General features: G+C 67.7%; 59 protein-coding genes and 1 tRNA gene (2 of these 60 cut by a window edge). 25 read left to right on the top strand and 35 right to left on the bottom strand.

Annotated features, from left to right (window positions below):
* Window positions 1-528, top strand: the 3' portion of a protein-coding gene (locus LC066_RS08145; RefSeq protein ID WP_224897842.1) for an NADP-dependent oxidoreductase. 495 nt of this gene lie to the left of the window's left edge; only the last 528 of its 1,023 coding nucleotides appear in the window; its start codon lies beyond the left edge, outside the window; it ends in the stop codon at window positions 526-528.
* A 136-nt stretch (window positions 529-664) separates the two neighbouring features.
* Here LC066_RS08145 and LC066_RS08140 read toward each other — a convergent pair whose 3' ends face one another.
* Window positions 665-1,342 (bottom strand): DsbA family protein, encoded by a 678-nt coding sequence (locus LC066_RS08140; RefSeq protein WP_085889086.1) that lies wholly within the window; start codon window positions 1,340-1,342, stop codon window positions 665-667.
* A 16-nt stretch (window positions 1,343-1,358) separates the two neighbouring features.
* Window positions 1,359-1,871, bottom strand: coding sequence for a DUF721 domain-containing protein (locus tag LC066_RS08135; protein ID WP_222477420.1), 513 nt, complete (start codon window positions 1,869-1,871; stop codon window positions 1,359-1,361).
* 143 nt (window positions 1,872-2,014) lie between these two features.
* Here LC066_RS08135 and LC066_RS08130 point away from each other — a divergent pair, with 143 nt between their 5' ends.
* Window positions 2,015-3,079: an A/G-specific adenine glycosylase gene (locus LC066_RS08130; RefSeq protein ID WP_224897840.1), complete on the top strand. Its 1,065-nt coding sequence runs from the start codon at window positions 2,015-2,017 to the stop codon at window positions 3,077-3,079.
* A 26-nt stretch (window positions 3,080-3,105) separates the two neighbouring features.
* A complete protein-coding gene (locus tag LC066_RS08125; RefSeq protein ID WP_224897838.1) occupies window positions 3,106-4,245 on the top strand; it encodes an alkane 1-monooxygenase in 1,140 nt (379 codons plus the stop codon).
* 242 nt (window positions 4,246-4,487) lie between these two features.
* Here LC066_RS08125 and LC066_RS08120 read toward each other — a convergent pair whose 3' ends face one another.
* The 4 genes from LC066_RS08120 to ade form a co-directional block, all read right to left on the bottom strand.
* Window positions 4,488-5,549, bottom strand: coding sequence for an acyl-CoA dehydrogenase family protein (locus LC066_RS08120; protein ID WP_224897836.1), 1,062 nt, complete (start codon window positions 5,547-5,549; stop codon window positions 4,488-4,490).
* Between the two features lie 2 nt (window positions 5,550-5,551).
* Complete coding sequence (locus LC066_RS08115; RefSeq protein WP_224897834.1) at window positions 5,552-6,736, bottom strand: acyl-CoA dehydrogenase family protein; 1,185 nt, start codon at window positions 6,734-6,736, stop codon at window positions 5,552-5,554.
* 13 nt (window positions 6,737-6,749) lie between these two features.
* Window positions 6,750-8,846, bottom strand: coding sequence for a 3-hydroxyacyl-CoA dehydrogenase NAD-binding domain-containing protein (locus LC066_RS08110; protein ID WP_224897832.1), 2,097 nt, complete (start codon window positions 8,844-8,846; stop codon window positions 6,750-6,752).
* Window positions 8,847-8,966: 120 nt separating this feature from the next.
* The gene (gene ade / locus LC066_RS08105; protein WP_224897830.1) at window positions 8,967-10,667 is read right to left on the bottom strand and encodes an adenine deaminase; all 1,701 of its coding nucleotides are present in this window, start codon (window positions 10,665-10,667) and stop codon (window positions 8,967-8,969) included.
* 124 nt (window positions 10,668-10,791) lie between these two features.
* On the opposite strand from ade, the gene LC066_RS08100 reads away from it, so the two are divergent.
* Entirely contained in the window at window positions 10,792-11,481 is a 690-nt protein-coding gene (locus tag LC066_RS08100) for a fumarylacetoacetate hydrolase family protein (protein WP_224897828.1), read from the top strand.
* A 165-nt stretch (window positions 11,482-11,646) separates the two neighbouring features.
* A complete protein-coding gene (locus LC066_RS08095; protein WP_224897826.1) occupies window positions 11,647-12,183 on the top strand; it encodes a TetR/AcrR family transcriptional regulator in 537 nt (178 codons plus the stop codon).
* 154 nt (window positions 12,184-12,337) lie between these two features.
* Here the strand turns inward: LC066_RS08095 and recO are convergent, their stop codons facing one another.
* The gene (gene recO, locus LC066_RS08090; protein WP_224897825.1) at window positions 12,338-13,090 is read right to left on the bottom strand and encodes a DNA repair protein RecO; all 753 of its coding nucleotides are present in this window, start codon (window positions 13,088-13,090) and stop codon (window positions 12,338-12,340) included.
* Between the two features lie 57 nt (window positions 13,091-13,147).
* On the opposite strand from recO, the gene LC066_RS08085 reads away from it, so the two are divergent.
* Window positions 13,148-13,771, top strand: a complete 624-nt coding sequence (locus tag LC066_RS08085) for a Pr6Pr family membrane protein (RefSeq protein ID WP_224897823.1) — start codon at window positions 13,148-13,150, stop codon at window positions 13,769-13,771.
* Between the two features lie 13 nt (window positions 13,772-13,784).
* Here LC066_RS08085 and LC066_RS08080 read toward each other — a convergent pair whose 3' ends face one another.
* A complete protein-coding gene (locus LC066_RS08080) occupies window positions 13,785-14,114 on the bottom strand; it encodes a DUF1491 family protein (protein ID WP_222477407.1) in 330 nt (109 codons plus the stop codon).
* A 195-nt stretch (window positions 14,115-14,309) separates the two neighbouring features.
* Here LC066_RS08080 and LC066_RS08075 point away from each other — a divergent pair, with 195 nt between their 5' ends.
* Window positions 14,310-14,498, top strand: a complete 189-nt coding sequence (locus LC066_RS08075; RefSeq protein ID WP_224897821.1) for a hypothetical protein — start codon at window positions 14,310-14,312, stop codon at window positions 14,496-14,498.
* Window positions 14,499-14,612: 114 nt separating this feature from the next.
* Here LC066_RS08075 and era read toward each other — a convergent pair whose 3' ends face one another.
* The 6 genes from era to LC066_RS08045 all read right to left on the bottom strand — a co-directional run bounded on the left by era (window position 14,613) and on the right by LC066_RS08045 (window position 19,180).
* The gene (gene era, locus LC066_RS08070; RefSeq protein ID WP_224897819.1) at window positions 14,613-15,521 is read right to left on the bottom strand and encodes a GTPase Era; all 909 of its coding nucleotides are present in this window, start codon (window positions 15,519-15,521) and stop codon (window positions 14,613-14,615) included.
* Between the two features lie 85 nt (window positions 15,522-15,606).
* Entirely contained in the window at window positions 15,607-16,494 is an 888-nt protein-coding gene (locus tag LC066_RS08065; protein ID WP_224897817.1) for a DMT family transporter, read from the bottom strand.
* Entirely contained in the window at window positions 16,491-17,177 is a 687-nt protein-coding gene (gene rnc, locus LC066_RS08060) for a ribonuclease III (protein ID WP_222477403.1), read from the bottom strand. The genes LC066_RS08065 and rnc overlap by 4 nt, the downstream gene beginning before the upstream one ends.
* Before the next feature lie 100 nt (window positions 17,178-17,277).
* Window positions 17,278-18,120 (bottom strand): signal peptidase I, encoded by an 843-nt coding sequence (gene lepB, locus LC066_RS08055; protein WP_085889102.1) that lies wholly within the window; start codon window positions 18,118-18,120, stop codon window positions 17,278-17,280.
* Between the two features lie 315 nt (window positions 18,121-18,435).
* On the bottom strand, window positions 18,436-18,834 hold the full coding sequence (gene acpS, locus LC066_RS08050) for a holo-ACP synthase (RefSeq protein ID WP_222477402.1): 399 nt from the start codon (window positions 18,832-18,834) through the stop codon (window positions 18,436-18,438).
* Between the two features lie 157 nt (window positions 18,835-18,991).
* Window positions 18,992-19,180 carry a hypothetical protein gene (locus LC066_RS08045; protein WP_224897815.1) on the bottom strand — a complete coding sequence of 63 codons (189 nt, stop codon included), beginning with the start codon at window positions 19,178-19,180 and terminating at the stop codon, window positions 18,992-18,994.
* Window positions 19,181-19,301: 121 nt separating this feature from the next.
* Here LC066_RS08045 and LC066_RS08040 point away from each other — a divergent pair, with 121 nt between their 5' ends.
* Window positions 19,302-20,195, top strand: a complete 894-nt coding sequence (locus LC066_RS08040; RefSeq protein ID WP_224897813.1) for a LysR substrate-binding domain-containing protein — start codon at window positions 19,302-19,304, stop codon at window positions 20,193-20,195.
* On the opposite strand, the gene LC066_RS08035 is transcribed toward LC066_RS08040, so the two are convergent.
* From LC066_RS08035 to folK, 5 genes are all read right to left on the bottom strand, one after another.
* The gene (locus tag LC066_RS08035; protein ID WP_222477396.1) at window positions 20,196-20,945 is read right to left on the bottom strand and encodes a pyridoxine 5'-phosphate synthase; all 750 of its coding nucleotides are present in this window, start codon (window positions 20,943-20,945) and stop codon (window positions 20,196-20,198) included.
* A gap of 198 nt (window positions 20,946-21,143) precedes the next feature.
* A complete protein-coding gene (locus LC066_RS08030; RefSeq protein WP_222477394.1) occupies window positions 21,144-21,815 on the bottom strand; it encodes a DUF2062 domain-containing protein in 672 nt (223 codons plus the stop codon).
* A gap of 10 nt (window positions 21,816-21,825) precedes the next feature.
* On the bottom strand, window positions 21,826-23,973 hold the full coding sequence (locus tag LC066_RS08025; RefSeq protein WP_224898157.1) for a RelA/SpoT family protein: 2,148 nt from the start codon (window positions 23,971-23,973) through the stop codon (window positions 21,826-21,828).
* Between the two features lie 91 nt (window positions 23,974-24,064).
* The gene (gene rpoZ, locus LC066_RS08020; protein WP_085889107.1) at window positions 24,065-24,421 is read right to left on the bottom strand and encodes a DNA-directed RNA polymerase subunit omega; all 357 of its coding nucleotides are present in this window, start codon (window positions 24,419-24,421) and stop codon (window positions 24,065-24,067) included.
* 189 nt (window positions 24,422-24,610) lie between these two features.
* Window positions 24,611-25,210, bottom strand: coding sequence for a 2-amino-4-hydroxy-6-hydroxymethyldihydropteridine diphosphokinase (folK, locus tag LC066_RS08015; protein WP_224897811.1), 600 nt, complete (start codon window positions 25,208-25,210; stop codon window positions 24,611-24,613).
* Between the two features lie 114 nt (window positions 25,211-25,324).
* Here folK and LC066_RS08010 point away from each other — a divergent pair, with 114 nt between their 5' ends.
* Both LC066_RS08010 and ispH read left to right on the top strand, forming a co-directional pair.
* A complete protein-coding gene (locus LC066_RS08010; RefSeq protein WP_222477390.1) occupies window positions 25,325-25,897 on the top strand; it encodes an NYN domain-containing protein in 573 nt (190 codons plus the stop codon).
* A gap of 282 nt (window positions 25,898-26,179) precedes the next feature.
* Window positions 26,180-27,139 carry a 4-hydroxy-3-methylbut-2-enyl diphosphate reductase gene (ispH, locus tag LC066_RS08005; RefSeq protein ID WP_224897809.1) on the top strand — a complete coding sequence of 320 codons (960 nt, stop codon included), beginning with the start codon at window positions 26,180-26,182 and terminating at the stop codon, window positions 27,137-27,139.
* Window positions 27,140-27,195: 56 nt separating this feature from the next.
* Here the strand turns inward: ispH and LC066_RS08000 are convergent, their stop codons facing one another.
* On the bottom strand, window positions 27,196-27,759 hold the full coding sequence (locus tag LC066_RS08000; protein WP_224897807.1) for a hypothetical protein: 564 nt from the start codon (window positions 27,757-27,759) through the stop codon (window positions 27,196-27,198).
* Between the two features lie 153 nt (window positions 27,760-27,912).
* On the opposite strand from LC066_RS08000, the gene rnhA reads away from it, so the two are divergent.
* The gene (rnhA, locus tag LC066_RS07995; RefSeq protein ID WP_085889111.1) at window positions 27,913-28,365 is read left to right on the top strand and encodes a ribonuclease HI; all 453 of its coding nucleotides are present in this window, start codon (window positions 27,913-27,915) and stop codon (window positions 28,363-28,365) included.
* Between the two features lie 25 nt (window positions 28,366-28,390).
* Here rnhA and LC066_RS07990 read toward each other — a convergent pair whose 3' ends face one another.
* From LC066_RS07990 to LC066_RS07965, 6 genes are all read right to left on the bottom strand, one after another.
* Window positions 28,391-29,074 carry a D-lyxose/D-mannose family sugar isomerase gene (locus LC066_RS07990; protein WP_224897805.1) on the bottom strand — a complete coding sequence of 228 codons (684 nt, stop codon included), beginning with the start codon at window positions 29,072-29,074 and terminating at the stop codon, window positions 28,391-28,393.
* A 1-nt stretch (window position 29,075) separates the two neighbouring features.
* The gene (fmt, locus tag LC066_RS07985; protein ID WP_224897803.1) at window positions 29,076-29,993 is read right to left on the bottom strand and encodes a methionyl-tRNA formyltransferase; all 918 of its coding nucleotides are present in this window, start codon (window positions 29,991-29,993) and stop codon (window positions 29,076-29,078) included.
* A 58-nt stretch (window positions 29,994-30,051) separates the two neighbouring features.
* Window positions 30,052-30,546: a peptide deformylase gene (gene def / locus LC066_RS07980; RefSeq protein ID WP_224897802.1), complete on the bottom strand. Its 495-nt coding sequence runs from the start codon at window positions 30,544-30,546 to the stop codon at window positions 30,052-30,054.
* The gene (def, locus tag LC066_RS07975) at window positions 30,543-31,043 is read right to left on the bottom strand and encodes a peptide deformylase (protein ID WP_224897800.1); all 501 of its coding nucleotides are present in this window, start codon (window positions 31,041-31,043) and stop codon (window positions 30,543-30,545) included. Before def (LC066_RS07975) ends, def (LC066_RS07980) begins: the two co-directional genes overlap by 4 nt.
* On the bottom strand, window positions 31,043-31,561 hold the full coding sequence (gene def, locus LC066_RS07970) for a peptide deformylase (protein WP_222477382.1): 519 nt from the start codon (window positions 31,559-31,561) through the stop codon (window positions 31,043-31,045). Before def (LC066_RS07970) ends, def (LC066_RS07975) begins: the two co-directional genes overlap by 1 nt.
* A gap of 65 nt (window positions 31,562-31,626) precedes the next feature.
* On the bottom strand, window positions 31,627-33,021 hold the full coding sequence (locus LC066_RS07965; RefSeq protein WP_224897798.1) for an FAD-binding oxidoreductase: 1,395 nt from the start codon (window positions 33,019-33,021) through the stop codon (window positions 31,627-31,629).
* 133 nt (window positions 33,022-33,154) lie between these two features.
* Here LC066_RS07965 and LC066_RS07960 point away from each other — a divergent pair.
* Window positions 33,155-33,231: transfer RNA gene (locus tag LC066_RS07960), tRNA-Met, on the top strand.
* A 70-nt stretch (window positions 33,232-33,301) separates the two neighbouring features.
* Here the strand turns inward: LC066_RS07960 and LC066_RS07955 are convergent.
* Both LC066_RS07955 and LC066_RS07950 read right to left on the bottom strand, forming a co-directional pair.
* Entirely contained in the window at window positions 33,302-34,138 is an 837-nt protein-coding gene (locus LC066_RS07955) for a GNAT family N-acetyltransferase (protein ID WP_224897796.1), read from the bottom strand.
* 8 nt (window positions 34,139-34,146) lie between these two features.
* Window positions 34,147-34,851 carry a GntR family transcriptional regulator gene (locus LC066_RS07950; protein ID WP_224897794.1) on the bottom strand — a complete coding sequence of 235 codons (705 nt, stop codon included), beginning with the start codon at window positions 34,849-34,851 and terminating at the stop codon, window positions 34,147-34,149.
* A gap of 221 nt (window positions 34,852-35,072) precedes the next feature.
* On the opposite strand from LC066_RS07950, the gene LC066_RS07945 reads away from it, so the two are divergent.
* From LC066_RS07945 to LC066_RS07925, 5 genes are all read left to right on the top strand, one after another.
* On the top strand, window positions 35,073-36,053 hold the full coding sequence (locus LC066_RS07945) for an ABC transporter ATP-binding protein (RefSeq protein WP_085889120.1): 981 nt from the start codon (window positions 35,073-35,075) through the stop codon (window positions 36,051-36,053).
* Between the two features lie 30 nt (window positions 36,054-36,083).
* The gene (locus LC066_RS07940) at window positions 36,084-37,349 is read left to right on the top strand and encodes an ABC transporter substrate-binding protein (RefSeq protein ID WP_222477374.1); all 1,266 of its coding nucleotides are present in this window, start codon (window positions 36,084-36,086) and stop codon (window positions 37,347-37,349) included.
* Window positions 37,350-37,462: 113 nt separating this feature from the next.
* A complete protein-coding gene (locus LC066_RS07935; RefSeq protein WP_222477373.1) occupies window positions 37,463-38,380 on the top strand; it encodes an ABC transporter permease in 918 nt (305 codons plus the stop codon).
* Between the two features lies 1 nt (window position 38,381).
* Window positions 38,382-39,218 carry an ABC transporter permease gene (locus LC066_RS07930; RefSeq protein ID WP_224897792.1) on the top strand — a complete coding sequence of 279 codons (837 nt, stop codon included), beginning with the start codon at window positions 38,382-38,384 and terminating at the stop codon, window positions 39,216-39,218.
* Window positions 39,219-39,227: 9 nt separating this feature from the next.
* Window positions 39,228-39,899 (top strand): aspartate/glutamate racemase family protein, encoded by a 672-nt coding sequence (locus LC066_RS07925; RefSeq protein ID WP_224897790.1) that lies wholly within the window; start codon window positions 39,228-39,230, stop codon window positions 39,897-39,899.
* Here the strand turns inward: LC066_RS07925 and LC066_RS07920 are convergent.
* Both LC066_RS07920 and LC066_RS07915 read right to left on the bottom strand, forming a co-directional pair.
* Window positions 39,896-40,648 (bottom strand): aspartate/glutamate racemase family protein, encoded by a 753-nt coding sequence (locus tag LC066_RS07920; protein WP_224897788.1) that lies wholly within the window; start codon window positions 40,646-40,648, stop codon window positions 39,896-39,898. The two genes, LC066_RS07925 and LC066_RS07920, sit on opposite strands and share 4 nt — an antisense overlap.
* Window positions 40,645-41,814, bottom strand: coding sequence for a M24 family metallopeptidase (locus tag LC066_RS07915; protein WP_224897786.1), 1,170 nt, complete (start codon window positions 41,812-41,814; stop codon window positions 40,645-40,647). The genes LC066_RS07920 and LC066_RS07915 overlap by 4 nt, the downstream gene beginning before the upstream one ends.
* A 152-nt stretch (window positions 41,815-41,966) precedes the next feature.
* Between LC066_RS07915 and LC066_RS07910 the strand changes: the two genes are divergently transcribed.
* The gene (locus tag LC066_RS07910; RefSeq protein ID WP_224897785.1) at window positions 41,967-43,019 is read left to right on the top strand and encodes a diaminopropionate ammonia-lyase; all 1,053 of its coding nucleotides are present in this window, start codon (window positions 41,967-41,969) and stop codon (window positions 43,017-43,019) included.
* Between the two features lie 3 nt (window positions 43,020-43,022).
* On the opposite strand, the gene LC066_RS07905 is transcribed toward LC066_RS07910, so the two are convergent.
* Entirely contained in the window at window positions 43,023-43,487 is a 465-nt protein-coding gene (locus LC066_RS07905) for an Lrp/AsnC family transcriptional regulator (RefSeq protein ID WP_224897782.1), read from the bottom strand.
* 129 nt (window positions 43,488-43,616) lie between these two features.
* On the opposite strand from LC066_RS07905, the gene LC066_RS07900 reads away from it, so the two are divergent.
* Window positions 43,617-44,771 carry an amidohydrolase gene (locus LC066_RS07900; protein WP_224897780.1) on the top strand — a complete coding sequence of 385 codons (1,155 nt, stop codon included), beginning with the start codon at window positions 43,617-43,619 and terminating at the stop codon, window positions 44,769-44,771.
* A gap of 9 nt (window positions 44,772-44,780) precedes the next feature.
* On the opposite strand, the gene LC066_RS07895 is transcribed toward LC066_RS07900, so the two are convergent.
* From LC066_RS07895 to LC066_RS07880, 4 genes are all read right to left on the bottom strand, one after another.
* On the bottom strand, window positions 44,781-45,557 hold the full coding sequence (locus LC066_RS07895; protein ID WP_224897778.1) for an SDR family NAD(P)-dependent oxidoreductase: 777 nt from the start codon (window positions 45,555-45,557) through the stop codon (window positions 44,781-44,783).
* A gap of 246 nt (window positions 45,558-45,803) precedes the next feature.
* Window positions 45,804-47,009: an SAM-dependent methyltransferase gene (locus LC066_RS07890; RefSeq protein WP_222477363.1), complete on the bottom strand. Its 1,206-nt coding sequence runs from the start codon at window positions 47,007-47,009 to the stop codon at window positions 45,804-45,806.
* A gap of 1 nt (window position 47,010) precedes the next feature.
* Window positions 47,011-47,781 carry a DUF1365 domain-containing protein gene (locus tag LC066_RS07885; RefSeq protein ID WP_224897776.1) on the bottom strand — a complete coding sequence of 257 codons (771 nt, stop codon included), beginning with the start codon at window positions 47,779-47,781 and terminating at the stop codon, window positions 47,011-47,013.
* The gene (locus LC066_RS07880; RefSeq protein WP_224897774.1) at window positions 47,778-49,085 is read right to left on the bottom strand and encodes an NAD(P)/FAD-dependent oxidoreductase; all 1,308 of its coding nucleotides are present in this window, start codon (window positions 49,083-49,085) and stop codon (window positions 47,778-47,780) included. Before LC066_RS07880 ends, LC066_RS07885 begins: the two co-directional genes overlap by 4 nt.
* A 244-nt stretch (window positions 49,086-49,329) precedes the next feature.
* Here LC066_RS07880 and LC066_RS07875 point away from each other — a divergent pair, with 244 nt between their 5' ends.
* The 6 genes from LC066_RS07875 to arsJ form a co-directional block, all read left to right on the top strand.
* Complete coding sequence (locus tag LC066_RS07875) at window positions 49,330-49,890, top strand: sigma-70 family RNA polymerase sigma factor (protein WP_306372317.1); 561 nt, start codon at window positions 49,330-49,332, stop codon at window positions 49,888-49,890.
* Window positions 49,887-50,537: a ChrR family anti-sigma-E factor gene (locus tag LC066_RS07870; protein WP_224897772.1), complete on the top strand. Its 651-nt coding sequence runs from the start codon at window positions 49,887-49,889 to the stop codon at window positions 50,535-50,537. Before LC066_RS07875 ends, LC066_RS07870 begins: the two co-directional genes overlap by 4 nt.
* Window positions 50,538-50,729: 192 nt before the next feature.
* Window positions 50,730-51,023, top strand: coding sequence for a hypothetical protein (locus LC066_RS07865; RefSeq protein ID WP_224897770.1), 294 nt, complete (start codon window positions 50,730-50,732; stop codon window positions 51,021-51,023).
* A gap of 117 nt (window positions 51,024-51,140) precedes the next feature.
* On the top strand, window positions 51,141-51,977 hold the full coding sequence (locus LC066_RS07860) for a helix-turn-helix domain-containing protein (RefSeq protein WP_224897768.1): 837 nt from the start codon (window positions 51,141-51,143) through the stop codon (window positions 51,975-51,977).
* Window positions 51,974-52,972, top strand: coding sequence for an ArsJ-associated glyceraldehyde-3-phosphate dehydrogenase (locus LC066_RS07855; protein WP_224897766.1), 999 nt, complete (start codon window positions 51,974-51,976; stop codon window positions 52,970-52,972). Before LC066_RS07860 ends, LC066_RS07855 begins: the two co-directional genes overlap by 4 nt.
* Window positions 52,969-54,047, top strand: partial view of an organoarsenical effux MFS transporter ArsJ gene (arsJ, locus tag LC066_RS07850; RefSeq protein ID WP_224897764.1) — the 5' portion only. Its footprint extends 190 nt past the window's final position; only the first 1,079 of its 1,269 coding nucleotides appear in the window; its start codon is at window positions 52,969-52,971; the stop codon falls past the right edge of the window. Before LC066_RS07855 ends, arsJ begins: the two co-directional genes overlap by 4 nt.

Below are 54,047 nucleotides of genomic sequence, written 5' to 3'. Positions count from 1 at the left end.
GCGAAGCTGAAGGGTCTGCACACCGTGGGCATCGCTGGCGGGCCGGAAAAGGTCGGCCTGCTGACCGATCGCTTCGGGTTTGATGCCGCCATAGACCACCGCGCCCATGGCGACGCCAAGGCGATGCGCGGCGCCTTGGCCGAGGCCGCCCCAGACGGCATCGACGTCTATTTCGAGAACGTCGGCGGCCCGGTCCTGGGTGGTGTGCTGCCGCTGATGAACCTGCACGGGCGGATCATCGTCTGCGGCATGATCGCCTGGTACTCGGGCGAAACGGATGAGACCGGCTCGATCCCGCTGCAGAAGGTCTGGCGCATGGCGCTGGTGAAGCGACTGACGATCCAGGGCCTGCTGCAGACCGACCACACCGACCGCTTCGGCGACTTCCTGGCCGAAGTCACGCCGCTGGTGAAATCGGGCCAGGTCTCCTACCTCGAAGACGTGGCCGAGGGGCTGGAAAACACCCCCAAGGCCTTCTTCTCGATGCTCAAGGGCGGCAACACCGGCAAGCAGGTGGTGAAGCTCTGAGGCGCTCCGGCGGGCGGAGGCACTCGCCCGCCAGTCGCGCGCCGTCAGAGCTGCGGCCGCGACCGAAGCCCCCGGAAATATAAAAGGCGCGCCCCCTGCGGGCCGCGCCTCTCATTCGCTGCGGAAAGGGCCGAAGTCAGCCTTCCAGCTTGCCGTCCAGGATCTCCTGCAGGTCGGCGTAGGTCATGTTCGAATGCTTCTCGCCGTCGATCAGCAGGGTCGGCGTGGCGTTGATCTCATCCGCCTGGGCGTTCTTCTGATACCAAGCGGTCAGGGTGCGGGCCATGTCCACGTCGTTCAGGCATTCCTCCAGCGTGGCATCGTCCATGCCGGCCAGCCGCCCGATCTTGCGCAGGTTGTCGGCGATCTGCGCCTCGCTCTCGGCGCCGCGCAGCCAGGTGTCCTGCGACTTGTAGTACATCGACGCCAGGCCAAAGAACTTGTCCGGCCCCGCACAGCGCGCAATCATCGAAGCCCAGAGGCCGTAGCGATCGAAATAGACATCGCGGTAGATGAACCGCACCTTGCCGGTGTCGATGTAATCCGTCTTCAGCCGGTTGAAGACGCGCTCGTGGAAATCGGCGCAATGCGGGCAGGTGAAGGAGGCGTATTCCACCATCGTCACCGGCGCATCCTCGGCGCCAAGGGCCATCTCCACCACAGACGAGGTGTCGATCTCGTCCAGCTCGGGGCTGGCCGCCCCGGCGTTGACCTGGGTCTGGGCCTCGGCCGGGCGGTTCATGTACCAGATGCCGCTCCCGGCGGCGGCTGCGACGACGGCAGCGCCGCCTCCGATGAGGAACCTGCGATCCATTATGGGTCGTCCTTTCTCAAGTCCTGTTTGTCTTGTTCAAAACGTTCTGGGCCAGCCGCTCCAGCGCATCTTTCAGGCCGGTATCGGCGACACCCTCGGCCACCTCGTGGGCCTTCGCAACCACCTCGGGCGGAGGCGGCGGCGGAGTGTAACTGGCCTGGCTGCGCTCGAAGGCGACGCGGCCTTCCTCGAACCCGGTGCGCGCGGTCTGGGTGATGCGCACGCGCGAAATGGCGTTGTAGCCGTAGACGCCGTTGACCTTGGCGCGCAGGCGTTCCTTCTCCATTTCCAGCACCGGGGCATGGGCGCCGGTGGTCAGCAGGACCAGCGTGGCCCCCATGGCACCGCGGCCATATTTCACCTCGACCGGGCGGGCCATGGCGGCGATGTCGCTGCCAGCGATCTCTTCCCAATGGGTCAGCAGCCGCGACACGGCAAAGCCGCGGGCCTCGCCAGCCTTGCGGATGCGGGTCTCCAGCAGGCCGTAGGTCCGCTTGAAACCATAGGTCGAGGTCGCGCGTCGCGCCATTGCGTCGGGCCTTTCGCTTTTGCCGGGCCGCCGGGAAATCCTTGCGCCGAAGGGTTGCATCCCCCCGGCCCGCACTATTCTAGTCACCGCAAACGGGCACGCCAGCCTGAAAGGCCGTGCCCGCCCCTGACGAGGCATAAAGAATGCGTGACACGGCGCAAGCGGCGGATCTTCTTTCCTGGTACGACCAGCACGCAAGGGCCCTGCCCTGGCGCGTGCCCCCGGCCGAAAGCCGGGCCGGCCACCGCCCCGATCCCTATCACATCTGGATGTCCGAGGTCATGCTTCAGCAGACCACGGTGGCCGCGGTGAAGGAGTATTTCACCCGTTTCACCACCCTCTGGCCGACCGTGCAAGACCTGGCCGCCGCCGACGATGCCCGAGTGATGGGCGAATGGGCGGGCCTGGGCTACTACGCTCGCGCCCGCAACCTGCTGAAATGCGCCCGGGTGGTGGTGGCCGACCACGGGGGCCAGTTCCCCGACACCCGCGAGGCGCTGCTGAAACTGCCCGGCATCGGCCCCTATACGGCCGCCGCCATCGCATCGATCGCCTTCAACCGGGTCGAGACGGTGGTCGACGGAAACGTCGAACGGGTCATGGCGCGGCTCTTCGACATCCACACGCCCCTGCCCGCGGCCAAGCCCGAGCTGACGGAGAAGGCCGCCCTGATGACGCCCGGGGACCGCCCCGGCGACTACGCCCAGGCGGTGATGGACCTGGGCGCCACGATCTGCACCCCCCGTTCGCCCGCCTGCGGCATCTGCCCCTGGGTCGCCCCCTGCGCCGCCCGCGCCGCCGGCACCGCGGCCGAGCTGCCGAAGAAGACCCCGAAGAAACCCAAGCCCACCCGCGTCGGCGTCGCCTATATCGCACGCCGCGCCGATGGCGCCTTCTTGCTGGAAACCCGCCCCGACAGGGGGCTTCTGGGCGGCATGCTGGGCTGGCCCGGCTCCGACTGGGCCGAGGAGGTGCCGGATCACAGCCCCCCGGTGGAGGCGGACTGGCGCGACCCGGGCGCCGAGGCCCTGCACACCTTCACCCATTTCCACCTGCGCCTGGCCATCCGCGTGGCCGATCTGCCCCGGGGCAGCAACCCCGAACGCGGGCAGTTCCTGCCGCCGGAGCGGTTCCGCCCCTCGGATCTGCCCACCGTGATGCGAAAGGCGTTTGACCTGGCCCGCGCCAGCTTCGTAGACATGAGCTGACGCGCGTCTCCGCCCCGGGAGGGCACATGATGAGCACTTCGCAAGACATCTCCACCTTCACCCGCGCGGCGCCCTTCTGGCTGTCGCTGCTCATGGTGCCGCTGATCGTCATCGGCACGGTCTACGGCGGCTGGACCGTCCTGCTGGCACCACTCTACGGGCTGGGCCTCTTTTCCCTGCTGGATCGCCTGCTGGGCCTGAACACCGAGAACGCCGATCCCGGCACATCAGTGGACGATCTCTTCTGGTATCGCGCCATCACGCTGATCTGGGCGCCGGTGCAGTTCGTCACGCTGTTCTGGGCGATCTGGTACACCCGCCAGACCGAAACCCTGGGCCTGCTGGAGGTGATCGTGCTGTTCTACGGCGTCGGGCTGATGTGCGGCGCCATCGGCATCGTCTACAGCCACGAGCTGATGCACCAGACCAACAAGCGCGAACGCTGGCTGGCGGACATCCTGCTGGCGATGACGCTTTATTCCCATTTCCGCAGCGAACACCTGCTGGTGCATCACGTGGCCGTCGGCACCCCGCGCGACGCGGTGACGGCGCGCTACAACGAGAGCTTCCCGCATTACTTCTGGCGCGTGCTGCGCGACTGCCCGCGCTCCGCCTGGAAGACCGAGGTGGCGCGGCTGAAACGCAAGGACCTGCCACCCACCGACCGCCGCAACCCCTTCTGGCGTTATGCGGCCCTTCAGGGGGCCATGCTGCTGATCACGCTGCTTGTTGGCGGCCTGCCGGGGCTGGTCCTGTTCCTCTACCAAGCCTTCATCGCCGTCTGGATGCTGGAGCTGACGAACTACGTCGAACACTACGGGCTGACGCGAAAATACCTCGGGAATGGCAAATTCGAACATGTGAAGCCGCATCACAGCTGGAACGCCTCGCACACCGCGACGAACTGGCTGCTGATCAACCTGCAGCGCCATTCGGACCACCATTACAAGCCCGACCGCCGCTTTCCGCTGTTGCAGACCTATACCGATGGCGAGGCGCCGGAGCTACCGCATGGCTATCCGCTGATGACCATGCTGGCGATGATCCCGCCGCTATGGCGGCGGCGCATGAACCCGCGCGTGCGGCTGTGGCGACAGATGTACTATCCCGAGATCACCGACTGGACGCCTTACAAGACGGGGCGCCACGAAGGGTTGCCGGGGTAGGCAAGGGGGGCTCTGCCCCCCGCCGCTTCTGCGAAGCGACTCCCCCCGGAGGTATTTGGAACGAGATGAAGACAGGGGGGGGGGCCGCGCCAGGCCAGGCGGCCTCCTTTTGCAAGGAGAGCGTGCAAGCGCCTGTGGCAAAAGGCGAGCGCCGCACAGGGCACCGTCCCGCTCCTTCATCTCGTCGGAAATACCTCCGGGGGTCCGGGGGCAGCGCCCCCGGCCCGGGGTCAGCCCAAGGCTCAGGCGGCCATCATGCGGGACAGGTGGTAATCGGTGTCGCCCAGCTGGGCGTCGATCATCACCAGCCGCTTGGCGTAATGCGAGCCGGGATATTCCCAGGTCATCGCGATGCCGCCGTGCATCTGGATCGCCTCCTCCGCCACCAGGCGCCCGGCGCGGCCGATCAGGTTTTTCGCCATCGAGGCATAGCGCCCGGCCTCGGGCCCGTCCAGCTCTGCCGCGGCCTTGATGGTGATCGAACGGGCCTGTTCGATCTCGGTCAACATGTCGACGGCACGGTGTTGCAGCGCCTGGAACTGGCCAATGGCCACGCCGAACTGCTTGCGGGTGCGCAGGTAGTCCAGGGTCATGGCGTAAAGCGCATCCATCGCCCCCACGGCCTCGGAACACAGCGCCACGATCCCGGCATTGACCGCATCAGCCAGGGCCGCCCCTGCATCCGCGATCAGGAGACGCCCCGGCGTGGCGTCCAGCACAACTTCCGCCGCACCGCCGCCGTCGATCATGCCGTAGCCGGTGACCGAGGCCGCCTCGGCCGCCACCTCGAAAAGCGCCACCTTGCCGTCGAGCTTTGCTGCCACCAGCAGCTTCTCGGCCACCTGGCCGCCGTAGATCACCGATTTGCGACCTGTCAGCGCGTGGCCCTCGCCCGAGGTCACGGCCTCGGTCCCAACGGCCCCAATGTCATACCAGGCGTCGATCTCGCCGATGGCCACGGCGTATTTCACCGCACCTGACAGCAGCGCCTCCTGGTCCTCGCCGGCGGCAGTCATCAGGCGCGCGGCCATCAGCGCGGCCAGCACTGGCTCGGGACAGAGCGCGCCGCCAAGCGCCTCGAAGACGACCGAGACGTCGAAGCCGGTACCGCCGAAGCCACCGGCCTCCTCGGGCGCCAGGGCATAAAGCGCGCCCAGCTCGCTGAGGCCCTGCCAATGCGCGGGCGCGTGGAACGGCTCGGCATAGGCGGCGGCGTTGCGCACCTCCATCGGGTATTTCTCGCGCAGGTAGCGGGTCAGGCTGTCCGACAGCATCTGCCGGTCTTCGGTCAGGGAGAAATCCATCGTCACAGCTCCAGCATGGTTTTGGTCAGGATGTTGCGCTGGATCTCGTTGGACCCACCGTAGATCGACGTCTTGCGGTTGTTGAAATAGCGTGCCGCGTTGTGCGCCGCGTCTTCCGGCGCGGGCGCGAGGTTGGCCGAGAGCATGCCCGGGAAGGGCGCCGCCGCGGGCCCGAGCGCCCGGCGCGCCAGATCCTTCAACTGTTGCGCGATGACCGTGCCCTTGATCTTCAGGATCGAGGTTTCGGGCCCCGGCGCGCCCTGTTGCTGCGCCTTGTAGAGCATCCGGAGGTTGGTGATCTTCATCGCCTCCAGGTCGATCTCCACCTGGGCCACGCGGGCGGCAAACAGCGGATCCTCGATCAGGGGGCGGCCATTGCGTTTCACCTGCCGCGCCAGCGCCTTCACCTCTTCCAGCGACTGCATGGAGAAGCCGACGCCGGCGATATTGGTGCGTTCATGGGTCAGCAGGAACTTGGCGATGGTCCAGCCCATGTTCTCTTCGCCGACCAGGTTTTCCGCCGGCACGCGAACGTCGGTGAAGAAGACCTCGTTCACCTCGTGCCCGCCCTCGATCAGTTTGATGGGGCGCATTTCGATGCCCGGCGTGTCCAGGTCGACGAGGATGAAGCTGATGCCCTTCTGCGGCTTCACATCCGGGTCCGTCCGCACGAGGCAGAAGATGCGGTTGGCGTGCTGACCCAGTGTCGTCCAGGTCTTCTGACCGTTGATCACGTAGTGGTCGCCGTCGCGCACCGCACGGGTTTTCAGGCTGGCCAGGTCCGACCCGGCGCCCGGTTCGGAATAGCCCTGACACCACCAGTCCTCGCCCGACAGGATGCGCGGCAGATATTCCTGCTGCTGCTCTTTCGAGCCGAACTGCATCAGCACCGGGCCCAGCATCGCCAGGCCGAAGGGCACGATGCGCGGCGCATAGGCGCGGCAGGCCTCCTCCTCGAAGATATGCCGTTCGACCGGGGACCAGCCGGGGCCGCCGAACTCAACCGGCCAGGTGGTGGCCAGCCAGCCCTTTTCGTTCAGGATCGCATGGTAGCGGTCCATGATGTCCTTGGTCAGCTCGCCCCCCTTGCGGACGGCGCTGCTGATGTCCTCGGGCAGGTTGGCGGCGAAGAAGGCGCGCACCTCCTCGCGGAAGGCCTGTTCTTCAGCCGTGAAACTCAGATCCATGTCTTTTCCCCCGTCAAGACTTGTTCAAATCGGCAAAGCTGGTGCCCTCGGCCGCCATGCGGCGCAGGATCGCGGGCACCTGCCAGTAATGCGGGTCGTCCTCGGCGTAACGCTCGATCCGGGCGACGATTTCCGCCGCGCCCAGGGTATCGGCGTAGTGCAGCGGCCCGCCGCGGAAGCGGGGGAAGCCGTAGCCGAAGAGGAAGACCATATCGACGTCGAGGGGGCGCTTGGCGGTGCCATCCTCGACCACACGGGCGGCCTCCACGATCATCGCGGTCATGTAACGGTCGACGATGTCCTGATCGCTGAAGGCGCGCGGCGTGAGGCCCTTTTCGGCGCGCACCGCGTCGATGATCTCGGCGACCTCGGGGTTGGGCACCGGGGCGCTGGCGTCGTAGAGGTAGTAGCCGCGACCGGTCTTGCGCCCGAACCAGCCCCGTTCGCAGATCCGGTCGGGGATGTCGCCGGCATAGCGTTCGGCCGGATCGCGGTCACCTGCCTTGCGCTTGCGCGTCTCCCAGCCGATGTCGAGGCCCGCCAAATCGCTGACCTTGTAGGGCCCCATGGCAAAGCCGAAGTCCTCCAGCGCGCGGTCCACCTGCTGGGGCGAGGCGCCGTCCAGCACAAGGTAGCCGGAACAGAGTCCGTAGTGAGCCAGGATCCGGTTGCCGATGAAGCCGTCGCAGACCTGCGCCAGCACGCCGACCTTTTTCAGCTTTTTCGCCAGGGCAAAGCCGGTGGCCAGCACCTCGGGCGCGGTCTCGGCCCCCTGCACGATTTCCAGCAGGCGCATCACATGGGCCGGGCTGAAGAAGTGCAGGCCCAGCACGTCGGCAGGGCGCGAGGTAGCCGCCGCGATCTCGTTGATGTCGAGGTAGGAGGTGTTGGAGGCCAGCACCGCGCCGGGTTTGCAGATCGCGTCCAGCTTGCCGAAAATCTCGCGCTTAACCTCCATCTTCTCGAAAACCGCCTCGATCACCAGATCGACCGCGGCCAGGGCGTCCAGCTCCAATGCGGGGGTCAGACGACCGAGCGCGGCGTCCTTCTTTTCGGCGCTCATCTTGCCGCGCTTCACCGCACCGTCGAGGTTCTTGCCGATGGTGGAGACGCCCCGGTCCAGCCCCTCTTGCGCGACCTCAACCAGCACCACGTTCAGGCCCGCCGACAGGCAGGCGGTGGCGATGCCCGATCCCATGGTGCCGCCGCCGATCACGCCAACGGTCTGCACATCACGCGACGGGCCCTTGGCCTCGGGGATGTTCGACACGGCGCGTTCGCCGAAGAAGGCATGGATCAGGCCCGCGCGCTGCGGCGTCTCCATGCAGTCGAGGAAACACTGCCGCTCGACCTTCAGCCCCTCGGGCAGCGGCAGGTTGCAGGCCGCGATGGCATCGACGCATTTGCCGGGGTTCACCAGGTTGGGGTTCTTCGCCTGGGCGGCGGCCTTCGCCTCGGCCAGCAGGTCGGCGTCATAGGCGGCCTCGATCTGGTCGGTACGGCGCGTGGGCAGGTCGCCTGCGACGACGGCCTTCGCCATGTCCAGCGCGACGGCGCGCGGCTCCCCCGTCACGACACGGTCGATGGCCCCCGCTTCCGCCGCTTCCTCCACCGGCACCTGACGGCCCGACAGGGACATATCCAGCGCAAAGGGGATGCCCGCCAGACGCGGCAGGCGTTGCGTCCCACCGGCGCCGGGCAGCAGGCCGATCAGCACCTCGGGCAGGCCGACCTTGGACCCCGCGATGGCCACGCGGGCGTGACAGCACAGGCCCAGTTCGAACCCGCCGCCAAGGGCGGTGCCATGCATCACGGCGACGACCGGGATCGCGCTCTGCTCGATCACGTTGAAGACGTCGGGTAGCGCGGGCGGTTTCGACGGCTTGCCGAACTCGCGAATGTCGGCGCCCGCCATGAAGGTGCGGCCGGCGCACCAGATGGCGATGGCCTTCGCCTCGCCCGCGCCGTTCAGCGCCTCCATCGCCTCGACCAGCCCCACGCGCACCGCATGACCGCTGGCATTCACCGGCGGGTTGTCGATGCACACCAGCGCCACGTCGCCCAGAATTTCGGTCGTGACGACGTTCTCCGACACAGCTCCGTCGGCCATGGCGTTCTCCCTCTCTCCCCGCGCGACCTCCACCGCCGCGCCTCATTGAGGAGCGACGTTAGGCCCTCGCGGAGAGGGGGTCAAGTTTTGCGGAAACAATTTCCGCAAAGCGAAATCAGATCAGGAGATGATCTCGAACTTCTCGACGTCGACCATGCCCCGGTCGGTGATCTTCAGCGCCGGAATGACCGGCAAGGCGAGGAAGGCCAGTTGCAGGAAGGGTTCTTCCAGCGTCACGCCCAGCCCCTTGGCGGCGGCACGCAGATCGACCAGGGCGTCCCGCACCACCTCGAAGGGCTCCAGACTCATCAGCCCCGCCACCGGCAGCGCGACCTCGGCCAGAACCTTGCAGCCCTCGACCACGACGAAGCCGCCCTCGATCTCCCCCAGCCGGTTGGCGGCCAGGGCCATGTCGTCGTAGTCGACGCCGACGCAGGCGATGTTGTGGTGATCGTGGCAGACGGTAGAGGCGATGGCGCCCCGTTGCAGGCCGAAGCCCTGCACGAAGCCGGTGGCGATATTGCCGTTCTTGCCGTGCCGTTCGACCACGGCGATCTTCACCAGATCGCGGGACACGTCGGGGCGCTTGTCGCCGTCGGTGATGGCGATGTCCTCATGCAGGTGGCGGGTGATGATGCGACCCTCGTCGATGCCGATCACATCCGTATCCTCATGGTTGGCCGAGGTGCGGAAGTTGGCGCCGGTCACGCTGCGCGCCTTGACCGAGTTGCGGCCCACCGGGTCGATCAGCTCGCGCGCGGCGAAGGCGGCATCGTCAACCACCACGCCACCGGCCAGCACCATCTCGGCGCGGCACTCCGCCGGGTCGTCCAGCACCACGATATCGGCCCGCTTGCCCGGGGCGATCTGGCCGCGATCCTTCAGGCCGAAGGCCTCTGCCGCAGACAGTGAGGCGGCACGGTAGACCGCCAGCGGCGGGCAGCCCAGCCGGATCAGCTCCCGGATCATGTAGTCCAGATGCCCATGCTCGCCGATATCCAGCGGGTTCCGGTCATCGGTGCACAGGCACATGTAGGCAGAGGTGATCTCGGTCAGCAGCGGTTGCAGCGCGTGCAGGTCCTTGGAAACGGAGCCTTCGCGGATAAGCACCCGCATCCCCTTCTGCAGCTTCTCCCGCGCCTCTTCTGCCGTGGTCGCCTCATGCTCCGTCCGGATGCCGGCGGCGACATAGGCGTTCAGGTCGCGGCCCGACAGCTGCGGGCAATGGCCGTCGATATGTTCGCCCCGGAACAGCTCCAGCTTCTCCAAGCAACCGGGGTCGCGAAAGATCACGCCGGGGTAGTTCATGAACTCCGCCAGGCCGATGCCCTGGGAATGCCCTTTCAACGGGGCAAGATCGGCGGCCGTGATCTCGGCCCCGGCGGTTTCCATGTGCGAGGAGGGCACGCAGGACGACAGGTTCACCCGGATGTCCATCAGGGTGCGGCGGGCGGCCTCCTGGAAATAGCGGATGCCGGGCACGCCGATCACGTTGGCGATCTCATGCGGGTCGCAGATCGCCGTGGTCACCCCGCGCGGGCCGACGCAGCGGTCGAATTCAAACGGCGTCACCATGCTGCTTTCGATATGCAAATGCGTGTCGATAAACCCGGGCACCAGCAGTTTCCCGGTCACGTCGATCTCGCGCTGGCCCTCGTAGGTCTCGCCGATGCCGACGATGCGGCTGCCGCAGATGGCCACGTCGCCCGGCACCTCCATCCCCGTCACCATGTCCCAGACCCGGCCGCCCTTCAGCACCAGGTCGGCGGGCGCATCGCCGCGCCCCTGGGCAATCATCTCATCTAGCTGTTCCTGTGCCATTTCGGGCCTCCGTCGCTGGTTTCCCCCAAGAGGCCCCATGCCCGCCCGCTTGTCCAGCGCAGCCCTCTCTTGCCGCCCGCCCAGGCGCCCGCTACCTCTGGAGCATCGCAGCAAAGGACCGCCCATGCCCCTCTTCGACCTGCCGCCCATCCCCGACCTGCCCGTCCTGGAGGAGGCGCAGGGCTATCCCGTGCGCCGCATCTTCTGCGTCGGGCGCAACTACGCGGCCCATGCAGCCGAAATGGGCAACGAGGTGCCCGAGCAGCCGTTCTATTTCACCAAGTCGCCCGCGAACATGGTTCTGACCGGCGCGACCCTGCCCTATCCGCCCGGCACATCGGACTTCCACCACGAGGTGGAGCTGGTGGTGGCCCTGGGCGCAGAGCTGTTCCGGGCCACCCCGCAGGACGCGGCGGGCGCCGTCTACGGCTATGGCACCGGGCTGGACATGACCCGGCGCGACCTGCAGATCGCCGAGCGCAAGAAGCAGCGCCCCTGGGACCTGGGCAAGGACGTCGAAGGCGGCACGGTGCTGGGCCCGCTGACCCGCGCCGCGGACGTCGGACCGCTGGGCGCGCAGGCGATCACGCTGGACGTGGACGGCGCGACGCGCCAGGCCTCCACCCTCGACCTTATGATCCACGATGTGCCGCATCTGCTGGCCCATCTGTCGGGCTTCTACCACCTGCGTCCGGGGGACCTGGTGCTGACCGGCACCCCCGAAGGCGTCGGCCCGGTCGCCCCCGGCATGACCCTCACGGGGCGCATCGACGGCCTGTCGCCGGTGACGCTGACCCTGGGTGAGATGGCCTGATATGTCACCTGACATAGCCCTCGGGACAAAGGCCGCAGCGTCGCCGCACAGATAGGCAATTTTTTGCTCACACCCGGACAGAAAGCGCTATGGACACCCGCGAATGTGACCGCTGTCACATCCTCCCGATTGCTGCGCCGCGGCAGCTCCGATACCGTCTGACCCATGAGTAAACGGTCACGACTTTCCCCCGACGACTGGCTTCGCGCCGGTCTGGATGCCCTCAGCGCTGCCGGTCCCGAAGCGCTGAAGGCCGAACCCCTTGCCCGCAGCCTGGAGACCACAAAGGGCTCCTTCTACTGGCATTTTCCCGATGTTCCGGCCTTCCGTCAGGCCCTGCTGAAATTCTGGGGCAGCGAGGCCGGTGGCCTGCTGGCCGAGACGCCTTCCGACCGGACCGAGGCCGTGGCCCAGCTGCACGCGCTGGTCCGCGACGGGTTCTCCCCCGAACCGGCGGCCGAGGCGGCGATGCGCGCCTGGGCCCGTACGGACCCGTCGGCGGCGGAAACTCTGGCGCAGATCGACGCCGCGCGACTGGATCACCTGCAAGAGCTGCTGACGCGGATCGGGGTGACCAATCCCGAAATCGCGCGCCTGCTTTACGCCGCTCAGATCGGCCTGCCGCAGATCGCCGGCGCCGAAGACAGCGACGACACAGCACCGCTTGATACGCTGGTCGACCTGGTGCTGGCCCTGCGCTGAGCAGGACCGACGCCCTCCCATTCTCCCATTCTCTCCCCAAAGGCCCCGAAAGAGGGCGGGCCGCGCGCCGCAGGCGCCGGCCTCGCCCGGGCCACCTCCCCCCCCGCCTTGCCCGCAATGCGGAACGTCAGGATTGCGCCAGACCCGCAGCCGGTCAGCCAGCCTGTGAAGGCGCCGCCTCACCCAGCCGCTTTTCGATCTGCCGCACCAGCCGCGCCCGCGCCTCGGGCAGGGGTTTCGTGCCCAGTTCCGGCGCCAGGTGGTTTTCCAAGAAATGCCCGGTCACCCGCAGCCCCGCCACGACCTCTGCATCCGGGGCCAGCCCCTCGCCGCGCAGAACCGGCGGCAGCGGCAACAGCCGGTCCACGTAGTCCCCCGCCCCGGCCCGCGTCACCGCCCGCCCCGTCCGCGGCGAGACGAACGCAAGCCCCTCCACCGCGCCGGTCACCGCACAGGCCGTCAGGTCGAGGCCAAAGCCCGTGTCCTCCAGCAGCGCCATTTCCCAGCGCAGATAGGCCAGCGGCCAGACATCGCCCTGCTCCAGCAGGTCCAGCAACTGCTCGGTCTGCCGATAGAGGCGCCCGTGCGCCTCCCGTTCCGGCAGGGCGAAGGACAGCAGGGCACAGACGGATCCCAGCCCGGCCAGCGCCAGCCGGTCGCCCAGGGATTGGGCAGCGCGCGAGCGGACGGGCTCGACGGTGAAATTTCCCAGCTGGTCCTCCAGCCGCGCGCGCCAGGTGATGTCCAGCTGCGCGCCGGGCTGCAACACCGGCGCCAAGCGGCGCGAGGCGCCCCCGCGGATCAACCCGGCATGGCGTCCGCGGGCCTCGGTGAAGACCTCGGCGATCGCCGCGCTTTCGCCATGCGGACGCACCGCCAGCAGTATTCCCTCGTCACGCCATTCCATGCCGACACATCATCGGTGGGGTTGCGACCCGGGGCAAGATCAAGCAGCTTCCGGGCCATGGATTTTCGCTCCAACGCCCTCAATGCTCCCGCCCGCCTGACCGCCCGGCTGATCGCGCTCCTGGCGCTGGTTGCGCTTGGTGCCCAGGCGCTGGTCACGGCGGCTCTGTACCCGGAGTACAGCGCGCTCGACACCGCCTGGCACATGCTGCGCTATTTCACCAACCTGACGGCCCTGCTGGCGCTGGTGACCTTCGCCGGCATGGGCGCCACGCGCCGCGGCGCGCATCGTCTGTGGCTGGGCGGGCTGGCCCTGTGGGAAGGCATGACGGCGGCGATCTACCATCTGCTGCTGGCGCGCGAGGGCCTGACGGGGCTGGAGCTCTGGGCCGATCACGGGCTGCATACGGTGCTGCCCGGCGCGGTGCTGCTGTGGTGGCTGGTCTTCGCCCGCAAGGACCGGATGCGCCCCTGGGCCGCAGTGGCCTGGCTGGTCTGGCCCGGAATTTACATCGGCTATGCCCTGGCCCGGGGCCAGTCGGACGGCTTCTACCCCTATTTCTTTCTCGATCCCGAGCAGGTCCGCTGGGACGGGGTCGCGGTCTGGTCGGGGATGATCGGGCTGGGCTTCTTCGCCGGCGGTCTGGTGCTGCTCTTCCTCGCCCGGCTGCTGCGGCGCTGAGGCGCCGCGCCGTTCACTCCGCTAGGCCGGGTTCGTCCAGCAGGTGACGGCCCTGCCGGTCCTCCACCTCGACCACCCAGAGGTCGGGATCAAAGCCGCGCTGCCGCGCCACGGCCTCGTCGACCGCGCGCTCCTCGCCCTCGCTCAGCACCGTCCAGCGGCGCTCACCGGTCATCAGGTCGAAACTGCGCTGATAGAGCACGGCCTGCCCGTCCAGCGTGTTCATCTTCACCAGCACCGCCCCCGCATGGTCATCGCCATGGGCGGTGACGAAGGCGGGAATATCGGCCAGCCGCAGACGGGCCAGGTAGGCGTCGATCCAGAACCGGGCTGTCAGCCGCATGTCACTCTCCTTTGGCGGGCTCCTTTGACGGGATGCTTCCCCATGACACGCCGCGCGCCCGGCGCACAAGTCACCCGTGGTCAGCGCCAGTGGGCGCGGCGCGCGCCTTTCTTTCGTCCGATTTCCGGCCTAGGGTCCTCCGGTCGGCCCCGTCCCGTACCAGGAAGATGCCGGCCCAACCAGGAAGGAGCGACCATGCCGATACCAGCAATGATCCTCATCGCCCTGGGCCTTGCAGGCTCCGGGGCCTTCCTGACGGGGCTGGCGCCCGGCCTCACCGGTGCCGGGCTGCATGCCGCCGGGGCCGTGCTGCTGCTGGCAGGCGTCCTGTGGTGGCGCATCGCCGCCCGCCGCCGCGCCAAACGCGCCGCCGCCGAAAGCTGACGTCCCGACGCTCAGGGCAGCCCCTTGGCAGCCCTCGACGATCATCCCGGAAGGTCCAAAGGCTCAAGAGCGGGCAGAGCGCGCCCTGTCCACCAGTCGCGCCAGGCCCAGGGATCAGGCGTTGCCGTCCTTGAAATCCAAGCCCATCTCGGAATAGCGCTCGGCCTCTTCCAGCCAGTTCTCGCGCAGCTTCACCTGCAGGAACAGGTGCACCTTGCGGCCCAGGAACTCTTCCAGCTCCTCGCGGGCGGCCTTGCTGACGGCCTTGATCGTCTCGCCCTTCTTGCCCAGCACGATACCCTTGTGACCATCGCGGCTGACATAGACCATCTGGTCGATCCGGGCCGACCCGTCCTTGCGCTCTTCCCAGTGCTCTGTCTCCACGGTCAGCTGGTAGGGCAGCTCCTGGTGTAGCCGCAGGGTCAGCTTCTCCCGGGTGATCTCGGCGGCGATCATGCGCATCGGCAGATCCGCGATCTGGTCCTCGGGATAGAGCCAGGGGCCCTCGGGCATCTGCTCGGCCAGCCAGCCGCGCAGCGCCTGCACCCCATGACCCTTCTCGGCGGAGATCATGAAGGTCTCCTCGAAGGGATACCGCTTGTTCATCTCGTCGGTCAGGGACAGCAGCACGGGCGATTCCACCCGGTCGATCTTGTTGATCGCCAGGGCGACCTTGCGACCCCTGGGCAGCTTGTCGAGACCGTCGAGGATCGCCTCGACGCCGGGCGTGATGCCGCGATGCGCCTCGATCAGCAGGACGATCACATCGGCATCGGCGGCCCCGCCCCAGGCGGCGGCGACCATGGCGCGGTCCAGGCGGCGACGCGGGCGGAACAGCCCCGGCGTGTCGACGAAGACCAGCTGCGCCTCACCCTCCATCGCCACGCCGCGAATACGCGCGCGGGTGGTCTGCACCTTGTGGGTGACGATCGAGACCTTGGCCCCCACCATGCGGTTGGTCAGGGTCGACTTGCCCGCATTGGGCTCTCCGATCAGGGCGACGAAGCCCGCCGATGTGCTCATGCTATCCGTCCTTCAAGCGAAGTGCGCTCTCTAGAGGCTTTTAACGCAGCGCGCCAGCCCTGTCTGCCATGCTGTGATCCGCGGATCACGGCCCCTCTGGCGCCGGCGGCACCGCGCCCCGCCCCGAACGCATCAGAGTGTAGGTGCCCGACACCACGATCAGCAGCCCTCCCGCCAGGGTCCAGAGGTCGGGACGTTCGCCGAAGAAGAGATAGGCGATCAGGAGGGCGATCAGCAGCCGCGAATAGCGGAAGGGGGCCACGACCGAGACCTCGCCCGACCGCATCGCCACGGTCAGCGCCGTGTAGGCCGAGACCCCGACGAGGCCGAGGGCCAGCACCCGCGCGCCCTCCCCCGCCTCCGGCAGGCGCGGCGGCGCGGTGTCGAAGATCATGAAGACGAGGCCCGCGCAGGTGATGACAAGGAAGCCGAGGGTGCCCAGCTGGCGCCCCGACACGGCCGGCGGCGCCATGCGCGTGGCCAGGTCGCGCCCGGCAAAGCCGATCATGCCCAGCAGGGCAAAGACCGACTGCGGCTCGAAGGCGGCGGGCGTGGGTTTCAGGATCAACAGCACGCCCAGAAATCCGAAGGCCATGGCGATCCAGCGGCGCGGCCCGACCCTCTCCCCCAGCAGGACGGCGGCCCCCAGGGTGACGAAAAGCGGCGCGGCCTGCAGGATCGCGGAAGTGGAGCTGAGCGGCGTGAAGGCCAGCGCGAGCGCGAAGAACAACCGCCCCACCAGTTCGATGGCCGAGCGGATCAGCAGGCGCGGGCGCAGCGCGTCGCGGGTCAGCGCCGGTTCTCCGGCCTGCCAGCAGAGGCCGGAAAACAGCAGCGTGCCGATGAGGCCGAAGAGCAGCGTGGTGAACCCCGGCGGCAGGGTGGTGACGATCCCCTTGAAGATGGCGTCCTCAATGGCGAAACCGATCATCGCCAGGACCATGAAGAGGCTGCCGCGCAGGTTCGTGCTCACCCTTCGGTCTCCAGCCGGGCCAGCAACCGCGCGGCGGCCTGCTGTTCGGCGGCGCGTTTCGAGGTCGCCTGGGCCTGGGCCTCCTCGCCGGTCTTCAGACGCGCGGCGATGGTGAAGACGGGGGCGTGATCCGGCCCTTCGCGGGCCAGTTCCACATAGGCGGGGGGCGGCTGGCGCCGGGCCTGGGCCCATTCCTGCAGGGCGGTCTTGGCGTCGCGCGCGTCTTCCTCGACATCCTTGATGCGCTGCCCCCAGAGGCGCAGGATCATCTCCTTCGCCGCATCGAAACCGGCGTCGAGGTAGACGGCGGCAATCACCGCCTCCATAGCATCGCCCAGCAGAGCCTGCTTGCGCCGGCCGCCGGACATCTGTTCCGAGCGCCCCAGCTTCAGCACCGCGCCCAGCTCGATCTCGCGGGCGATCTCGGCGCAGGCCTCCTTGCGCACCAGCGCGTTGAAACGCGGGGCCAGCTGACCCTCGCTTGCGCCCGTATCCTCGAACAGAAGCGCCTCGGCCATCACGAGGCCCAGCACCCGGTCGCCGAGGAACTCCAGCCGCTGGTTGTCGGGCCGCGTGGGCGAGGAAACGGAGCTGTGGGTGACCGCGCGCATCATCAGTTCGGGCCGGGCGAAGTCATGTCCCAGCCGCGCCTGAAAGGCCTTCAACTCGCTTGAAATCTTCATACGCCGGTTCCCGCTGCGGATTGCCGCCTTAAAAAGCGCAAAGCCGCCGCCCGTGCAAGGGCCGCGGCTTTGCCGGAAGGGTCCTGCGCCCTTGGGCGCGTTACTCGATCGGCTCCAGGAAGCGATCGCCGCGCCAGTCCCAGAAGAACAGCAGCGAGCGGCCCGCGGAGGAGAAGATCACCCGGTTGGCGCGGCCGATCAGGTTCTCGTAGGGCACGAAGCCCACGCCGCCGCCCGCCTGGGAGAAGCGCGAATCGGTGGAGTTGTCGCGGTTGTCGCCCATCATGAAATACTCGCCCTCGGGCACGGTGAAGACGGCGGTGTCATCGGCGCGCGAGGAATAGCCCACGTTCAGCACCGAATGGGTCACCCCGTTGGGCAGGGTTTCCAGGAAGCGTTCCTTTTCACAGGTGCCCCCCAGGCCGACGGTGGCATCGTTGAAGCAGCGCGGCATGCGCCCCTGGGGCCCCTGCGGGCCATAGGGTTCCACGAAGGTGCCGGCGGGCTCCATCTCGACGGCCTCGCCGTTGATGTGCAGCACCGAATCGATCATCTGGATGCGGTCGCCCGGCAGGCCGATGACCCGCTTGATGTAGTCCTCTCCGCTGACCGGATGCCGGAAGACGGCCACGTCCCCGCGCTCCGGCTCCGACCCGAACAGGCGGGTATTGTCGTTGTCGAGGAAGCCGCAGAGGTCCTTGGCATCCAGGTCGATGCCGAACCGCTGGATGCGGATGTTCGGGCAGGAGGCATAGGAGTAGCCGTAGGACATCTTGTTCACGAAGAGGAAGTCGCCGACCAGGAGCGTGTCCTTCATCGACCCCGAGGGGATCCAGAACGGCTGGAAGAAGACACTGCGGAAGACCCCCGCGATGATCAGCGCCCAGAAGATCGTCTTGATGGTTTCCCACAGGAAACTGCTCTCGCCCTCAGCCTTGGCCATGCCCGTCCGGTCCTTCCTGCCTGGTGGTACGCCCCGCCCGCGCGAAGCAGCCCGGCTTTCATGCGGGGGGCAGGCGGACAAGTCAACACGGGCCGGGGAAAAGCCTCCGAACGGTCTCGGGAACGTGTTTCACGGGGCGCGCGCGTGCGCGGCGGGGAGGGCTCCCGATGCCCGCGCCAGGAAATGGGCCTCGCGTCCCGTAATGGGCGAAAGGTTCGTTCATGTGCTGGCTGGAAACATCCCGGCGCCGGGCCCGATGCGGGCGAACGCGCGGGACAGGAGCGCCGAAGCTGACCCTCCTGGGGGAGCACCTTGTTAGAGCGGGCGCGCCTCGATCACCACGAAGGCCTGGGCCCAGGGGTGGTCATCGGTCAGGGTGACATGGACGATGGCCTCATGCCCCGGGGGCGTCATCTCTGCCAGGCGGTCGGCGGCCCAGCCGGTCAGGGCCATGACGGGCTGCCCGGTGCCGAGGTTGCTGACGGCCATGTCCTTCCAGGCGATGCCCATGGCCAGCCCGGTGCCAAGCGCCTTGGAGCAGGCCTCCTTCGCGGCCCAGCGTTTGGCATAGGTGCCAGCCTCGTCCTTGCGACGGCTGGCCTTGGCCTGTTCGATGGGGGTGAAGACCCGGTTGCGGAACCGGTCGCCGTGGCGATCCAGCACGCGCTGGATGCGCTCGATATTCGCCAGGTCCGTTCCGATTCCCAGGATCATGCCATACCCCTTGTTGCAGGGGACAAAACTGGCGCGGGTCGGGGGTGGGATTCAACAGCTATTTCGCGGCACATGACGCGCCGCGACAGGGTCGCGAGGATCGCGACATTCGGATGGGGGAACACGGCGCCCGGGGGCGCCTGCGCCGGACGGGCCTTCAGCAGGCCGCGGGACGGGCGGCCGCGGGCGCGGCCACGCGGCTGTCCCGGCAGGCCTCGCGCGCGGGCGCCATCGGCGGCACCAGCGGCAGGTCGGCCAGTTCGCGCGGGGTCATCCGGGCGATCTCGGGGGTGTCCATCGACTCGCGCGAGGTCGCGCGAGGGGCAGAACGGAACCAATTGAACATGGCTTTCTCCTTTCTTGGTTTCAGATGAACCCAACATAGGGACACGCCGGACCCTTTTTAATTGCAGCAAAGGTATAGCCAGGTTTAGCTAAGCTATATGAACCCGCTGAACCGTCTTCACTTGAACAACCTGCGCGCCATCGAGGCCGTGGCCCGCACCGGCACCCTGCGCGGGGCCGCGGCAGAGCTGGGCATCACCCCTGGCGCCGTGTCGCAACAGGTGGCCCGCGCCGAGGAAACCCTGGGCCACAAGCTCTTTGATCGCCGCCCCGAGGGCCTGCGCCCGCTGCCCGGCACCGAGGAGTTCTTTCGCCTGCTGACCTCGGGCTTTCGCCAGCTGACGGCGGCGGCGGAGTTGGGGCGGCGCGACCGGGGCGGCCAGCTGTCGCTGTCCTGCGCGCCGATCTTCGCCGCGCGCTGGCTGATCTGGCGGCTGCCGGGGTTCTATCGTGATTTCCCGGACATCAAGGTGCGGCTGGACAGCCAGGCGGCCCTGGCGGATCCCAACGACGGCGAGATCGACTTTGCCATCCGCATCGGGCGCGGTCCCTACCCCGGGCTGCGCGCCCAGGCGCTGTTCCCCCTGCGCATCGTGCCGGTCTGTTCGCCGGACATGGCGCGCACGATCACCAGCCAGCAGGATTTCGCCTCGGTGCCGATCATCCGCGACACCAACGCCATGTTCTCCTGGGACGACTGGCTGGCCCCCGAAGGCGCCGGCGGCCTGCCCCTGCGCGACGGGCCGGAGTTTTCCGAGGCCTCGCTCTGCCTCGATGCGGCGATGTCGGGGGCGGGGGTCTTCCTCAGCTTCGAGACGCTGTGCCGGGATGCGCTGGACCAGGGGCGGGTCTGCGCGCCGATCCCGCGCTTTCACCGCACCGACCTGCGCTACTGGCTGCTGTCGCACGGAGAGCTGTCACTGTCACCGGAACAGCGGCTGTTCCGCAAGTGGCTGATCGACAGCACCGGGGCCGAGGGGCTGGGCCACCGGGGGATCGTCAGCGGCGGGGCCTGATCAGGCCCGCGCCTCGTCCATCAGGCGGCGCATCTCGGTGATCGCCGACGGCAACCCGCGGAAGATCGCCTCGCCGATCAGGAAATGGCCGATGTTCAACTCGCGCAGCTCGGGGAAGGCGGCGACGGGCACGACGGTGTCGTAGGTCAGACCATGGCCCGCGTGGACCTCCAACCCCAGGGAATGACCGAAAGCGGCCATCTCGCGCAGCCGCTCCAGCTCCGCGTCGCGGTCATCGAAACGGCCCTCGGCATGGGCGTCGCAGTAGGCGCCAGTGTGCAGTTCGATCACCTCGGCACCGATGCGGTTGGCGGCCTCGATCTGGGCGCGGTCGGCGGCGATGAAGATCGACACCCGACAGCCCGCCTCGCGCAGGGGCGCGATGAAATGGGCCAGGCGGTTTTCCTCGCGCGCCACTTCCAGCCCGCCCTCGGTGGTCCGTTCCTCGCGCTTTTCGGGCACGATGCAGACCGCGTGGGGCTTGTGGCGCAGGGCGATGGCCTGCATCTCGTCGGTGGCAGCCATCTCGAAGTTCAGCGGCACGCTCAGCGCGGCGGCCAGCGCCTCGATGTCGGCATCCGAGATATGGCGGCGATCCTCGCGCAGGTGTGCGGTGATCCCGTCGGCGCCCGCCTCCTCGGCCAGCTTCGCCGCGCGCAGCGGATCGGGATAGGCGCCGCCGCGCGCGTTGCGCACCGTGGCCACATGGTCGATGTTCACACCCAGACGCAGTTTCGGCTGATCGCTCATGACGGGACTCCCTTCGCGTTGCGCCAATTCATGCCGCAGCCTCCGGCCAAGCGCCACCCCCCAAACACCACCAAATCCCCCGCGCCACGCCGCCCCAGGCGCGGCCCGCCCCTGTCTTCACTTCGTAGAAAATACTCCGGGGGGAATTGCGCCGCAGGCGCAAGGGGGGCAGAGCCCCCGCCCGCCCGAACCACCAGCTCAGCGTTTCGGCTTGGCGCTCTTGGCGGCGGACTTTGCCCGCATCGCCGCCAGCTTGGCCTTCAGGGCGCCCTTGCGGCGGGCCTGGTAGGCCCGGATCAGCGGCACCGAGATCCAGTAACCGATCAGCCCGGCGATCACGCCCGGGATCAGCCCGCCCACCATGTAGGGGAAGAAAATCTCGTGGTAGAAGGCCGCCAGCCCCTGCCAATTGGCATCCACGTCGGTGAACAGCGCCCAAAGGTTGTCCTTCAGATCATCCGCTGCCGCCACGAACTTGCCCCCGAACCCATGGGTGATCCCGTCGGGATGCGGCGCAGGGCCCGGGCCGTTGCGCATGCCAAGCAACCAGTAGCCGGTCTGCAGCGACACCACCCCGATGGGTACGAAGGTCAGCGGGTTGCCGACAAATGTCGCCAGCAGCGCAGCCAGAACGTTGCCGCGCAGGATCACCGCCAGCAGGGCGGCGACGACGAAATGCATCCCGTAAAAGGGCGTGAAGACGGTGAAGATCCCGGCGAAGATGCCGCGGGCGATCTTCTCCGGCGTATCGGGCAGCCGCCGCAGCCGATGCTTGACGTAGTGAAAGGCACGGGTCCAGCCCCCACGGGGCCAGAAGAACTCGAAGGCGATCTTCCAGTAGGGTCGTCTGTCCCGACGTTTAAAGACCACTAGGGCGACCTCAGGGGCTTGGAGAAGGCGCCGCCGGCGGCTCCTCCGGTTTGCGATGGCGCGAGACAGAGGCCACATCCGCCTCGGCTTCCAGGGCCGAGATCAGGTTGTGCAGATGTTCCGCGTCCCGCAGCTCCACGTCGACCAGCAAGCGGTAGAAGTCCGGCTTCCGATCCAGGAACTCAAGGTCCGAGATATTGGCCTTCTGCTCCCCGATCAATGTGCAAATCCGCCCAAGCACCCCCGGATCATTTGCCAGAACGAGATCGAGCGTAACGCCGTAAATTGCGGCATGGCGACCGACCTGCCAGTGCAGGTCGACCCAGCGATCCGGCTGATCCTCGTAGGCCGACAGGCTTTCGCAGTCGATCGCATGCACCTGCAAGGGCCGCCCGCGCCAGGTGATGCCGACGATCCGCTCCCCCGGCAGCGGCTGGCAGCAGCGCGCCCGCTTGAAGCTCTGGCCCTTTTCCAGGCCGATCAGGGCGCGATCGCGGCTCAGCGCCTCGCCCTCGTCGCTGGCCATCAGTTCGGGATAGAGGACGTTGACCACCCGCGCCACGCGCAATTCGGCCCGGCCCAGCTGGGCCAGCAGCTCATCCTTGCCATCCTCGATCCGCAGCTTCTTGGCGGCGGTTTCCAGCACCTTGTCGGTGGCCTTCTTGCCGACGTGTTCAAAGCCCGAGCGCGCCAGTTCGCGGCCCAGCTTGATGTAGCGTTCGCGGTCCACCTCGCGCAGTGCCCGGCGAATGGCGGCCTTGGCGCGGCCCGTCGTGGCGATGTCCAGCCAGGTGGCCTGCGGCTCCTGGCCCTCGGCGGTGATGATCTCCACCGACTGGCCGTTCTTGATCCGGGTCCAAAGCGGCACACGCATGCCGTCGATCTTGGCGCCCACGCAGGCAGACCCGATCCGGGTGTGAATCGCATAGGCAAAGTCGATCGGCGTCGCACCGCGCGGCAGTTTCACCACCTCGCCCTTTGGGGTGAAGCAGAAGACCTTGTCGGAATACATCTCCAGCTTGACCGCTTCGAGGAAATCCTCGTGATCCTCGTCGGCGCCCATCTGTTCGGTCAGCGCGCTGATCCAGCGGGTGGGGTCGACGGCGAAGGGGTTCTCGGCCTTCACGCCATCCTTGTAGGACCAGTGCGCGGCGACGCCGGCCTCGGCCACCTCGTGCATGGCGCGGGTGCGGATCTGCACCTCCACGCGCTTGCCGTCGCGGCCCGAAACCGTGGTGTGGATGCTTCGGTATCCGTTCGACTTCGGCTGGCTGATGTAATCCTTGAACCGGCCGGGGATCGACTTCCACCGCTGGTGGATGACCCCCAGGGCGCGATAACAGTCATCCTCGGTCTCGGTGATGACGCGGAAGCCGTAGATGTCGGACAGACGGGAGAAGCTCTGTTTCTTCTCCTCCATCTTGCGCCAGATCGAATAGGGCTTCTTGGCGCGGCCGTAGACCTGGGCGGGCACGTCATGTTCGGACAGCACCTTGCGCATGTCCTTGGTGATCCGCTCGATCACGTCGCCGCTTTCGTTCTGCAGCATCAGGAACCGGCGGATGATCGAGTTGCGCCCCTCGGGGTTCAGCACGCGGAAGGCCAGGTCTTCCAGCTCCTCGCGCATCCACTGCATGCCCATGCGGCCTGCCAGCGGGGCGAAGATGTCCATCGTCTCCCGCGCCTTCTGCTGCTGCTTCTCCGGCTTCATCGCCTTCAGCGTGCGCATGTTGTGCAGGCGGTCGGCCAGCTTCACCAGGATCACGCGCATGTCCTTGGACATGGCCATGAACAGCTTGCGGAAGTTCTCGGCCTGCTTCGTCTCACTCGACGACAGTTGCAGGTTGGTCAGCTTGGTGACGCCATCGACCAGTTCGGCCACGTCCTCGCCGAACATCTCGGCGACCTGGGCATAGGTGGCGCGAGTGTCCTCGATCGTGTCGTGCAGAAGGGCCGTGACGATGGTGGCATCGTCCAGCTTCTGCTCGGCCAGGATCATGGCCACGGCGATGGGATGGGTAAAATAGGGCTCGCCCGAACGGCGGAACTGCCCTTCGTGCATGTCGCGCCCGAAATCATAGGCGCGACGCAGCATGTCGGCGTTGCATTTGGGGTTGTAGGCGCTGACCAGCGTGATCAGCTCCTCGACCGGCACCATGTCCGCGGTTTCGGATGCAGCCTCCATCGCGGCCCCCTCTTCCCTGCGCGGCGCATCCGCCGCATCGGCATCGCGGGGGCCCATGGGTCGGTTACTCCTGGCGCTGAGCCTCGACGAGGGCGCGCAGCAGCTTTTCTTCGCTCATGTCGTCCTCGGCCGGCTTGTCGGCGGCCTCGGCCCCCATCAGCAGGGCCATGCTGTCTTCTTCCGGCTCGTCGACCTCGATCTGGGTCTGGTTCGACTCGATCAGACGCTCGCGCAGCTCGTCGGCGGACTGGGTCTCTTCGGCGATCTCGCGCAGGGCGACGACGGGATTCTTGTCGTTGTCGCGGTCCACGGTGATCGGCCCGCCCGAGCTGATCTCGCGCGCCCGGTGGGCAGCAAGCATCACCAGTTCGAACCGGTTCGGTACCTTGTCGACGCAATCTTCAACGGTAACGCGGGCCATCAGTCACTCCTCGGTCGCGGCATGGATCATGAACGGATCATGAGCGGGGGTCGAATGAGGGTATCTAAGACCTCTGCCCCTTGAGAGCAAGCTGATTCTGGCTGGCCTACGGCGGGTGGCGCCAGGGCGCCGAAGGAACCGCGCCTTGCACGGATTGGCCGAAATTCCAGCGCACACGGCAAAGTGCCGCTACGTCATCGCAACCAGCGCCCGGCGGTCCTCCGCCGGCAGATCCCGGCACATCTGCGCCACGCTGCGGCCCAGCAGGGGATGCACCCAGTCGGGGGCCACATCGGCCAGCGGCACCAGCACGAACGCACGGTCCTGGAGGCGGGGGTGCGGCAGGATCAGCTCCCCCGGCGCCTCAGCCATCTGCTGCGCCAACGGCAAGGTGCGCCAGCGGTTCTGAGTGGCTGTATCAGGCCGGATTTCCCCGTCGCAGGCGATCAGGTCGAGGTCCAGAACCCGGGCGCCCCAACGGGTTTTCCTTTCGCGACCAAAGTCTTGCTCGACAGCATGTAACCGCGCCAACAGGGCCTCGGGGGACTCGACGCTTTCCAGCGTCAGGGCGGCGTTGATATAGTCCGGACCAGACCCCGCGGGAAAGGCCGGACTGCGGTAGAACGGGCTGACCGCAGTGACCCGGCCGGGCCCTGCGCGCAGCGCCTCCACGGCCCCCGCGAGGGTGGCCGCAATGCCCCCGGGACCGGTCTCGATATTGCCGCCCAGGGCGATCAGGAAATGGTGATTCACGCTCTGCAAACCGTGCTCCCGCTTAAACTTGGACATGCCACATCACTTGATGCATGCTCAGTTAGGATTTATTTTCATTCACCTGCCTCGGATCGGGTCCTCACTCAGCCCGTATTGGATCCGCGGCGGTAAATTGGAAAGGTTATATTCATGTTCTACAAGGACGAACGGCTTGCGCTGTTCATCGACGGATCGAATCTGTATGCCGCCGCCAAGGCGCTCGGGTTCGATATCGACTACAAGCTCCTCCGCCAGGAATTCATGCGCCGCGGCAAACTGCTGCGCGCCTTCTACTACACCGCTCTGCTGGAGAATGACGAGTATTCGCCCATTCGCCCGCTGGTCGACTGGCTGCATTACAACGGCTTCACCATGGTGACCAAGCCCGCCAAGGAATTCACCGACAGCCAGGGACGGCGCAAGGTGAAGGGCAACATGGACATCGAACTGACCGTCGATGCGATGGAGCTGGCCCCGCGCGTGGATCACATCGTGCTGTTCTCCGGCGACGGCGACTTCCGCCCGCTGGTGGAAAGCCTGCAACGCCAGGGCGTGCGCGTCTCGGTCGTCTCCACCATCCGCAGCCAGCCGCCGATGATCGCCGACGAACTGCGCCGCCAGGCCGACAACTTCATCGAGCTGGACGAGCTGAAGGACGTGATCGGACGCCCCCCGCGCGAAACGCCCAGCGAGGACACCCGCAGCGCCCGCGCTTCGGTCTGATCCCTGACGGATCCCTGCGGCGCCCCGGGCGGGCGCCGCACCCAGGATCGGGATCCCAGCCACCGGGCCCCACTCTGCCCGCCGCCAGATCCCGCGCCTGCCCTTTCCAACCGGTGCATGCCAGGCCTTACTTAGCGGTCCAGCCGCACCGGACTGCCACATCGGCAGACCAATCCCGCCCGCGCAACCGTCATCGCACCGCCGATACGTTTTGCAGGGCCTCCCCCCTCTGGACGTGCCGCCACCGCTCCCCTACCTGTGGGGGGCAGCAGGAGACGCATCATGACCACCGCCGCCAAGCCGCCCCTTACACTCTACCTCGCCGCGCCGCGCGGATTCTGCGCCGGTGTCGATCGGGCCATCAAGATCGTCGAGATGGCGCTGGAGAAATGGGGCGCGCCGGTCTACGTCCGCCACGAGATCGTGCACAACAAGTTCGTCGTCGACGGGCTGCGCGAGAAGGGCGCGATCTTCGTCGAGGAACTGGACGAGTGCCCGACCGACCGGCCGGTGATCTTCTCCGCCCACGGCGTGCCCAAGGCCGTGCCGGAGGCCGCCGCCGCACGCCAGATGATCTATGTCGACGCCACCTGCCCGCTGGTGTCCAAGGTCCATATAGAGGCCGAGCGGCATGCCGAGGAGGGCCTGCAAATCGTCATGATCGGCCACGCCGGCCACCCGGAAACCATCGGCACCATGGGCCAGCTGCCCGAGGGCGAGGTCCTGCTGGTGGAGACCGAAGCCGATGTCGACACGCTGGAGGTCCGCGACCCCGAACAGCTGGCCTTCGTCACCCAGACGACCCTGTCCATTGACGACACGGCCGGCATCGTCGCGGCCCTGCAGGCGCGCTTCCCGGCCATCGTCGGGCCGCACAAGGAAGACATCTGCTACGCCACCACCAACCGCCAGGAATCGGTGAAGGCCATGGCCGGCAACATCGACGCCATGCTGGTCGTCGGTGCGCCCAACTCGTCGAACTCCCGCCGTCTGGTCGAGGTCGCCGCGCGCCAGGGCTGCGACTATGCCCAGCTGGTGCAGCGCGCCACGGACATCGACTGGCGGTCGCTGGAAGGCATCCGCTCGATCGGCATCACCGCCGGGGCCTCCGCCCCCGAGGTGCTGGTGAACGAGGTGATCGACGCCCTGAAGGCCCGCTATGACGTGACTGAGGAACTGGTGGAAACGGCGAAGGAGAATGTCTCCTTCAAGGTGCCCCGCGTGCTGCGCCAGCCGGCCTGAGGGCTCTGCAAGGAACGCTCACGACAGAAGGGCACTCAACACCACCCCGCGCCCGGTCAGTGCGGCACCTCGCCCCGCGCGATGGCCAGGTGATGCGCCTGGTGATGGGCGCCCAGCGTCATGACCCCGTGAAAGCCCAGGGCGCGGATCTGCGCCGCATCGCCCGTCACCCGCAGCTCCGCCCCGTTGTCCAACAGCCGCGCCGAGGCGGCCCATCCGGTCTCGGCGGTGATGAAGGGGGCATGGGCGGGCACCATCGTCCGGATCGCCTGCACCACCCGGCCGCTGCCCGTCACGGTGAAGACCATGCCGTCGTCCAGCCGATCCCGCGACACCTTCGCCTCCAGCGTCAGCAGATCCATGTCCACCAGGTGATTGCGCAGGGCGTTGATGTCGACGCGGCTCCAGTCCGTCTGCGGGTCGGCGCGCAGGATCGCCACGATCTCGGCCAGTGCCGCGAAGGCCCCCTGCCCCGGCTCCACCGGCAGGCCGCCCCCATGCGCCGCGTGGTCATGGGCGGTCTGCGCCCCCGCCGGCAGGCCAAGAGACAGGCAAAGGGGCAGAACCGCCAGCAGGAACGGACGCAACCGGCGGGAGGATGGGGCGGAATGGGGGCGCATGGCGATCTCCTTGTCTGAGGGCAGGTTAACCGGCGCCGCCGTCCGGGGGGAACAGTATGGTCACGCGGCCCGCCTATCGCCCCGCCGCGGCCCTTGACCTTCCCCCGCGCCCCGTGCTGTCTCCGCCCACGATCCAGCACGCATGAGGACCCCATGGCCGAGTTTCTTGCCTTCACCGATGGCGCCTGTTCCGGCAATCCCGGCCCCGGGGGCTGGGGCGTCCTGCTGCAGGCCCGCGAAGGCGAGACGGTGCTGAAGGAACGCGAGCTGAAGGGCGGCGAGGCCAATACCACCAACAACCGGATGGAGCTGCTGGCCGCGATCAACGCCCTCGACTCCCTGGGTCGCCCGACCGAGATCACCATCTACACCGACAGCCAGTACGTGAAGAACGGCGTGACCGGCTGGATCCATGGCTGGAAGAAGAACGGCTGGAAGACCGCCGCCAAGAAGCCGGTGAAGAACGCCGAGCTGTGGCAGGCGCTGGACGAGGCGGCGAAACGCCACCAGGTGACCTGGAAATGGGTCAAGGGCCACGCCGGCCACCCGGAAAACGAACGCGCCGACGCGCTGGCCCGTGCGGGCATGGCCCCCTACAAGGGCTGAACAGCCCGTCGCGCGCCCGTTTTGATCAGAGCTTCGTTTCGTAGTCCGACACCAGCAGGTGCAGCGGCTCGGCGTCTTCCTCGATGGTGGAAAACCGCCCGATCGGCGCCTCGAAGATGTTGTCGGTGCGGTCGTCGTTGACGGTCGAGACCTCGCCGATGCAGACACGTCCGCCCTCACCCCAGAAGGCATGCCAGATGTCCGGGGTCAGGGTCACGCTTTCGCCCGGCATCAGCTTCAGGTGCCCGCCCGCCGGCAGGGTCCGCCACAGCCCGTCGGTCATCACCCGCACCTCGGCCTCCAGATCGATCCCCTCGGGGCCGTCCGTCCACAGCTCCAGCACCAGCGGCGCGCCGCCGCGGTTGATGATGTCCTCGGTCTTCACGATGTGGCGATGCATGGGAGAGATCTGGTGGTCGTCGGAAATCAGCAGCTTCTCGGCATAGACCCGGCCGCCCTTGGGGTTGCCCAGGTCGCCCGCGTTGCCGTTGCGCAGGGTGAACAGGAACAGACCCAGCGTGTCATAATGCCCGTCGCCGTAATCCGTCACGTCCCAGCCCAGACCCTGTTCGACGATCAGCCCGGCCTCGGCCTTGCGGGCGCGGAAGTCGCCTGGCGACCAGTAGGCGAAGGGCGGCAGGGTGAAACCGTACTGTCGGAAGAAGGCATCGCCCTCGCGGATCAGTTCGTTGATCTCGGAACGCAGCATCTCAACCTCCCAGAATGGTGCCAGTGGCAAGCGCATTGCCGCGCAGGAAGACATCAGCCGCCTGCGCCCCCTTGCCGGCCCGTTGCAGTTTCAGCAGTTCGACCGCACCCGCGCCACAGGCCACGACCAGGCGGTCGTCGGCGCGCAGCACCTCGCCCGGGGCGCCATGACCCTCGGCCAGGCGCGAGGCCAGGAGCTTCAGGCGCTGCCCGTCGTGATCCACCCAGGCGCCGGGGAAGGGGGAGAGGCCGCGGATCTGCCGGTCCACCCCCTCGGCGGGCTGGGTGAAATCCACCCGCGCCTCGGCCTTGTCGATTTTCGAGGCATAGGTCACGCCCTCCTCGGGCTGGGCCTCGGGCACCAGCTTGGGCAGACGATCGAGCGCCTCGACGATCATTCGCGCACCCATCACGGACAGGCGGTCGTGCAGCTCGGAGGTCACCTCCTCGGCCCCGATGGGGGTCGCCTCGCGTAGCAATACGGGGCCGGTGTCCAGTCCCGCTTCCATCTGCATGATGCAGATGCCGGTCTCGGCATCACCCGACAGGATCGCGCGGTGAATGGGGGCGGCGCCGCGCCAGCGCGGCAGAAGGCTGGCGTGGATGTTCAGACAGCCGTGTTTCGGCGCATCCAGCACCGGCTGCGGCAGGATCAGACCATAGGCCACGACCACCGCCATATCCGCCTGCAACGCGGCGAACTCGGCCTGTTCCGCCTTGCCCTTCAGGCTGATCGGGTGGCGCACCTCCAGCCCCAACTCGGCCGCGCGGGCATGGACGGGGGTGGGCCGGTCCTTCTTGCCGCGCCCGGCGGGCCGGGGCGGCTGGCAGTAGACGCAGGCAATGTCATGCCCGGCGGCGACCAGCGCCTCCAGCACCGGCACCGAAAACTCGGGCGTTCCCATGAAGATCACGCGCATCGCCTGCCCCTTCACCTTGTTTCCAAATACTCAGATCCGACAGCGCCCGCAGGCGCCGTCATCGCAGTTTCGCGGCCTTGCGCAGCAGCATGTCCCGCTTCACCTTGCTCAGCCGGTCGAAATACATCTTCCCCGCCAGGTGGTCGATCTGGTGCTGGACGCTGGTCGCCCAGAGACCGACGAAATCCTTCTCCTCGATCTCGCCCGCCTCGTTGAGGAAGCGCACGGTGACGGCGCGCGGGCGTTTGATCTTGGCGGAGACGCCGGGCAGGTTCGGGCTGGCCTCTTCATGCTCGCGCAGCTGGACCGAGGCATGCAGCACCTCCGGGTTCGCCATGCGCACGGCCTTGCCCCGCTCCTCGGAGGCATCGATGACCGCCAGGCGCAGCATCACGCCGATCTGGTTGGCGCCCAGACCCACGCCCGGCATCGCCTCCATCGTGTCGATCATGTCGTCCCAGGTGGCGCGGATCTCGTCGGTGATTTCCGTGACATCGGCGGCGGGGGTGCGCAGCCGCTTGTCGGGCCAGGGAATGCAGGTGCGGGCGGTCATGCGCCGGCCTCCTCATAGGCGCGCAGAACCTCGGCGCGATGGTCGGGGGAGAGGTAGTCCAGGTAGACGCGCCCCTCCAGGTGGTCGAACTCATGCTGGGCGCAGACAGCCTCGAAGCCCGACAGTTCCGCCTCGTGCAGGGCCCAGTCGGCATCATGCCAGCGCATGCGCACCCGCGCCGGGCGCGGCAGGCTGGCCACCACCCCGGGGATCGACAGGCACCCCTCCTCATGGGTCGCGATCTCGTCCGAGCGCCAGAGGATCTCGGGGTTCACGCAGGCGCGCGGGCTGCGCGGCCCCTCTTTCCAGGTGCAATCCATGACGAAGACGCGTTTCAGCACGCCGACCTGCGGCGCGGCCAGGCCGCGACCGGGGGCGTCGTACATGGTCTCGAACATATCGGACAGCAATGCGCCCAGATCGGTCCCCTGCTCCACCGTTTCCGCCGCCGTCTTCAGCGTCGGATCGGGCCAGCGCAGGATCTCCATCACGGCCATCAGCCGCGCGCCCGCTCACGTTTGAGCTTCTGGCTCTTGCGGGTGATCATCTGGCGGCGCATCGGGCTGAGGTAGTCGATGAACAGCTTGCCATCCAGGTGGTCGATCTCGTGCTGTACGCAGGTCGCCCAGAGCTTGTCGAAGGTCTCTTCGCAGGCGTTGCCGTCGCGGTCCATCCAGCGCACCGTCACCTCGGCAGGGCGGGTCACCTCGGCATATTGCTCGGGGATCGACAGGCAGCCCTCCTCGTAGGAGCTGGTCTCGTCCGAGCTGGCCACCACCTCGGGGTTCAGCATCACGAGCGGGCGCGGCGTCTCGCCCTCTTCCTTCACGCAGTCCAGCACGATCAGGCGCTGCAGTAGACCGATCTGCGGCGCGGCCAGGCCGATGCCGGGCGCGTCATACATGGTTTCCAGCATGTCGTCGGCCAGCTTGCGCAGCTCATCCGAGCTGTCCTCAAGCGGGGCTGCGACCTTTTTCAGGCGCGGATCGGGATGGATCAGGATAGGGCGTTTCATGGGGCCGATCTAAGCGATGCCTTGCGTTTGCGCAACTCCGCCGCGCGGGGCGGACCGCGAAGGGATCAGGGGAGCAACTTGCCCGGGTTCAGGATGCCATTGGGGTCCAGCGCCGCCTTGATCGCCCGCATGGCGGCCAGCGCCCCCGGGTCCTTACGGCGGGCCATCGTCGTCAGCTTCAGCTTGCCGATGCCATGCTCGGCCGAGAAGGAGCCGCCCAGCTCCGCCACCACGTCCTCGATCCCCTCGACCAGCACGTCCTTCTGCGCCGGGTCCGTGGGGAAAATAGTGTAGTGGACGTTGCCGTCACCCAGGTGGGCCACGACCGAGGTTTCCGCCTTGGGATCCATCCGTGCCAGCGCCGCATCGGCCCGGTCGAGGAAATCGCCCATCCGGTCCACCGGCACCGCCACGTCCATGATGATCTGATTGGGGCGCAGGCCGGCCACCTCGCTGGCGGCCTCGCGGATCGCCCACATCTCCCGGCGCTGCTGCTCGGAGCTGGCGATGACAGCGTCGTCGACCTCGCCCGCCTCCAGCATTCCGCCCAGCACCTCTTCGAGGTAGCTGGCAATCGGCATCTGACCGTCCGGACCGGGGGTATAATCCCGCGGGCTCAGCGCGCCGATCTCCAGCAGGATGTTGACCTTGTGCGCCTCCTCGAAGGGGCGGCGGGTCTCGGGGCGCATGGCCTGGTAGTCGGCCAGGTAGGTGTCGGGCATGTACTCGAAGGCCTCGACGGCGCCGCCGGTGACCTCCTGCAGCCGGTTCAGCAGCGACAGCGCCGGATCCAGCGCCTTCAGCCCCACCATGGCGGTGACATAGGCGCCGGGCTTGGGCATCAGCCGCACCACGGCGCCGGTGATGATCCCCAGCGTGCCCTCGGCCCCGATCAGCAGATGCCGCAGGTCGTAGCCGGAGTTGTTCTTGTGCAGGTTCTGCATCAGGTCGATCACCGTGCCGTCGGCCATCACCGCCTCGATGCCCAGCACCAGGTCGCGGGTATTGCCGTAACGCAGCACATTGGACCCGCCCGCATTGGTGGACAGCGCGCCACCGATCATGGCCGATCCGCGCGCGCCGAAGAACAGCGGGAAGATCAGCCCCTCGGCCTCCACCGCCTCGTGCAGGTTGGCCAGGATCACGCCGGCCTCGACCACGGCGGACCGTGCGCCGGTGCGGATCTCGCGGATACGATTCATCCGCTCCATGGAAATCACCAGGCTGCCCTCGCCCTGGCCACCGCCGGCCATGCCGCTGCGCCCGCCCAGGGGGGTGACCACCGTGCCGGTCTCATGCGCCAGCTTCATCAGCGCCGAGACCTCCTCGGTGCTGGCGGGGCGCACCACCGCAAGGGGGGCCTCGAACCGCTCATGGGCCCAGTCCCAGCCATAGGGTTCCGCCTCTGCCCCGGTCAGCACGTGGGCCGCCCCGACGATTTCCTGCAGCTTCTCGATCATGGTCACTCCGCTCTTGCGCGGCGCATATTGGCCCTCCCGCGGGGGAAGGACAAGCGGGTCGCCCGGGGCGCGAAAAACCTCGATTTTTGCGCTTGACCTGTCCGGGGCGCTATCTTAGGAAGCGCCACGGTTTGGCGGAGTAGCTCAGTTGGTTAGAGCAGCGGAATCATAATCCGCGTGTCGGGGGTTCAAGTCCCTCCTCCGCTACCAGACCTTCCCCTGAAAATTCGACGACATGACGCGGCGCAGCGATGCGCCTGCCTGTTTTCCGTGCGCTGGATCAGCCCAGCTCCATCGTCGCGATGGCCTGAAGGGTCGTGCCCGCCTGCGGCGCCGGGCCGCGATACATGCGGGCGGTGGCGAAGGTCGGTGCGAACCCGAGGGTTTGCAGCTGCGCCGCCAGGTCCGCGCTGGCCTCGGGCAGGTCGATCATCACTTCCGGCGTGGCCTCGGCCCCGTCGGGCGCCGCCGCCAACGCCGCGCGGGCCAGCCGCAGGGCGGCCTCGGCATCGGGCGCGATCACCGGCCCGATCTTGATCCCCTCGCGGCACAGCCGGGCGGTGGCGACGCCACAGATCGCGCCCTCGGCCTCAAGCACGACGCTCCACCGGGTCTGGTCCGGCGCCAGCCAGGCCGACAGGAACGCCGGGCGGGCATAGCCGTTGGCGGCTTCGTCCAGCGCGGCGAGAGCCGCGGAATCGCCCTCGCGCAGCGGACGCACATCCGGGTCCGCTACCGCGTCCAGTGCACCACTGTAGCGCGTCGTGCTGCCGGCCAGGGCAAAGCCCGATTTCGCATAGTTCGCCTGCTGCGCCGCCACCCCGTCCAGCCCGACGGTGCGACCGCCCGCGTGGGCCAGCGCATGCTGCCACAGGGCATAGCCGATCCCCTGCCCGCGATGGTCGGGACGGCAGAGGTAGAGGCCCAGGAAGGCGATGTCGTCGGAATGGTTCACGACCGAGATGGCGGCCACGGGCGCGCCCTCGACCTCTGCCACGAAGAATCCCTGCGGGTCGGCGGCGCGAAAAGCCGCCGCATCGCCCAACCCGGGGTTCCAACCTTCGGCGGCGGCCCAGTCCAGCATCAGGGCCACATCGGCGGCTGTGGCGACACGCATCACCGAACTCATGTCAGCGCCTCGCGCAGCGATCCGGGGGCCGACAGCTGGTTGCGCAGATCCAGCGACGACACGAGATCCAGCAGGTGGCTTTTCATCAGCTCTTCCGCCTGCGGACCGTCATGGGCGGCCAGGGCGGCGATCAACGCATCATGGGCGTGGCTTTCGCACATCGCCATCCGGCGACGCCAGTACAGCGCGATGATCAGCGACGACCGCGAGACGAGCTGGGCGATGAAGGCGGCGATCGTCTCCTGGTCGGCGATCCGCGCGATCTCGATATGAAAGAGGCCCGACAGATGCAGCGCGCGGCCATTGTCGCCGGCGGCCAGCGCAGCATGCTCGGCCTCGATATGGGCGCGCAGTTTCTCGACATCCTCGGGCGTGCAGCGCGCGGCGGCGGAATGGGCCGTGCGCGGCTCCAGCAAGGCACGGGCCTCGAAGACCTCGCGCGCCTCGCGCAGGGTGGGCTGGGCGACGAAGGCGCCCCGGTTGCGCTTGTGCTCCACCAGTTTCAGGTGCGACAGCGCCTGCAGGGCGGCGCGGATCTGGGTGCGGCTGACCCCGTAGATCTCCGCCAGGTCATCCTCGCCCAGCTTCGACCCCGGCGGCAGGCGATGTTCGTGAATCGCCTTTTCCAGCGCGCTTGCCACGCTCTCGATTGTGCCGCTCTGGCTTTGCTTCTTCGTCATCGTCCCAACTTTCATGACCATCGGGACACTACTGCACAGCCGCCCGAGAGCAAGCGAATCACCACCCGGACCATGTGTCGACAGGATTGTATGCAATCTTGCATTCATTTTTGCGCACAGACGCCGTAGAACCGCCCATTCCTTGAGCAGAGTCTGTTTTCGCCCCGACCGCCCTCCGGAAAGACCTGACAGCGGACCCTGGCCGTGACCAGCGTGAGACAGGACAGCGACCAGAGGGCTTCATGGCACGCAGCAACCAACTCGAACTTGTGCAACTGACGAAACGCTACGGCGAGACGGTGGCGGTGGATGATGTCACCCACGCCTTCCCCGCCGGCGCCTACGTCTGCCTGCTGGGCCCCTCGGGCTGCGGCAAGTCGACGACGCTGCGGATGATCGCCGGACATGAAGAGGTGACCGAGGGCTCGATCCTGCTGGACGGCTTCGACATCTCCGACCTGCCGCCGGCGCGCCGCGGCACCGCGATGATGTTCCAGAACTACGCGCTGTTTCCGCATCTGAACGTGCGCGACAACGTCGCCTTCTCCCTGCGGATGAAGGGCGTGGACAAACCCACCCGCCACAAGCGCGCCAACGAGCTGCTGGAGCTTGTGGACATGGGCCGTTTCGCCGACCGGCTGCCGGCGCAGCTGTCGGGCGGCCAGCAACAGCGTGTCGCCCTGGCCCGCGCGCTGGTCACCGACCCCAAGGTCCTGCTGCTGGACGAGCCGCTGTCGGCGCTCGACCCCTTCCTGCGCATCCGCATGCGCGCCGAGCTGAAGAAGCTGCAGCGCGAGCTGGGCATTCCCTTCGTCCACGTCACCCACGGCCAGGACGAGGCCCTGGCGCTGGCGGACGAGGTCGTGGTGATGAACAACGCCGTGATCGAACAGGCCGGCCCCGCGCGCGAGGTCTTCAACGCACCCCGCACCGAATTCGTGGCCCGCTTCATGGGCGGCCACAACGTGATCGCCACGCCCCAGGGCAAGGTGGCCTTCCGCGCCGATGGCGTGCGCCTGGCCGGCCCCGACGCGGGCCTGCCCGCCACCGTCACGGCCGTCGAATACCAGGGCGCCAGCGTCGCCCTGACCGCCGCCACCGAAAGCGGCGAGGAGCTGCTCGCGCTGCTGCCCGAGGAAGATTTCTTCGCGGCACCGAAATCTCCGGGAGAGGCCGTGCGCCTGTCCTGGGACGAAGGACGGGCCAACCGTCTTCAAGCCTGATCAACGACAATCCAACGGGGAGTTACCACCATGTCGAAGATGAGATACAGCCGCCGCACCATCCTGAAAGGCGGCGCCGCGGCAGCCGCCGCCACCGCCCTTCCGGCCCCGATGATCTGGGCGCAGGAGATCAAGGACATCACCCTGCGCCAGTTCGGCACCGGCGTGTCGAACCTCAACGACGTGGCGCAGAAGGTGAAGGAAGACCTGGGCTTCACCCTGGAGATGACCGCGCTGGACTCCGACAGCGTGACGCAGCGCGCGGCGACCCAGCCCGACAGCTTCGACATCGCCGACATCGAATACTGGATCTGCAAGAAGGTCTGGCCGACCGGCAACCTGCAGGCCATGGATGTCTCGAAGATCGCCAACTACGACAAGATCGTCGGCATCTTCAAGGACGGCAAGCTGACGCCCGACAGCGAGATCGCCCAGGGCACCGCGCCGCACACCGTGGGCTTCATCCCCGAACCCGGCGCCACCACCTTCGCCGATGAACAGACCAACTGGATGACCCTCATCCCGACGATCTACAACGCTGACACCCTGGGCATCCGTCCCGACCTGATCGGCCGTCCGATCAACACCTGGGCCGAGCTGCTGAACCCAGAATTCAAGGGCAAGGCCTCGATCCTCGACATCTCCTCCATCGGCATCATGGACATGGCCATGGTCTGCGAGGCGATGGGAGAAATCACCTACGGCGACAAGGGCAACATGACCCGCGAGGAGATCGACGCCACCTTCGCCATCTTCACCGAAGCCAAGCGCGCCGGCCAGTTCCGGGCCTTCTGGAAGACCTTCGACGAAAGCGTCAACCTGATGGCCTCGGGCGAGGTGGTGATCCAGTCCATGTGGTCGCCCGCCATCACGGCCGTGAAATCGCGCGGCATTCCCTGCGTCTACCAGCCGCTGAAAGAGGGCTACCGCTCCTGGGGCGGCGGCATCGGCCTGTCCTCCTCCCTGTCCGGGATGGAGCTGGATGCAGCCTACGAATACATCAACTGGTATCTGTCCGGCTGGGTCGGCGGCTACCTGATGCGCCAGGGCTACTACTCGGCCGTGCCGGAGACCTCCAAGGACTACATGTCCGAGAACGAGTGGGGCTACTGGTTCGAGGGCAAGGAAGCCACCGACGTCATCACCTCGCCCACCGGCGACACGCTGGCCCAGGCCGGCGAGGTCCGCGATGGCGGCTCCTTCGAGGAACGCATGGGCTCCGTCGCCTGCTGGAACGCCGTGATGGACGAAAACCAGTACATGGTCCGCAAGTGGAACGAGTTCATCGCCGCCTGACCCCATTGCGGGCGGTTCCCTTCCTGTCCGCCCGCAACGCCGTGGCCGGGTCCCTCGGGACCCGGCCCATCCGCCCCGCCTGACCCTGCCCCAATGAACGGACCGACCGGATCATGACCGACCTGACCGGAGACACCCCACCGCCCGAAACCACCGCCGCCCCGAAACGGGCCGGCCACGGGCTGGGCGCCAATCTTCTGGGCTGGCTGCAGGCCGCGCCCCTGACCGTGATCCTGGCAGGCTTCCTGGTGGCGCCGATCATCATGATCGTCATCGTCAGCTTCTGGGGCGCGACCGAGTTCTCGATCTACCCCGCCTTTCAGTTCGACAACTACGAGTTCCTCTTCGGATCGCCGGTGACCTACCGGGTCTTCCTGGCGACCTTCAAATACGCGCTGATCACCTGGGCGCTGACCCTGTCCATCGGGTTCACCGTGGCCTATTTCCTGGCTTTCCACGTGCGCAGCCAGACCATGCAGATCGCGCTGTTCCTGCTCTGCACCATCCCGTTCTGGACCTCGAACATCATCCGCATGATTTCCTGGATCCCCTTCCTGGGGCGCAACGGCATCGCCAACCAGACCCTGCAGGACTGGGGGCTGATCGACGCGCCGCTGGAATGGCTGCTTTACTCCGACTTCTCGGTGATCCTGGCCTTCGTGCACCTCTACACGCTCTTCATGGTGGTGCCGATCTTCAACACCATGATGCGGATCGACAAATCCCTGCTGGAGGCGGCGCGCGACAATGGCGCCAGCGGTTTGCAGACCCTGCGCCACGTGATCCTGCCGCTGACCAAGCCGGGCATCATGATCGGCACGATCTTCGTCGTCACCCTGGTCATGGGCGACTTCATCACCGTTCGTTTCATGTCGGGCAGCCAGAAGGCCAACGTGGGCCGGCTGATCTCCAACGACATCGCGCTGCTGCAATACCCCTCGGCCGCAGCCACCGCCGTGGTGCTGCTGGCCACCGTCCTGATCATCATCGCGGTGCTGCTGCGCTTCGTGAACATCCGCAAGGAGCTTTGACATGGAAAAGCGCACCACCAGCTTCTACGTCCTGGCGGCCTTCTTCGCCCTCTTCGTTCTCTTCCTCTACGGGCCGACGATCACCATCGGCATCCTGTCGTTCCAGGGGCCGCAGGGCGGGCTGACCTTCCCGATGAACGGGGTCTCGCTGCACTGGTTCCGCGACCTGTTCCAGGAACAGGCCGTGGGCGACATCTGGGGCGCCTTCCGCCGCAGCCTGGCCCTGGGCCTGATGGTCATGGTCAGCACGGTCGTCATCTCGGTCATGGCCGGCCTCGCGTTCCGCAAGCGGTTCAAGGGCTCGGGCGTGCTGTTCTACCTTGCCATCACATCGCTGGTGATCCCCTCGATCCTGATCTCGCTGGGCGTCGGGCTGATCTTCAACCAGCTGGGGTTCAAGGTGCACTGGGCCACCTCCGGCTTCGGGTCGCAACTGACCTGGACGCTGCCCTTCGGCCTGCTGATCATGTTCGCCGTCTTCAACCGCTTCGACCGCAGCTACGAGGAAGCGGCCCGCGACCAGGGCGCCACCGCCTGGCAGACGATCCGCCACGTGGTCCTACCGATCATCGCGCCCTCGCTGATCGGGGTCGCGCTCTTCGGCTTCACCCTCAGCTATGACGAGTTCGCCCGCACCCTGCTGACCTCGGGCAGCTACAACACCCTGCCGCTGGAGATCTTCGGCATGACCACCAACGTGACAACGCCGGTGATCTATGCCCTCGGCACGCTGACCACGCTGTTTTCGCTGCTGATCATCGGGGCGTTCCTGCTGGCCGCCTGGATCATGGGCAAGCGCCGGGCGCGGGCCGGGTCCGATGCGGGCCAGGGTGTCTGAGGGGCGGCGATGAAACTAGTCTACATCAACCCAAATGCCACCGCTTCGATGACCCGGGCGATCGTGGACGAGGCCCGCGCGGCCCTGCCGGATGCCGAGATCATCGGCGTCACCAACACCGACGGCCCGCCCGCCATCGAAGGCCCCGAGGACGGGGACCGCGCCGTGCCCGGCGTGCTGGGCCATGTGCGCGCGGCCGCCGACGCGGATGCCATCGTCATCGCCTGTTTCGACGACACCGGCCTGGACGAGGCGCGCCAGGTTGCCCCCTGCCCCGTGCTGGGCATCGGCCAGGCCGCCTATCAGATGGCCAGCCTGCTGGGCGCGCGGTTCTGCGTCGTCACCTCGCTCGCCGTGTCGATCCCCGTGATCCGCGCCAATATCGAGGCGCGCGGCTTCTCCGGCGGCTGCGCCGGGGTGGAGGCCAGCGGCCTGCCCGTGCTGACCATAGACGAGGCCAGCGAAGAGACCCGCGGGCAGCTGTCCGACAGCATCCGCCGCGCCCATGCCGACACCGGCGCCCAGGCGGTGGTGCTGGGCTGCGCCGGCATGGCGCCCCTGCGCGCCGACCTGCAACGGCGCAGCGGCGTGACCCTGATCGACGGGGTGGCGGCCTCGGCCCACCTGGCGCGGGCGGCGGCGGATTTCCTCGCCGGTGCAGCGACGGCAGCGGAGGGCTAGAACGACCGGGTCATCAACCGCCCGAAGGGCAGATGGCCCGTGTCTTGGCCCGCCAGCCGCAGCATGTGCCACAACAGCACCTGGTTGCTGGTCAGCACCGGCACGCCCAGCTCCGCCTCCAGCGGGGCGACAAGGTGCAGCGCCCGCAGGTTGGTGCAGGACAGGAAGACCGCATCGCAGGGCGCCTGGGCCACCACGTTGCGGATCCCCGCGGCGATCGAGGCGCCGTCGATGCGCGCCACGCGCAGGTCATCGCGTTCCTCCATCGAGCCGAAGCCCGCGATCTCCATCCCGGCCGCCTCCAGCTTGGTCCGCATCGCCTGCGACACCTCCGGCAGGTAGGGCGTGACAAAGCCGATACGCCGGGCGCCAAGAGCCTGCATCGCGGCAATCGCCGCCACCAGCGGGTTGGTCACATGCCGCACCTGCGTGCCGGCCCTGACCGCCGCCTCCACCCGGTCCGACCCGATGGAGGTCGCCCCAGAGGTGCAGGCATAGCCCACCACGTCATAGCCGCGCTCATCCGGCAGCAGTGAGGCCGAGCGCGGGATCTCCGCCTCCATCAGGGCCAGACCCGCCATCGTCACATGGGGCTGGCACGGCACCCGGCTGACGTAATGGGCCAGCCCGTCGCCCGCCAGCATCTGCCGCGCCTCGCCCTCCACCGTCTCATCGGTGCGCAGCACGATCAGGCCGAAGGTGGCCCGGTGGCCCAGAGGCGGGCCGAGGGTGAAATGCAGCTTGGTCACGCGCCCCACTCCAGCTCGGGCAGATCCTGCGGCGCGCGCGGGGTCAGCCATTCCACGCGATCCTCGCGGATCACGATGTTTTCCTCCTGCACCATCATCCGCCCCGGCCCCAGCACCAGGGAGGGTTCCAGGGTCAGGACAATGCCCGCGCGCAGCTCCGTCTCATCCGCCGGGATCAGCGAGGGCGGCTCCGTCAGGCGCATGCCGAGGCCGTGGCCCAGCCGCCCGGTCACCGGACCGGCGTTGTGGCGTGCCAGCAGGGGCAACATGGCCGCATGCAGGTCACAGGCCCGCGCGCCGGGCCGCGCCGCCTCCGCCGCCCGTTCGGTCGCCTCCCACAGGATGCGGTGCGCGGCGCGCAGCTCCTCGCTGGCCGGGCCGACCGACCAGTTGCGATCGAAGTCGCAGAAATAGCCGTGGCGCACCGCGCCGGTGTCCAGCATCACCAGATCGCCGGGCGTCAGCGGCCGGTCATGGGCGGGGGAGATCACGTCGCCATAACCGCCCTGCGCCGCGCCGCCCGCCAAGTAGGACACCCAGTCGGCGCCTTCCTCCAGCAGCAGCCCCTGGAAGCAGCGGAACAGCTGCGCCAGCGTCACTCCCGGGCGCGCCACCTCCGGCACCCGGCTGAAAGCGCGACCGCCGATGTCGCAGATCCGCCGGATCAGGGCGATCTCGGCCTCGCTCTTCACCATCTGCAAGTCGCGCAACAGCGGCGAGGCATCGACGCGCGGCCGGTCCGCCAGGATCAGGGTCAGCCGTTCCCAATCGGCCAGCGGCATGCGCAGCACGCTTTCGCGGCCCATGGGCACACCGATGCGGCCGCCGGGCGGCACCAGCTTCACCAGCGTCTCAGCCAGCAGGCCCACCCCGTCATCGGCATAGTCGGGCGCGTCCCAGCTGCGGATGTCGGTGATCCAGCTTTGCCCCATCAGTTCGGCGCCAATGGCGGGGATCACCGCCACCGGCACGCCCGTCGCGGGCAGCACCAGGAACCAGGGCCGCGTCGGGCTTTCCCAGAATCGGGTCAGGAAGCCGGTGAAATAGCGCACGTCGGGCTCCGAAGTCAGCAGCAGTGCCGCGATGCCCTGCGCCGCCATGGCCTGCTGTGCGCGGGCGGTGCGACTTCGGTACTCGGCGACAGGCAGGGATGCGGCGGCAGGCAAGGCGGGTCTCCGGTTGGCAAGGGGCTCCGGCGGATCATCGCAGAAAGCCCTGAGGCGATCAGAGCATTCGATGGGGCGCCAGTGACAGGATTATGCGCCGAAACCGGGTCCGGCTGTCGCACGCACGTCCCGAAATCCTGCAAAATGCCCCCATGATGATCGAAACGCCCTCCCCGACCTCGCCCCGTACGCCGGGTTTCCGCACCAGCCCCGCGCGCCCGCTGGCCCTGCTGGCCCGCTGTCCGGCCCATGTCCCCACACCACTGCGCGAGGCATCCGGGCTGGCGGCGCGGCTTGGCCTCGACCAGCTCTGGATCAAGGACGAAAGCCCGCGCATGGGCCTGGGCAGTTTCAAGGCCCTGGGCGGTGCCTTCGCCGTGGCACAGATGATCCTGGACCGCGCGGGCACAGATGACCCGATTGATCCGCAGGCCCAGGCCGTGGCACGCGACATGACCTTCATCACCGCCAGCGCGGGCAACCACGGGCTGTCGGTGGCCGCCGGCGCCCGCGTCTTCGGCGCCCGGGCCAGGATAGTCCTGTCGGCCAGCGTGCCGCAGGCCTTCGCCCGCCGGATCGAGGCCATGGGCGCCGAGGTGATCCGCGTCGACGGCAGCTACGAGGACAGCGTGGCCGAGGCGATGCGCCTGGCCGAGGCGCAGGGCTGGATCCACCTGGCCGATGGCTCCTGGCCCGGCTACACCGCCGCGCCGGCACTGATCATGGAAGGCTACACCGTGCTGGCCGAGGAATGCCGCGCCGCCTTCGCCGCCCGGGGCCAGTGGCCCACCCACGTTTTCCTGCAGGCCGGCGTCGGCGGGCTGGCCGCCGCCACCGCCGCCCATATCCGCGAAAGCTGGGGCCAACAGCCCGAGATCATCGTGGTCGAACCCGAGGCCGCCCCCTGCCTGTTGCGCAGCGTCGCGGCGGGGGCGCTGACCCGGGCCGAGGGGCCGGTCTCCGCCATGGGGCGGCTGGATTGCAAGGACGCCTCGCTGCTGGCCTATCAGACGCTGCGCCATGACGCCGACCGCTTCGCCACCGTGACCGAGGATCAGGCGGCGCAGGCCGTGACCCTGCTGGCCGAGGGGGCGGGGCTGGCCACCACCCCAAGCGGAGCCGCGGGGCTGGCGGCGCTGCTGGCCGCCGACCTGCCCGCACAGTCGCGCGCGCTGGTCATCCTGTCGGAAGGGCCAGAGGACTGAGGCCTAGTCCTCCAGCGGCACGTCCAGGCTGACCTTGGAGCGGTCCATCACCACCGAGGTACGGAATCGTTTCACGTTGCTGTCGTCGAAGAACAGCCGATGGGTCAGCGCCTGGTAGTCGTCCATGTCGCGCGCCAGGGCGATCAGGGCGAAATCCGCGTCGCCGGTGATGTAGTAGCACTGCTGCACCTGCGGCTCGTCCCGGACCTTGCGGCGGAAGGCATCCAGCTGGTCGATGCGTTCGCGCTCCAGCTCCACCAGGATGACGAAGGACATGGGGAAGCCCAGAGCGGCGGGCGACAGCTGTGCCACGTCGGCGGCGATCACCCCCTCGGCCTTCATCGCCCGGATGCGCCGCTGGACCGTGGCGACGGAGACCCCGGCCTCGGCGGCGATGGTTTCCAGTCGCTCACGGGCGTTGGCCTGCAGCATCGACAGGATGGTGCGATCGGAGGGGGCGATATCCATAGCGACCGGTTTCCTTCACGTTTCGACGGATGGGTGACCGAATTTCTCACGATCCGCCACATATGATAAGCCCAAACCGCAGATTTCCCCGCTATCCTGCCCACAAGCCTCAGACGACCGGAGCCCGACATGACCGATCTTGCCGCCCTCGACCGCCGCATGCGCGCCTGGCGTCACGACCTGCACGCCCATCCCGAGTTCGGCTTCGAGGAACACCGCACCGCCCGGCTGGTCGCCGATGAACTGCGCGCCCTGGGGCTGGAGGTGACCGAGGGTGTCGGCGGCACCGGCGTCGTGGGCACCCTGCGCCGGGGCACGTCGAACCGCGCCATTGCCCTGCGCGCCGACATGGACGCCCTGCGCATCACCGAGGCGACGGGCGCGCCGCATGCATCCACCCGGGAGGGGCTGATGCACGCCTGCGGCCATGACGGGCACACGGCGATGCTTCTGGGCGCCGCGCAGCTGCTGGCGGCGCAGGAGGATCTGGAGGGCACGGTGCAGTTCCTCTTCCAGCCGGCGGAGGAATGGGGGCGCGGGGCGCAGGCGATGCTGGATGACGGGCTGCTGACCCGCTTTCCCTTCGATGAGGTCTATGGGCTGCACAACATGCCGGGCCTGCCCGTCGGCCATTTCGCCACCCGGGTGGGGCCGATCATGGCCGCCGAAGATGTCTTCGAGATCATTCTGCAGGGTCAGGGCGGCCATGCCTCCGCCCCGCACCTGGGGGCCGAGGTGATGGTGCCGGCCTGCCAGCTGGTGCTGGCGTTGCAGAGCATCGTCGCGCGCCGCCTCGATCCGGCGGAGACTGCGGTGGTTTCGGTGACCGAGATCGTGACCGATGGCACCCGCAACGCCCTGCCGGGACAGGCCCGGATCCTGGGCGACGCCCGCAGTTTCCGCCCCGAGGTCTCCGCCCGGATCGAGACGGAGATGCGCCGCATCGCGGAGGGCACCGCCCGGCAATTCGGCCTGTCGGTCGAGGTGGGCTATGCGCGGGAATTCGTCGCCACGATCAATGATGCGGACGCCACCCGCGCCTTTGCCGAAGCGGCCGGCGCGGTCTCGACCCATGTGGCGGCGGACAGTGCCCCGATCAGCGCATCAGAGGATTTCGCCCGCTTCCTGGCGCATGTGCCGGGCTGCTTCGCCTTTCTGGGCAACGGCACCGCATCGGCCCCGCTGCACGCGGCAAACTATGATTTCGACGATGCGGCGCTGCTGCATGGCGCGCAGCTTTACGCCGCCATCGCGCGGGCGCGCCTGGCGCCCGCCAATAAATGAGATTGCGGCCTACTCGGCCGCCGCCGGTGCATCGGCCCCGCGCCCCGGCGCGACGATGCGCGCGTAGAGGCCGAAGGGCAGGCACCGGCCCAGCTTGGTGAACACCCAGGCGAAGGGCCGCGGGAAGCTGACCTCCCGCGTGCCGGGATTGCGGATCAGGACCATGACGTGGCGCGCCGCCTCTTTCGGATCCATGATCTGCGGCATGGTGAAATCATTCTTCTCGGTCAGCCGGGTGCGGATGAAGCCGGGGTTGGCCACCTGCACATCGACACCGGTGCCCTGCAGATCCAGGTACATATCTTCCCCCAGGTGCCGCAGTGCCGCCTTGCTTGCGCCATAGCCGATGGCACCGGGCAGGCCGCTGAAACCGGCAAGCGAGCCGATCAGGACAACATGGCCCGAGTTCCGCTGCACCCAGCCCGGCACGACCTGACCCAGAAGCCGCAGCGCGCCCATGAAATTCGCTTCGGCGATGGTTTCGGCAACAGCTGCATCCCATTCCTGCGCTGTCATCGGGTCGTACATTCCGACCGAATAGATCAGCCCGTCCGCATGGCGCGCCCGCTCCGCCGCGGAGCAGATCGCGTCGCGGTCCGTCACGTCCAGTGGAAGCACCTCGCTGCCTGGCAATTCCTCCGCCAGTTCCTGAAGCCGCTCTTCGCTGCGCGCCGACAAGATCAGCTTTGCCCCGAGACGGTGCATCTCGCGGGCGACCTCCCGCCCCAATCCCTCGCTGGCACCGACGATCCAGTAAGTCTTGTCATTGATGGGGCGTGCGCGCATCGGCGGCGATCCTTCTGCAGTCCTAGTACCTTGGCCTGACGCAGCCGCCAACACGCGGCGTCGTGCCCTAATCAACGCAGTAGAGCTGCGTGGAGTTTCAAGACGCTTCATATCTGCACCCGGCCCCCCCTGATTAGGGGGTATTCGGCGGATTTCCGCAAACACTTAGGACAGGGCCTCGTACGAATCGAGGTCCTTGAGACCAGGGGGCGACACTTTCTGCGCCAAGCAGCGCAAAGGTTTGGGTTATGCTGCGGACCGACCGAGGGTCTTCGGAGCTCGCTCCATCCCTGCACCGGCATGGGCCAGTTCCACCTGCAGCACCTGGGTCTGCCCTACCTCGAACGACCCCGCACAGATGCCAAGGTAGTAGCGCCAGCTGCGCAGGAAGGCCTCGCCGTAGCCCAGGCGGGCGATCCGTCCGGCCTCGGCATCCATCCGTTCCAACCAGGTACGGCAGGTGCGGGCATAATCCGGCCCGAAGGCGAAGGAATTGCGCAGTTGCAGCCCGGCGCGGGCGGCGGCCTCGCGGATCTGCCCTTCGGACAGCAGCATGCCCCCCGGGAAGGCGTGCTGGCGGATGTAGTCGGACCCCTGCCGATAGGTCGGGAAATAATGGTCGGAGACGGTGATCGCCTGCACCACGGCCCGACCACCTTCCGACAGCCGCGCCTTCAGCGTCTCGAAGAAGGTCGGCCAATAGCGTTCGCCCACGGCCTCGATCATCTCGATCGACACGATGCCGTCGAACTTTCCGTCACTGTCGCGGTAGTCGCGCAGCTGGATGTCGGCCCGCCCGTCGAGCCGCGCATCGGCGTAGCCCTTCTGCGCCGGAGAGATGGTCAGCCCAGTCACGTGCCGGCCCTGCTCGGCGGCGCGTTCGGCAAAGCCGCCCCAGCCACAACCCACCTCCAGCAGCCGCTCACCGCCGCCGACCTTTTCCAGGATGCGGTCGTACTTGCGGTACTGGGCGCGCTCCAGGTCGTCGTCACCGGGGGCGAAGAGAGCCGAGGAATAGGTCATCGACGGGTCCAGCCAGAGCTGGAAGAACTCGTTACCCACGTCGTAATGCGCCTGGATGTTCTTCGACGCGCCGCTTTTGGAATTGGCCCGCAGGATGCGGTCCACCGCGCGGAACTTCAGCGCCTGCCAGGGCCCGGCATAGGCGTAACGGCCGAACTGGTCGAGGTTTTGCAACGCCAGCGCGGTCAGCGCCTCGATCGACGGCGTGTCCCACAACCCGGCCACATAGGCCTCGCCCAGGCCCACGTCACCGCGTGCCAGCGCCGCCGTGACGGCGGCCCAGTCGTTGATCCGGAACTCGGCCTCGATGCCCTCGCGCCCGAAATGGTGGGTCTCGCCCTCCGGCGTGATCACCGTCAGGCGGCCTGTCTCGATCTCTTCGCAGCTGGCCAGGAAGTCACGTTTCACGCGGGACGTAATCAGGGGCATGTCAGGTGATCTCCTCGGTCGGGGGCTCTGGGCGGGTACGGTAGTTTGCGCCTTTCAGCTTCAGACGCAATGCCTGCCAGTAGATCAGGGAAAGAACGCGGGCCCCGCCGAAGGGTCGTCTGAGAGCTGCGCGAAGCAGCCCCCAGGACGTCAACCTACGACGGGGCCCGGCCAAGGTGGCGAACAGGGTCTCCCCTCCCTCTTCGCCGTGGAGGATAAGGATCGAAATCCTCTCCTCTCCCATGTGAAACCGGAAGCTATAGTGACCAGCGATCTCGCGAAAGGGGGAAACGTGAAAGACTTTGGTCGTATGGACAGTGTCGGACTTTTCGATCTCCGCGAATCCCGGCTTGGCGCAGAGGTAGCTGTGGCGATCCCCGAAGGTATTGTTCACCTCGGCGATCACGGCGATCAGGGCGGGATGGCCATCGCGGGTCTCAAAGGCCATCCAGAAGGACACGGGGTTGAAGACCATGCCGAGGAACGACGGCTGGGTCAGTAGCAGCAACTGGTCGACCCGGGTCATGTCCAGCCCCTGCGCCGCCAGCATGCGGCGCACCCAGGGCGCCCCCTCGCCATCGCCGCGCGGCCCGCCGTGGTCGCGGTCCTGCACCGCGGCTAAACCGCGGGCGTTGCGGGCAAACAGGCGTGGGCCGGCCTGGCTGTCCGGATCGATCAGCACGTAATCCACCCCGTAGCGAAAGCTGTGCTCGGCGCTGCCCTTGCGGGCATGGACGGTGGTGCCGGGGATGTGTTCGGGCCAGCGGGTCATGCCACTGCCTGACGACCGGCGGGTTCGGGCAGCGGATCCAGCGCCCGCACCACACGCATGGCGCTGGCAAAGCCGTCCTCGTGGAAGCCGTGGCGCAGCCAGGCGCCAGCGTACCAGGTGGCGTTCTGCCCCTGGATCAGCCCGATGCGGTTCTGCGCCTCCAGGGCGGCGGCGTCGAAGACCGGGTGGCGGAAGGTCTTCTCGTCATAGATCGCCTCCTCGCGCACCGGCACCACCGGGTTGAGGGAAACGAAGAGCGGATCGCTCTCGTCGATATTCTGCAGCTTGTTCATCCAGTAGGTCACGCCAATGGCCTGCTGCCGCTGGCGGGTATCGGCCTTGTAGACCCAGGAGGACCAGCAGGCGCGGCGGCGCGGCATCTGCGCCGCGTCGCAATGCAGCACCGCGTGGTTGTCCTGGTAGCGCACGGCGGACAGCGCCGCCTGTTCTTCCTCGCTGGGCTGCGCCAGCAGGGCCAGTGCCTCGTCCGAATGGCAGGCCAGGATCACCTGGTCGAAGGCCTCGGGCTCCTGCCCCGGGGTCAGGACCTGCGGCACCGGGCCATCCCGGCGGACCGCCTGCACCGGCGCGCCCGTACGGATCGTGACGCCGCGTGCGATCATCGAAGCCTCCAGCCGGCGGACGTATTCCACCGACCCGCCGGAAACGGTCCACCACTGGTGCTGGCCGGTCGTCGACAACAGGGCATGATTGCGGAAGAAGCGGACGAGCGCGGCGGCGGGGAAATCCTCGATCCGGTCGGGAGCGGTGGACCAGATCGCGCCCGAGATGGGCTTCAGGTAATAATCGCGGAACCACGACCCCAGACGCAGGTGGCGCATCAGATCGCCCATCGACATCTCGGGATGGGCGGCCACGACCGCCTCGGCCCTGGCATTGAACCGCAGGATGTCACGCACCATCGCGGCAAACCCGGGTCGCGTCAGATTGCGGCGCTGGCCGATCAGGGCGGCCGGCGTCTGCAGCCCGTATTCCACGCGACCATTGTCGATCGTGGCGCCAAAGCTCATGTCGGAGCGTTCCACCGGCACGTCGAGGTCGCGGAACATCGCGGTCAGATGCGGATAGTTGGCATAGTTAAAGACGATGAAGCCGGTATCCACCGGCTGGTCGCCGCGCTTGCCGGCAATCACCGTGCGGGCGTGGCCGCCCAGGCGCGGCGCGGCCTCGAAAAGGGTCACCCGGTGCTGCGGCGCCAGCCGCCAGGCCGCCGCCATGCCCGAGATGCCGCCACCGATCACGGCGATCCGCTGCGGGCGATTGGAAAGGGCATCGAAGGACATGGGCGCTCCTGGCTGTCGCCGGACGGTCTTTCCGGCGTGTTTCATGGAGGATACGGGCGGCCCGACGGATCGGTTCACATGCGGCGCCAGTTTTTTCGCAGGATTTTTTCGCCGCTTCTGTGATCCGACCCGCCTGCGCCCGCGTATCCTGTCCATGTTGAACCCAGATCCGATGCCTGCGACACTCGACCGGCAACGGCCCGCCCCGATGGCGCGGTCGCCCCGCCGGAACGAAAGACCGCAGGTGGATCAAGACCAGGACCTAACGGAGCAGACGAGCTGGATGCTGGCCGTGCGTGACAATCGGGACCGGGCGGCCTTTGCCCGGCTCTTTGCCCACTTCGCGCCCCGCGTGAAGGGCATGCTGATGCGTTCCGGCATGGGCGCGGCGGCCGCCGAGGATGTGGTGCAGGACGTCATGCTGGCGGTCTGGCACAAGGCGCATCAGTTCGATCCGGCGCGGGCCCAAGTGTCCGGCTGGGTCTACCGCATCGCCCGGAACCGCCAGGTCGACCTGGCGCGCAAGGCCGGGCGCCCCCTGCCCGAGGAGGTCGAGACGGAAACCCCGCCCGAGGCCGACCCGGGCGCGATCCTGGGCCTGGCCCAGGAAGCCGGGGAACTGCGCGCCGCCCTGGCCCGCCTGACCCCGGATCAGCGCGAGGTGATCTCGCGCGCCTACCTGGGCGACCTGACCCACGGCGAGATCCGCGAGGAAACCGGGCTGCCGCTCGGGACGATCAAGTCGCGCATCCGGCTGGGGCTGGAACGCCTGCGCCACGAGTTGAAGGACCTACGACGCGAATGACCAAGATCGCGCATCATATCCCGGACGAAATGCTGGCTGCCTATGCCGCCGGCCGGCTGCCCGCGACCTTCGAGATGATCGTCGCGGCCCATGTGTCGATGTGCGACGCCTGCCGCGCCGCGCTGGAAACCCATGAGATGCTGGGCGGCACCCTGATGGAAACCGCCGCCCCCGCCGCCCCGCTGGAAGGCGACCTGCTGGAACGCACCCTGGCGCAGTTGGACGCCCCGGTTGAGCCCGATGGTGCCGCCCGCACGCCCCCGGCCCGCATGGGCATCTATCCCGGCCCCGTGGCCGAGGCGCTGCACCACGGCCCGCCCCGCTGGCGCGCCGCGGGTGGCGGCGTGCGCCAGCAGATCCTGGCGGAAGACGGCAAGAGCTCCGTTCGGCTGCTCTACATTCCCGGCGGCCAGGCTGTGCCAGACCACGGCCACGGCGGCACCGAACTGACCATGGTGCTGCAGGGCGCCTTCCACGACGAGACCGGCCATTTCGGTCCCGGCGATGTCGAGGTGGCGGACGAAAGCCTGGAGCATACACCCATTGCCGATGCGGGCGCGGCCTGCATCTGCCTGGCGGCCACCGACGCGCGGCTGCGGTTCCGCTCGCTGCTGCCCCGGCTGGCGCAGCCCTTCCTGCGGATCTGACCCGGTCCGCGCCGGCGTCGCTGCGCGACCGGATCAGGCCGTTTTCCCACCATCCCCTGTTGTCGCGCTCGGCGATACTCTGCCTGTCCGCTGGACAGCGGAGGCTGCGTCTGTGAGACTCCTCGGTCTCCGGTCCGCCGGACATCCCGCCCGCGTCCCGGAATGGTCCGGGGCCCCGACAACGGAGTTTGAATGCAAGCCCAGGTCATCGCCGCCGTCCTCCTTCTGCCCTTCGCCCTCGCCTTTCTCTACGCCGCCTTTCACGAGTTCCGGCGGTACAAGTCCGAGGGGCGTGCCAACTACGGGCTGGTCTACAACGAGGAAACCGGAACGACCCATGTGACCGGCATCGAAGAGGGCGAAGACGGGTTCGACCCCGAGGATTTCGATCCCAACGATTACAACGATCCCGAAATCAACAACACGCCGGATGAGCCCGGGGAGGCTGAGGACGCCGATCCCGAGGACAGCCGCAGGAACACCTAGAGACCTGCGCGGCCAGGCGCGCTCCGACGCCACCAGTTGACAGACCTCAGTGTTTTGCTCCCGTCCGCGGCAAAAGAATCCTTGCGCGCGATCACCTATTTCCATATTTCATGAAATATGGAAATAGAAGCCGCCGACACCCTTGCCATCCTTGGCCACCCGCAACGCCTGCGGGTCTGGCGCCTGCTGATGCGGCGCTACCCCCAGGCTGTGCCCGCCGGTGAAATCGCCGAAGCGACGGGGCTGAAGCCCTCGACCCTGTCGGTCTACCTGTCCTCACTGCGCGTCAACGGGCTGATCGAGCAGAAGCGCGAGGGCACCTCGCTGCGCTACCGTGCGGGCATGTCGGCGGCCAATGACCTGCTGGACTACCTCTTCGCCGATTGCTGCCGCAGCCGGCCCGAAACCTGCCTGACCGGCGCCGCCAAGGGACCTTTCGACATGGCTGATCGCAAGCTGAACGTGCTGTTCATCTGCACCGCCAACTCCGCCCGCTCCCTCTTTGCCGAGGCGCTGCTGCGCGACATGGCGGGGGACCGATTCAACGTCTATTCCGCCGGCACCGCGCCTGCGGGCCTGCCCAACCCTTTCGCCCTGCGCCTGCTGCAAGACAAGGGGTTCGACACCGCACCGCTGCGATCGAAGAACATGGATGAATTCCAGGATCCCGACGCGCCGGTGATGGATTTCGTCTTCACCGTCTGTGACCAGGCCGCGAACGAGGAATGCCCGGCCTGGGACGGCCAGCCGATCAGCGCCCACTGGGGCCTGCCCGACCCGGCCAAGGCCATGGGATCGGACGCCGAACGGGCGCTCGCCTTCCAGCAGGCCTTCGGGATCCTGCAGAACCGCCTGCACGGCTTCGCCGCCCTTCCCATGGACAGCCTCGACCGGATTTCGCTGCAACGCGCCGTCGATGGCCTGGCCCTCACCGACAAGGAACCCGCCGCATGACCACCTATGCACTGAACGGCCTCGGCCGGATGGGAAAGCTCGCCCTGCGCCCCCTGCTGGAAAGCGGCGCGGATATCGCCTGGATCAACGACGCCGTGGGAGATCCCGAGATGCACGCGCATCTGCTGGAGTTCGACAGCGTGCATGGCCGCTGGCCCGCGACCTTCGCCCATGACGCGGATAGCGTGACCGTCGACGGCACCCGCCTGCCCTTCGTCGGCGCGCGCAACATCGCGGAGCTGCCGCTGGAGGGTGTGGACGTGGTCATCGACTGCACCGGCGTCTTCAAGACCGAGGCGAAGATCGCCCCCTATTTCGAGGCCGGGGTGCAAAAGGTCGTCGTTTCGGCCCCCGTCAAGGACGGCCCCACGGCCAACATCGTGTATGGCGTGAACAATCAAGACTACGACCCGGCGGCGCACCGCATCGTGACGGCGGCCAGCTGTACCACCAACTGCCTGGCCCCGGTGGTGAAGGTCATCCACGAGGGCCTTGGCATCCGCCATGGCTCGATCACCACGATCCACGACGTCACCAACACCCAGACCATGGTGGACCGCCCCGCCAAGGATCTGCGCCGGGCGCGCTCGGCGCTGAACTCCATGATCCCGACGACCACCGGGTCGGCCAAAGCAATCACCCAGATCTTCCCCGAGCTGACCGGCCGCCTGAACGGCCACGCGGTGCGCATCCCGCTGCTGAACGCCTCGCTGACCGACTGCGTCTTCGAGGTGGAGCGCGAGACCACCGTGGAAGAGGTGAACGCCCTGCTACAGGCCGCAGCCGAAGGGCCGCTGGCGGGCATCCTGGGCTTCGAGACCCGGCCGCTGGTCTCCTCCGATTTCCTCAACGATGCGCGATCGTCCGTCATCGACGCGCCGTCGACCATGGTTGTGAATGGCACCCAGGTGAAGATCTACGCCTGGTACGATAACGAGTGGGGCTATGCGAACCGTCTGGTGGACGTGGCGCGCATGGTTGGGGACAGGCTGTGACCGCGACACGTCCCGAGGGCCTTGCGGCCTATGTCGCGGTCACGGCCGCCTACTGGGCCTTCATGCTGTCCGACGGCGCCCTGCGGATGCTGGTGCTGCTGCACTTTCACACGCTGGGCTTCTCGCCGGTGCAGCTGGCCTACCTGTTCCTGCTCTATGAACTGGCAGGCATCATCACCAACCTCTCGGCGGGCTGGATCGCCGCGCGGTTTGGCCTGACGAAGACGCTCTACGCGGGCCTTGGCATTCAGGTCGCGGCGCTGGTGGCGCTGGCGCAGCTGGATCCGGGCTGGACGCTCTGGGGCTCGGTCGCCTTCGTGATGGCGGTGCAGGGGGCCTCCGGCGTGGCCAAGGACCTGGCCAAGATGTCGTCGAAATCGGCGGTGAAGCTGTTGGCGCCTGCGGGCAATGGTGGCCTTTTCCGGTGGGTCGCGGTGCTGACGGGATCGAAGAACGCGGTGAAGGGGCTGGGCTTCCTTCTGGGCGCGGCCCTGCTGGGCCTCCTGGGCTTCGTCGCCTCGGTCTGGGCCATGGCGGGCGTGCTGGCGGTGATCCTGCTGGCCGTCGCCTGCTTCATGCCCGCGGGCCTGCCGCAGGGCCGCAAGGGCACCAAGTTCGCCGAGGTCTTCTCCAAGGATGCCAACGTCAACTGGCTGTCCTTCGCCCGCGTCTTCCTGTTCGGCGCCCGCGACGTGTGGTTCGTCGTCGGCATCCCGATCTATTTCTACGCCGTGCTGTCGGACGGGTCCGAGGCGGGCAACCGCGCGGCCTTCTTCACCATTGGCACCTTCATGGCGATCTGGACGATCCTCTACGGCGCCGTGCAGGCCAGCGCCCCGAGGCTGTTGCGCGCCGCCAGCCGCCCCGAGGGCGAGCTGATCCGTGCCGCGCGAGGCTGGGTCGGCGCCCTGGTGGCGATCCCGGCGCTGCTGGCAGCCCTGGTGGCGGCGGCCGGTGATCCGGCGCCCTGGCTGACGGTGACGCTGGTGGCGGGGTTGCTGATCTTCGGCGCGGTCTTCGCCGTGAACTCCTCGCTGCACAGCTACCTGATCCTGGCCTTCACCAGCGGTGAGCG

Origin of the sequence: Pseudooceanicola marinus (assembly GCF_020177265.1) — a bacterium.
Taxonomy (GTDB): domain Bacteria; phylum Pseudomonadota; class Alphaproteobacteria; order Rhodobacterales; family Rhodobacteraceae; genus Pseudooceanicola; species Pseudooceanicola marinus_A.
This window is presented reverse-complemented; position numbering and strand designations above follow the sequence as displayed.

Coding starts and splice junctions, on each gene's coding strand:
- LC066_RS08000 (WP_224897807.1), bottom strand. CDS start 27,759: ATGCGCCCCCATTCCGCCCCATCCTCCCGCCGGTTGCGTCCGTTCCTG.
- LC066_RS07945 (WP_085889120.1), top strand. CDS start 35,073: ATGGCACGCAGCAACCAACTCGAACTTGTGCAACTGACGAAACGCTAC.
- LC066_RS08095 (WP_224897826.1), top strand. CDS start 11,647: ATGAGTAAACGGTCACGACTTTCCCCCGACGACTGGCTTCGCGCCGGT.
- LC066_RS07900 (WP_224897780.1), top strand. CDS start 43,617: ATGACCGATCTTGCCGCCCTCGACCGCCGCATGCGCGCCTGGCGTCAC.
- rnc (WP_222477403.1), bottom strand. CDS start 17,177: ATGAAGATTTCAAGCGAGTTGAAGGCCTTTCAGGCGCGGCTGGGACAT.
- rnhA (WP_085889111.1), top strand. CDS start 27,913: ATGGCCGAGTTTCTTGCCTTCACCGATGGCGCCTGTTCCGGCAATCCC.
- era (WP_224897819.1), bottom strand. CDS start 15,521: ATGAGCACATCGGCGGGCTTCGTCGCCCTGATCGGAGAGCCCAATGCG.
- LC066_RS08125 (WP_224897838.1), top strand. CDS start 3,106: ATGATGAGCACTTCGCAAGACATCTCCACCTTCACCCGCGCGGCGCCC.
- LC066_RS07895 (WP_224897778.1), bottom strand. CDS start 45,557: ATGCGCGCACGCCCCATCAATGACAAGACTTACTGGATCGTCGGTGCC.
- folK (WP_224897811.1), bottom strand. CDS start 25,210: ATGTCCAAGTTTAAGCGGGAGCACGGTTTGCAGAGCGTGAATCACCAT.
- LC066_RS08140 (WP_085889086.1), bottom strand. CDS start 1,342: ATGGATCGCAGGTTCCTCATCGGAGGCGGCGCTGCCGTCGTCGCAGCC.
- LC066_RS08100 (WP_224897828.1), top strand. CDS start 10,792: ATGCCCCTCTTCGACCTGCCGCCCATCCCCGACCTGCCCGTCCTGGAG.
- LC066_RS07885 (WP_224897776.1), bottom strand. CDS start 47,781: ATGACCCGCTGGCCCGAACACATCCCCGGCACCACCGTCCATGCCCGC.
- LC066_RS08130 (WP_224897840.1), top strand. CDS start 2,015: ATGCGTGACACGGCGCAAGCGGCGGATCTTCTTTCCTGGTACGACCAG.
- lepB (WP_085889102.1), bottom strand. CDS start 18,120: ATGGCCAAGGCTGAGGGCGAGAGCAGTTTCCTGTGGGAAACCATCAAG.
- LC066_RS07965 (WP_224897798.1), bottom strand. CDS start 33,021: ATGATCGAGAAGCTGCAGGAAATCGTCGGGGCGGCCCACGTGCTGACC.
- LC066_RS07890 (WP_222477363.1), bottom strand. CDS start 47,009: ATGCCCCTGATTACGTCCCGCGTGAAACGTGACTTCCTGGCCAGCTGC.
- LC066_RS07935 (WP_222477373.1), top strand. CDS start 37,463: ATGACCGACCTGACCGGAGACACCCCACCGCCCGAAACCACCGCCGCC.
- LC066_RS08085 (WP_224897823.1), top strand. CDS start 13,148: ATGGATTTTCGCTCCAACGCCCTCAATGCTCCCGCCCGCCTGACCGCC.
- LC066_RS07880 (WP_224897774.1), bottom strand. CDS start 49,085: ATGTCCTTCGATGCCCTTTCCAATCGCCCGCAGCGGATCGCCGTGATC.
- LC066_RS08075 (WP_224897821.1), top strand. CDS start 14,310: ATGCCGATACCAGCAATGATCCTCATCGCCCTGGGCCTTGCAGGCTCC.
- ispH (WP_224897809.1), top strand. CDS start 26,180: ATGACCACCGCCGCCAAGCCGCCCCTTACACTCTACCTCGCCGCGCCG.
- LC066_RS08135 (WP_222477420.1), bottom strand. CDS start 1,871: ATGGCGCGACGCGCGACCTCGACCTATGGTTTCAAGCGGACCTACGGC.
- LC066_RS07865 (WP_224897770.1), top strand. CDS start 50,730: ATGCAAGCCCAGGTCATCGCCGCCGTCCTCCTTCTGCCCTTCGCCCTC.
- LC066_RS08045 (WP_224897815.1), bottom strand. CDS start 19,180: ATGTTCAATTGGTTCCGTTCTGCCCCTCGCGCGACCTCGCGCGAGTCG.
- LC066_RS07990 (WP_224897805.1), bottom strand. CDS start 29,074: ATGCTGCGTTCCGAGATCAACGAACTGATCCGCGAGGGCGATGCCTTC.
- def (WP_224897800.1), bottom strand. CDS start 31,043: ATGGCCGTGATGGAGATCCTGCGCTGGCCCGATCCGACGCTGAAGACG.
- LC066_RS07930 (WP_224897792.1), top strand. CDS start 38,382: ATGGAAAAGCGCACCACCAGCTTCTACGTCCTGGCGGCCTTCTTCGCC.
- recO (WP_224897825.1), bottom strand. CDS start 13,090: ATGGAATGGCGTGACGAGGGAATACTGCTGGCGGTGCGTCCGCATGGC.
- LC066_RS07905 (WP_224897782.1), bottom strand. CDS start 43,487: ATGGATATCGCCCCCTCCGATCGCACCATCCTGTCGATGCTGCAGGCC.
- LC066_RS08110 (WP_224897832.1), bottom strand. CDS start 8,846: ATGGCCGACGGAGCTGTGTCGGAGAACGTCGTCACGACCGAAATTCTG.
- acpS (WP_222477402.1), bottom strand. CDS start 18,834: ATGATCCTGGGAATCGGAACGGACCTGGCGAATATCGAGCGCATCCAG.
- LC066_RS07925 (WP_224897790.1), top strand. CDS start 39,228: ATGAAACTAGTCTACATCAACCCAAATGCCACCGCTTCGATGACCCGG.
- LC066_RS07955 (WP_224897796.1), bottom strand. CDS start 34,138: ATGCGTGTCGCCACAGCCGCCGATGTGGCCCTGATGCTGGACTGGGCC.
- LC066_RS08025 (WP_224898157.1), bottom strand. CDS start 23,973: ATGGTGCCGGTCGAGGAGCTGATCACGCTGGTCAGCGCCTACAACCCC.
- LC066_RS08115 (WP_224897834.1), bottom strand. CDS start 6,736: ATGGATCTGAGTTTCACGGCTGAAGAACAGGCCTTCCGCGAGGAGGTG.
- LC066_RS07940 (WP_222477374.1), top strand. CDS start 36,084: ATGTCGAAGATGAGATACAGCCGCCGCACCATCCTGAAAGGCGGCGCC.
- rpoZ (WP_085889107.1), bottom strand. CDS start 24,421: ATGGCCCGCGTTACCGTTGAAGATTGCGTCGACAAGGTACCGAACCGG.
- LC066_RS08120 (WP_224897836.1), bottom strand. CDS start 5,549: ATGGATTTCTCCCTGACCGAAGACCGGCAGATGCTGTCGGACAGCCTG.
- fmt (WP_224897803.1), bottom strand. CDS start 29,993: ATGCGCGTGATCTTCATGGGAACGCCCGAGTTTTCGGTGCCGGTGCTG.
- LC066_RS07950 (WP_224897794.1), bottom strand. CDS start 34,851: ATGGTCATGAAAGTTGGGACGATGACGAAGAAGCAAAGCCAGAGCGGC.
- LC066_RS08010 (WP_222477390.1), top strand. CDS start 25,325: ATGTTCTACAAGGACGAACGGCTTGCGCTGTTCATCGACGGATCGAAT.
- def (WP_222477382.1), bottom strand. CDS start 31,561: ATGAAACGCCCTATCCTGATCCATCCCGATCCGCGCCTGAAAAAGGTC.
- ade (WP_224897830.1), bottom strand. CDS start 10,667: ATGGCACAGGAACAGCTAGATGAGATGATTGCCCAGGGGCGCGGCGAT.
- LC066_RS07910 (WP_224897785.1), top strand. CDS start 41,967: ATGATGATCGAAACGCCCTCCCCGACCTCGCCCCGTACGCCGGGTTTC.
- LC066_RS07855 (WP_224897766.1), top strand. CDS start 51,974: ATGACCACCTATGCACTGAACGGCCTCGGCCGGATGGGAAAGCTCGCC.
- LC066_RS07870 (WP_224897772.1), top strand. CDS start 49,887: ATGACCAAGATCGCGCATCATATCCCGGACGAAATGCTGGCTGCCTAT.
- LC066_RS07860 (WP_224897768.1), top strand. CDS start 51,141: ATGGAAATAGAAGCCGCCGACACCCTTGCCATCCTTGGCCACCCGCAA.
- def (WP_224897802.1), bottom strand. CDS start 30,546: ATGACCGCCCGCACCTGCATTCCCTGGCCCGACAAGCGGCTGCGCACC.
- LC066_RS08035 (WP_222477396.1), bottom strand. CDS start 20,945: ATGAGCGATCAGCCGAAACTGCGTCTGGGTGTGAACATCGACCATGTG.
- LC066_RS08080 (WP_222477407.1), bottom strand. CDS start 14,114: ATGCGGCTGACAGCCCGGTTCTGGATCGACGCCTACCTGGCCCGTCTG.